Below are 57,671 nucleotides of genomic sequence, written 5' to 3'. Positions count from 1 at the left end.
ACGTGGACGCTGTGCCCGAGCTCCGGGCGGGCCTGGGCGACGCCGCGGCGGACCGGCTTTCTGAACCGTTCGTCCTCCGCGAGCTCCCACTCCACGGACACGACGCGGTCGGGCATGCCGCCGCCGTTCAGCGGATCCGGGGCGAGGCGCGTCCACAGCACGATGCCGTCGGGCAGCGGGTCACCGGAGGCGACGCCGAGGCTGAACACGCCGTCGGGCAGCGGGGTTTCGGCGGCCCGGGCGGCGGACGGCAGCCACAGCTGGGCCGAAGCCGCCGCGCCGAGCACCGCGGCTCCGGCGGTCAGAAAGCGGCGTCGGTCGGGCGATACGGATCCGGAAACACCGTTCATCGGCGAACTCCCCTGCCTCGCTGGCCTCTTGGACACTTCGGATGCTCACGCCCGTGGGCGGTCTGGCTGCTGAACTGCGAGCTTCACGTGCATGACAACTAGGGAGACAACAGAAGACCCGCCGCGGCACGGGAACGCGCCCTTGCCACAACGGGTCTGGCGATCGATCAGGAGTTGAACCCGGAGCCCAGCTTCGCGTTCGCCGCGACCGTGCCGAGGGTCCCGGCACCGAAGGTGAACGAGCCGGTCGGGGTGATCCCGGCCGGCGTGGACCTGAACACCCACACCGACCCGGCGTTCGCGTTCTCCCCCGGTGCGCCGACGACGAGTTCGGCGCGGCCGTCCTGGTCGGCGTCCATGAGACGGGTCGTACGGCCGAAGGCGTCGTCGGTCTCCGCCGCGCCCGGCACACCGGCGGTGTCCTGGTTGACCCCCGTGGCGCCGGTGCCGGTCAGGCCGTTCGCGCCGCCGCGCAGGACGATGACGCCGCCGGCGTTGCTCAGCCCGTCGAAGTCCTCGCCGGGCACGCCCGTGGAGACATCGGCGTAGCCGTCGCCGTCGACGTCGGCGACCGAGATGTCGGAGCCGAAGCCGTCCATCCGCTCGGCGGCGCCCGGGACTCCGGCGCTGTCCTGGTTGACGTACATCGCCTTGGTGCCTACGGGCCCGCTCGCGGAGCCCGGGATGAAGGCGACCCGGCCGCCCAGGGGAATCGGGGTGTCGACGTCGCTGTCGTAGCCGTCGACGGGCCGTCCGACCACGATGTCCGCGTAGCCGTCCCCGTTCACATCACCCAGGCCGAGCGACTCGCCGCCCTGCACCCGCCAGCCCCTGCTGTCGCGCGGCACGACCCCCTCGGCGAGCCCGTCCTTCGTGCCCTGCCAGTACGTGACGCGGCGGGCGTCGTACTCGTCGCCGTCGTTCATCGTGCCGACGACGTCGTCGATGCCGTCACCGTTCACGTCACCGGTGGCCAGGTCCAGGAAGCGGGGGTCGGAGTCGTCGTGGACGGTCTGTTCCCCGCCCCGCGCACCGCCGTCGCGCCCGAAGGGGCCCTTGACGACCCGCAGATCGGTGTAGCTCTCCACCACGACCAGGTCGCTCGCCCCGTCGCCGTTCACGTCCCCGACGGTGAGCCGGTCCTTGGCGCTGAGCCGGTCGTAGGTGTGGTGCCCGTACGCCAGCGCCGCCCCGCCCGACAGCCCGGTCGCCCCGCCCCAGACCACCTGCACGAGCCCGGTCTCGGCACCGCCCTCGACGGAGTCCTCACCGGTGACGCCGACGATCAGGTCCGTGTACCCGTCCTGGTCGAGGTCGGCGGTGCTGACCGCGCTGCCGAACAGGTCGCCCGTCTCGGCGGAGTCGGTGACGCCGGTGGTGTTCTGGCTGATGACCTGCCTGGAGGTGGTCCTCAGCCCGCTCGCCGAGCCGTACACCACGGCGACGTATCCGGCCCGCGTCTTCCCGTCGACGGTCGCCTCGGGCGCCGCGACCGCGAGGTCGGAGTAGCCGTCGCCGTTGAAGTCCTGCCGCGCACCGGCCGCCGCGGCCGACCGCGGCCGCTCCTGGTCCTGCACCTGCGCCTGCGCCAGGGGCAGCGCACCGCCGACTGATGAGAGCAGGGCGAGCGCGATGACGACGGCACGCCGTGTTCTGTGCGAGGCAGGTAAGGGCACGTCTACTCCGGTTGTCGCAAGGGCAGTTGACGACGGACGAGGATCAAGATCCTCGTCCGCACCGCCCAGTACGACTCACCGGAACGACCGTTGGTTGCCCTGCCGTACGCCCCGACTTTCCCGGCTGTTAACGCACCTCCGCGGAGGCCACTCCTAGAACGGCTCGAAGTCGTCGAACTCCTGCGCCGCCTCGTCCCGCTCGGCCTGCTTGTCACGCCTGCGCTGCGCGGAAGGCCGCGGCGCCTCGAACCGGTGGTCCTCACCCCGGCGGCCCAGCATCTCGGCCCCGGCCATCACGGTCGGCTCCCAGTCGAAGACGACGGCGTTCTCCTCGGGACCGATGGCGACGCCGTCGCCGGTGCGGGCCCCCGCCTTCATCAACTCCTCTTCCACACCGAGGCGGTTGAGCCGGTCCGCGAGATACCCCACGGCCTCGTCGTTGTTGAAGTCGGTCTGGCGCACCCAGCGTTCGGGCTTCTCGCCGCGCACGCGGAACAGCGGCTCGCCGCCGGCCTCCTCGCGCGTCACGGTGAAGCCCGTGTCGTCGACGGCCTTCGGCCGGATCACGATCCGTGTCGCCTCTTCCTTCGGCTTCGCGGCCCGCGCCTTGCCCACCAGCTCGGCCAGCGCGAACGACAGCTCCTTCAGCCCGGTGTGCGCCACCGCCGACACCTCGAAGACCCGGTAGCCACGAGCCTCCAGATCCGGCCGCACCATCTCGGCGAGGTCCTTGCCGTCCGGTACGTCGATCTTGTTCAGGACGACGATCCGCGGCCGGTTGTCGAGGCCGCCGTACTCCCGCAGCTCCGCCTCGATGATGTCCAGGTCGGTGACGGGGTCGCGGTCGGACTCCAGCGTCGCGGTGTCCAGGACGTGCACGAGGACGCTGCACCGCTCGACGTGCCGCAGGAACTCCAGGCCCAGGCCCTTGCCCTGGCTGGCACCCGGGATGAGCCCCGGGACGTCGGCGATGGTGTAGACGGTCGAACCGGCGGTCACCACGCCGAGGTTCGGCACGAGCGTCGTGAACGGGTAGTCCGCGATCTTCGGCTTGGCTGCGCTCAGCACGGAGATCAGCGAAGACTTGCCGGCGCTCGGGTACCCGACCAGCGCCACGTCGGCGACCGTCTTCAGCTCCAGGACGATGTCCTGAAGGTCCCCCGGCACACCCAGCAGCGCGAACCCGGGCGCCTTGCGCCGCGCCGACGCCAGCGCCGCGTTGCCGAGCCCGCCCCGGCCGCCCTGCGCGGCGACGTACGACGTGCCGTGCCCGACCAGGTCGGCGAGGACGTTGCCCGCCCTGTCGAGGACGACGGTGCCGTCCGGCACGGGAAGGACCAGGTCCTGCCCGTCCTTCCCCGACCGGTTGCCGCCCTCGCCGGGCTTGCCGTTGGTGGCCTTGCGGTGCGGGGAGTGGTGGTATTCGAGCAGCGTGGTGATCGACTGGTCGACGGTGAGGATCACGTCCCCGCCGCGCCCGCCGTTGCCGCCGTCGGGCCCGCCCAGCGGCTTGAACTTCTCACGGTGAACGGAGGCACAGCCGTGGCCTCCGTTACCCGCGGCGACATGCAGTTCGACGCGGTCCACGAAGGTGGTCATGGTTGGTGCCTCCAGCACTACGAAACGTACGGTGATGTCTCTGCTCTAACACGCGAAAGGCGGACCCGCCTTCCCACCTGGGAAGTGAGGTCCGCCTCGCGAAGGATTTGAACGATCGGCTCGGTCCAGCCTCGAGTCGGAAGACTCAGGCGACCGGAACGATGTTCACGACCTTGCGGCCACGGCTGGTGCCGAACTCCACCGCACCGGCCTGCAGCGCGAACAGCGTGTCGTCGCCGCCACGGCCGACGCCCGCACCGGGGTGGAAGTGGGTGCCACGCTGGCGGACCAGGATCTCACCCGCGTTGACGACCTGACCGCCGAAGCGCTTCACGCCGAGCCGCTGGGCATTCGAGTCGCGACCGTTCCGGGTGGACGATGCGCCCTTCTTGTGTGCCATTTCTCCTCAGTCCCTTACTTCGCGGCCGCGGGGATCTCAGTGACCTTGATCGCCGTGTACTGCTGGCGGTGGCCCTGACGACGGCGGTAGCCGGTCTTGTTCTTGTAGCGAAGGATGTCGATCTTGACGCCCTTGTGGTGGTCCACGACCTCGGCCTGGACCTTGATGCCGGCCAGCACCCACGGGTCGCTGGTCACAGCGTCGCCGTCGACAACGAGCAGGGTCGAGAGCTCGACCGTGTCGCCAACCTTGGCAGTGGAAATCTTGTCAACCTCAACGATGTCGCCGACAGCAACCTTGTGCTGGCGACCACCGCTGCGCACGATGGCGTACACGCGGATCTCACTCTCTCGCTCGGAAACGGCACCCCCGCAGTCCAGCCATCCGGCACGCGGACAGCCTCTCCAGGGCACCCAGTGCTCCGGAGGAAAAGGTTTACGGGGATGTGGCGCGCCTATATCCATGGACACGCCGACGGTCAAGGTTACGGGTCCGTGGCCGAGGGGGTCAAACCGGGCCGGTCCCCAACGGAGTGCGGCCGGTCACAGAGACCGGCCGCACCTCGTATCACTCGTCGATGAGCGTCACTCGCCGAAGGGCGTCACTCGTCGGTGGCGGCAGAGACCGTGGTCTTCTTCGCCGTCGACTTGGCCGCGGCCGTCTTGACGGTCTTCGCCGCCTTCTTGGCCGTCGCCTTCTTGGCGACCGTCTTCTTGGCCGCGGTCTTCTTCGCCGCGGTCTTCTTGGTGGCGGCCTTCTTCGCCGTGGCCTTCTTGGCCGTCTTACGGGCCGTCTTCTTGGCCGGAGCCGTCTCCTCGACGCCCTCCTCCGCGGCCGGGGCCTCCACGGCGGCGCCGGACTCGGCCTCCGCCGCCGGGACGACCACGACGGCCGTCTCCTCGGACGCGGTCGGCGCGGTGGCCTTGCGCACGGCACGGCGCCGCGGACGGGCCGGAGCGGCGCCCTCGGCGGCCGCCTCGGCCGGAGCCGCCTCGACCTGCTCCGCCGGAGCCGCGGCCGGGGCTTCCGCCACCGGCTCGGGCGCCGTCGGCGCGGCCTCGCTGACGGTCACCACGGTGGCCTCGGCCCCCGCGGGCGACCCGGCGGGCGCGGAGACCTTACGGGTCGCGCGACGCCGCGTACGTCCCTTGGGCGCGGCCTCCTCGACGGCCGGAGCCTCGACGGCCGGGGCCTGCGTGGCCGCGGCCTCGACGACCGCGTCCTCCACGGCCGTCGGCTCGGCCTTCGCCTCGGCGGCCGACTCCGGCTGCACCGGACGGGCGACCTCGTCGGCGACCGTCACGTCCTGAGCCGTGGGAACGGCCTCGGCCTTCCTGGGCGCACCCGCCGGGGCCGAGGCCCGCCGACCGCCACGGCGCCGCGAACGACCTCCGCGGCCGGCCGCGGCCTCCGCCTCGGCGACGCTGCTGTACAGCTCCTCGTCCGGCGCGAAGGCGGGCTCCGGGAGCGCCGCGGGCTCGGCGGCCTCGGCAGCGATCTCGGCCTCGGTCTCCGCCTCCTCCTCGGCCGTCTCGACCGGCTCGACGGCGACAGCGGCCTCGTGGACGTGCTCGGGACCGGCACCGGCACGCGCGCGCTTCTTGCGCTTGCCGCCGCCTCCGGCGGAGGTCGGCTGCTCCATGTGCACGATGACACCGCGGCCGTTGCAGTGGACGCAGGTCTCGGAGAAGGACTCCAGCAGACCCTGGCCCACCCGCTTACGGGTCATCTGGACCAGGCCCAGCGAGGTGACCTCGGCCACCTGGTGCTTCGTACGGTCCCGGCCCAGGCACTCCAGCAGACGCCGCAGCACCAGGTCCCGGTTGGACTCCAGCACCATGTCGATGAAGTCGATGACGATGATGCCGCCGAGGTCGCGCAGCCGCAGCTGACGGACGATCTCCTCGGCCGCCTCCAGGTTGTTCCTGGTGACGGTCTCCTCGAGGTTGCCGCCCTGACCGGTGAACTTGCCGGTGTTGACGTCGACGACGACCATCGCCTCGGTCCGGTCGATCACCAGCGAACCGCCGCTGGGCAGCCAGACCTTGCGGTCCAGCGCCTTGGCGAGCTGCTCGTCGATCCGGTACGTGGCGAAGACGTCGACCTCGGAGGTCCACTTCTGGAGCCGCTCGGCGAGGTCCGGCGCCACGTGCGAGACATAGCCGTGGACGGTCTCCCAGGCGTCGCCACCGCTGACGACGACCTTGGAGAAGTCCTCGTTGAAGATGTCCCGGACGACCCGGACGGTCATGTCCGGCTCGCCGTACAGCAGCGTCGGCGCGTTGCCGTTCTTGGCCTTCTTCTGGATGTCCTCCCACTGCGCCTGCAAGCGCTCGACGTCGCGGCGCAGCTCGTCCTCGCTCGCACCCTCGGCGGCGGTGCGCACGATGACGCCCGCGTCCTCGGGGACGATCTTCTTGAGGATGGTCTTCAGCCGGGCGCGCTCGGTGTCGGGCAGCTTGCGGCTGATGCCGGTCATCGAGCCCTCGGGGACGTACACGAGGTAGCGGCCCGGGAGGGAGACCTGGCTGGTCAGACGCGCGCCCTTGTGCCCGATCGGGTCCTTGGTGACCTGGACGAGCACGGACTGGCCGGACTTGAGGGCGGACTCGATGCGCCGCGGCCCGTTGGCCATGCCCAGCGCCTCGAAGTTGACCTCACCGGCGTACAGGACGGCGTTGCGGCCCTTGCCGATGTCGATGAAGGCGGCCTCCATCGACGGCAGCACGTTCTGGACCTTGCCCAGGTAGACGTTCCCGACGTACGAGGTCGCCTGCTCCTTGTTGACGTAGTGCTCGACGAGCACGTTGTCCTCAAGGACGCCGATCTGGGTGCGGTCGCCGTGCTGGCGGACGACCATCACGCGCTCGACGGCCTCACGGCGGGCCAGGAACTCGGCCTCGGTGATGATCGGAACGCGGCGGCGGCCCTGCTCACGGCCTTCCCGGCGGCGCTGCTTCTTGGCCTCCAGGCGCGTGGAGCCCTTGATGGACTGCACCTCGTCGGACGGCTCGGCCTTCGGGCGCGGCTCACGGACCTTGACGACGGTGCGCTCGGGGTCGCCGTCACCGGGCTCGGTGTCGACGGCGGAGTCACCGGCGCGACGGCGACGGCGACGGCGGCGACGGCTGCTGGAGCTGGACCCACCGCCGTCCTCGGCGCGCGCGTCCTCGTCGTCCTCTTCCTCCTGCTCGGCGGTGTCCTCGGCGTCCTGCGCGGCCTGCTCCGCGGCGACCTCGTCGCCCTCGGTGTCACCGCCCTCGGCGTCCGCGGCCTCACCGCGACGGCGGCGGCGGCCACCACGCCGACGGCGCCGACGCGACCCGGTCTCCTCGGTCTCCTCGGAGTCCTCGCCCTCGGCGATGTCCTCGGCGGCCTCTTCGGCTTCCTCGGTCTCGTCCTCGGCGGCGACGGTCCCGACGGCCTGGGCCTCGGCCTCCTCGGCGCCCCGGCGCCGGCGACGACGACGTGCCGTGCCGGGCTGCTCCTCCGCCTGGACCTCTTCCACGTCCTCGGTCTCCGCCTCGGCGGCCGCCTCGGCGGCGGCCCGCTGGGGCGTCTGGAACTGCGGCTCGGTGAACACGGGCGCCTGGAACACGGCCACGGCGGGGCGGGCCGGACGCGGAGCGTCGGGCGCCTCGGCGGCGGGGGCCTGAGCGGGCGCGGCGAACCCGGCGGCGGCTCGCCGGACGACACGACGGCGGCGGCGCGGACCGGCGGCTTCCTCATCGGCAGCGGCCGCGGGTGCCTCGGTCTCGACAGCGGGCGTCACGGGCGTCTCCGCCGTCGCCGGCGTCTCGGCGGGAGCCTCGGCGACAGCGGCCTCGGCCGCCTCGTCGGCGGGCGCGGAGACGCGGCGCGTGGCACGCCGACGCGTACGACGCGGTGCGGCCTCCTCGGCGGCCTCGACGGCTTCCTCCGCCTCGGCGGGGGCTTCGGCACTCACGGGCGCCTCCGCGCTCTCGTCCGCGCTCTCGTCGGCCGGAGCACCGGCGGGCGCGGACACCCGGCGGGTGGCACGCCGGCGGGTACGACGCGGAGCCTCCTCCTCGGCGGCCTCGGCGGAGGCGGGAGCCTCGGCAGGGGCGGGAGCCGCAGCGGCGGCAGGCACCTCGGCGGGGGCGGCGCTCTCGGCAGCCTCCGCAGGCACCGGGGCACCGGCGGGCGCGGACGCACGGCGCGTGGCACGCCGACGCGTACGAGGCGGTGCCGCCTCCTCGGTCACTTCGGTGGTCACCTCGGTGGTCTGCGCCGGGCTCTCCTCGGCGACCGGCGCGGCGGCCACGGGCACCACGGTCTCGGCGGCCCCGGCGGCCGCGGGCGCCCCGGCGGGCGCGGACGCACGGCGCACCGCACGACGACGCGTACGGCCGGCAGGTGCGGCCTCCGCCACCTCTTCCGCCGCTCCGGTCTCTTCGGCTTCCGCGGCCTCAGGAGTCACCTCGGCCGCGACGGCCGCGACGCTCTCCTCGGGCTTCTCAGCCGTCTCGGCCTCGTCGCTCAGCGCCGCCACATCGGCGGCCTCGGCGACCGGTATGGCCGGCGCGACCACCTCTGTGGCCTGCGCCTCGGCGGCACCCGTGGGCGGGCCCGCGGGGCGGGACGCGGCACGGCGCCGACGACGCGGCGGCAGGGTGTCGCTGGGGGTGTTCAGTTCGGAACCCTCAGTGGGTTCGGTCGGTTCGAGCATGCGGGCGTTTCTCCCGTCAGGCTCCCGGGCGCCGCGCCTGGTCCGGCGGTATGCCGGTGACGTCCGCGGCTCGCGCGTTGCGCGACTGCCGCCGTCCGGGGCGCGGGCGCCGCACGGGAGCTCTCTGTGTCCTGTCTCGCCGGTTCCGTACGCCGAATGCGTACGGCCTGGCGAAAGTCTTCTGGTCGGTGCGCTGCCCGACCCAGGTGGCTCCCGAGTACGAGGGCGGCGCTTCGACGTCCGTCCCTACGGAACCTTCCTTACGCCGGCGCCGTCGCGGCGGCAGCGGTCTCGGCCTTGGGTGGGGCCGTCGCTGCCTCGCGGTCGGGCGCGAGCGGGTCGGTCACCGTGCCGGTCTCTTCATCGAACAGCCCCTGCGCCAGCCTGGTCACCGCTGCGGGGACCGGCGGCGCCAGGTCGGCCACGGCGCGGAGACCGGACAGGACGTCGTCGGGTCGTACGGCAGGCGTCACGTGCCGAACAACCAGCCGCAGTATCGCACAGGGCTGGTCGGTCGGCCTATCAGCTGCCGAACTGTGCGTTTCCGTTCCGTCGGTGCTTTCCAGGTGGACGACCGCCGGACGGGCGTCGAAAGTGCGCACGCCGTTCTTCGTCATGCGCTGGACCTCGACGGCCTCGGCGGCGTTGAAGGCGGCGATCGCGCGTTCGGCCTCGGCCGGGTCCACGCCGTCGAGCCGCAGCTCCCAGACGGACGCCGTGAGCCGGTCCGCGAGCCCGGAGGTCCGGGCCTCGACCGACTCGACGACATCGAGCCCGGTGGGCATCGACTCGTCGAGGAGCACCCTCAACTGCTCCGGATCGCGCGCCTCGGTGAGCGCGATCTCCAGGTACTCCGCCTCACTGCCCGTGCCGGTGGGTGCGGCATTGGCGTACGACACCTTCGGATGTGGCGTGAACCCCGCCGAGTACGCCATCGGCACCTCGGCACGGCGCAGCGCACGCTCGAAGGCGCGCTGGAAGTCACGGTGGCTGGTGAACCGGAGGCGGCCGCGCTTGGTGTAGCGCAGTCGGATGCGCTGCACCGCGGGTGCGGGCGGCGGGCCTTCGGGCTGTCGCTTGCCCAGTGTCGTTCAGTCCTTCGTGAGAGCGGTCGTACTGCTACCAAGAGTACGTGTCTCGCGGCGCCGAGGTTCCCGCACGGCCTCCATTTCCCGTTCCTTCTGCTCCCCGAAGAGCATCCGCCGGAAGTCGGCCCGCGCCTGCCGTACGGACTCGCGGGCGGCGGTGAGGGCCTGCCGGGTGGCGCGTCCCACACTGCGGGCGGCCTCGGCGACGGGCCGCAGCACGGCGTCCCGGACGACATGCCCGACCGGCGTGAGCACCGTCCGGTACACCCACCGCACCGGCTCCACGAAGGTCCATCGGAAGAGCTTGACGAGGAACCGTCCGAAGGCGAGCGAGATCCGCCCGGCGACCCGCCACGCGTGCCCGAGCGCGTCCCGGAGCTCCCTGCCGACGACGGCGAGCACGCGGCCGACGGGGGCGAGGACCCACCGGTACAGACCCAGCGCGGGCAGCACGAACAGCACGCGGGCGGTCCAGTACAGCGCGATCCCGATCCCGGTGGCGATCATGCTCACGAGCCACACGAGGCCCCTTGCGCACCAGGCGATCGCCCGCCCGACCGGCGCGAGGATCCACTCGTACACCCACCGGGCGGGGACGACGAGGAGATACCGCACCAGCCACGCCACGACGCCGAAGATGCCGAGTCCGATGGCGGCGAGCACGGCGCCGAGCCCTCGCAGGACCCACATCACCGCATGCCCGATCGGGGTGAGCACGCGCGCGTAGAGCCAGCCCAGACCGGCCCCGATCCCGTGCGCCAGCCACGCGCACGCGTGCCCCAGCGGTGTCAGGAGGTAGCGGTACAGCCACACCGCGGGGACGACGAGGAGCATGTTCCCCAGCCAGGCGAGCGCCTTCGCCAGGGGCACCACGACGTACCGCCACAGCGCCACGAACGGCCACACGAACACCGCCCGGCCGAGCCACAGCAGTGCCCGCCCCACCGGGCGGAGCACCGTGTCGTTCAGGAAGCGCCCGGCGACGACGAGCGCGTCCCACACCATCCGCACCGGCACGACCAGCACGAGCACGACGATCCGTACCGGAACGCGGATCGCGACCACCAGGCACCCTTCGGGTTCCCGGCGCGGCGGTGGTGGCGGTTTTTCGAGATCCATACCGTCGTAGACGCGCGGAACGGGCCGCTCGGATGCAGGTCGGGGACACGATCCGGCAACTCCTGCGCGTACGCCGTGAGCAGCTACTCCGCGTGCACCATGAGCAGCCCCGCCAGCAGCGCCGTACGCGACGGAAGGTGGTCCAGCAGGACGTGCTCGTGGCGGGCGTGGGCGCCGCCGCCGACGGCGCCCAGGCCGTCCAGGACGGGCCGGCCGAGCGCGGCGACGAAATTGCCGTCGCTCGCTCCGCCCACGGAGGTCTCGGCGGCCCTCCACCCGAGCTCGCCGGCGATCGACTGCGCCTGTTTGAAGAGGAGCTGGGAGCCGGGGTGGGGCACCATGGGCGGGCGGTTCCAGCCGCCGGAGACGGTGACCCGGACGCGCGGGTCGGCGGGGCGCAGGGCGGCCAGCGCGGCGTCGATGCGGGCCGCCTCGGCGGGCACGGCGATGCGTACGTCGATGCCGCAGTGGGCGTGCCCGGCGATGACGTTGGTGCCCGTGCCGCCGCTGATCACGCCGACGTTGACGGTCGTGCCGCGCTCCGGGGCGCCCAGGGCGGCGATCCGGGTGACCAGTTCGGCGAGGGCGTGCACGGCGCTCGCGCCCGCGTAGGGGTCGAGACCCGCGTGTGCCTCCACGCCCTCCACCGTCACCTCGAACAGCCCGACGCCCTTACGGGACGTCTTCAGGGCCCCCTCCGGCCCGGCCGACGCCTCGCACACCAGCGTGGCGGCCGCGTCCTCGCTCAGCCGCTCGATGTGCGGGCGGGAGGCGGGGCTGCCGATCTCCTCGTCGCCGTTGAGGAACAGCCGTACCGCGGGGCGCGGGAGGTCCAGCTCGCGCAGCAGCCGCAGCGCCCACACGGCCTGCACCAGGCCGCACTTCATGTCGAACGCGCCCGGCCCGCTCGCCGAGCCGTCGCCGGTCACCCGGAACGGCCACTCGGCGAGGGTGCCGGCCGGCCACACGGTGTCGTAGTGGCACAGCACCAGCACGGTCGCCTCGGCCGTTCCCGTGTACAGCAGCTCCAGCATGTCGCCGTGCGGGCCGCCGTCATGGCGTCGTACCCGGTCGGGCGGGCCGAGCCGCCGGTGTGTCCACCGCTCGACGGCCGCCAGGCCCTGGTTCAGCAACTCCTTGTCGTGGCTGGGGGTTTCCAGCTCGACCAGCGTGCGCAGGTCGTCGGTGATCTCGGGCAGGGCGGTGCGGGCCAGGGACTCGATACGGCGCGGCGACACAGGCGGCTCTCCTCATACGGACGTGACGGCGACGGCGGTCAGCGGACGGGGACTCCCGGTCCCAGCGGTATGCCGAGTGCCCACCAGGCGTAGAACAACAGCGTCCAGGCCGCCAGCATGGTCAGGCACAGCGGCAGGGTCAGGGACAGCAGCGTGCCGATGCCGGCCGAGCGGCGGTACCGCTGGACGACGCCCAGGGTCATGACGAAGTAGGCGCTCATCGGGGTCGCCGCGTTGGTGCAGGAGTCGGCGATGCGGTAGACCGCCTGGGTCACCTCGGGCGGGATGTCGAGGAGCATGAACATCGGCACGAACACCGGGCCGACCAGGGCCCACTGGGCGGAGCCGCTGGTGACCAGCAGGTTGATCAGCGTGCAGACGAGCAGGATGCCCAGGAAGGCCCACGGTCCGGTGATACCGGCCGACTTGAGCAGGTCGGCGCCCCGGATCGCCATGACCTCGCCGACTCCGGTCCACTTGAAATAGGCCAGGAACTGGGAGATCGCGAAGAACAGCACCAGGATCGGGGCCATCTCGCGCAGCCCCTTCGCCATGTGGTCGGGGATGTCCCGGCCGCTGCGCACGGTGCCCACGGCCCGTCCGTGGACCGCGCCGGCGATCAGGAACGCCACCGCGAGCACGACCGCGATGCCGGTCAGCACCGGGGACTGCACGATGCTGCCGCCCTCGCCCCGCAGCGGCGAGGAGACCGGGACCATCGCCGCGACGACGACCACGACGTACGCGAGCAGCGCGAGTCCCGCGTTGCGCAGCCCGCGCCGTTCGTCGGCGCCGAGGGTCAGGGACGCCGGGGAGCCGGCCGCGTCGTGGGCATCGGGGGCGTCCTGGTCCCCCGGCTCGGGCTCGTCCGGCATGGCCGCCACCCGCCGGGCTATGACCTTCTCGGTGACGACCGTGATGACGGCGGCGAGCACCACCGAGGACCCGATGGAGAAGAAGTAGTTGGACAGCGGGTTGACCACATAGCCCGGGTCGACGGTCTGCGCCGCGGCGGTGGTGAGCCCGGCGAGCACGGCGTCCGTGGGGGTGACCAGCGGGCTCGCGTCGTACCCGGCGGACACCGACACGAACGCCACCACCGCGCCGAGCATGGGGCTGCGTCCCACGGCCTTGAAGGCCAGCGCGCCGAGCGGCACCAGCACCACATAGGCCGCGTCGGAGGCGGCGTGCGCGACCATCGCGGTGAACGCCAGCGTGAACGTCAGCCATCGGGCCGGGACCCGGGCGACCGCGCCCCGCAGCATCGCCGGAAGCATGCCCGAGCGGTCGGCGACGGCCACGCCGAGCATGACGACCAGGATCGTGCCGAGCGGCGGGAAGGTGGCGTAGTTCGTCACCGCGTCGTTGATCATCATCCGCAGCCCGTCGCCCGAGACGAGGCTGTGGACGGTGACGGTCTTGCCGCTGGCGGGGTTCAGCGCGGAGGCACCGGCGGCGGACAACGCCCAGCTGACGAGGGCGAGTACGACGCTGAGCACGCCGAACAGCCAGAAGGGGTGGGGGAGTTTGTTGCCCAGTCGCTCGATGCGCACCAGCAGGGCCATCAGCCCGGTGAGCGGGGCCTGTTCGGTGGTCTGGTTGGAAGCCACCCTCCATTGACTACCCACTTGAGGAATTCATGCAAGGAGCGCGCCAATTTCGAACGTATCGTTCACGGGAATCCGCGCCCTGACAGATTCGGTCTGAGACTGGATGTACGACCATGTACGGCATGTCATTCCTGGACGACGACGACCTCGATCTCGTCGCCGCGCTCCAGCACGCCCCGCGGGCCCCGCTGAGCCTGCTCGCGGAGGCGCTCGGTGTGTCGGCGAGCACGGTGGGGCGCCGGCTGGCCCGGCTGGAGTCGGAGCGCCTGCTACGGGTGATCGGCCAGCTCGACTGGTCGGTGTCCGGCGAGGGCCACCCCTGGCACGTCTGGGTGACGGCGGAACCCGGCGGTGCCCCCGAAGTCGCCCGTCGCCTCGCCGAGTTGCCCGGCACGACCCTGGTCGCCGTCACCGCCGGCACGACGGACGTCTACTGCTCGGTCCTCCCCGAGCACCGGGCCGACGTCAGGGACCTGCTGACCCGGAGCATCCCCGCCACCCCCGGCGTCCGCTCGGCCCGCTCCGAACTCGTCCTGTCCGCCACCACCAAGTCCGACGCCTGGCGCCTCCCCCGCCTGGCCGACGACCAGGTCGACCGCCTCACCGCCCGCGCGGCACAGGACGCCCCCACGAGCGCGTCAACCGCCCCGGATCCCCTCACCGACGACGAGCTGCGCGCCCTGCGCCTGCTCGCCGTGGACGGCCGTACGACTGCCGCCCAGGTCTCCCGCCGACTGGCCATCGGCCGGTCCACGGCCTACCGCCTCACCCAGTCCCTGCTCCAACGCGGCCTGGTCCGCCCCCGCGTGGAGATCGAACCGGCCCTGCTCGGCTACGCCCTGGAGGCGGTGGTGGCCCTCACGGTCGCCCCGGGCGCGATCAGGGACGTGGCCGCCGCCCTCTCCACCCACCCTTCGGCACGTTACGTCTCCACCACCGCGGGCCATTCCTGCGTGGTCCACCAGGGCGTCTTCCGCGACGAACGCGGCCTCGCCGACTTCCTCACCCACGACCTCGCCGAACTCCCCGGTGTGACCTCCTTCGACGTCTCGATCGTCCTGGAGGCCCTGCGCCGCCACTGGCTGGACCGCGAGGCCGGCCGGCTGGCCGCGGCCGCGCCCGGAACGCACGACGGCGACAGGGATCGGTGAAGGTCCTTCATCGCCGCGGCAGCAGCGCCACGGCCGTCTCGGCGATCACCTCGGGGGCCGGTCCCACGTCGAGCGCGGCTCCCGGCTCGTCCGGCTGCAGCGGTTCGAGTCTCCGCGCCATACGCTCGCGCGAGCTTCTGCCGGCGGGGACCCGACTCGACCTCGATGCCGAGGCCGGCCCTGCGGAGCCTGGGCCCTCCCGGATCAACGTCGTCGCCTTTCCCAGTGCGCGTGCCCGCTGGGCGCAGGCGCGGCGTTCTTGACCGTGAGCGGCAGCCATCACCCGCGCAGCCCTAGGTGTGCTGTCCCGGGACGTTGGTGACACGCGTGCTGGGTGCTTGAAGGGGTGAGGGCCTTCTGGGTTCGGTGTGGATTGCGACATCTACCGCCGACCGCAGGAGGCCCTCGTTGTCCCACCGTAATGCCCCGCTGACGCCGACCGGCAGGCTGCGTCTGGCCCGGTGCGTCGTGGACCTTGCTGGTCTGCCCGCCGCGCGAGCGGCCGAGCAGGGCGGCCTTCAGACGGAGTTTGCGGCATCGCCGGACGCGGTTGCGTTCGGCTCGTTCGGGATCAACTTCGACTTCTTGCCCGGCTTGTTCCTCCTCGGTGCCCCCTTTGAGCGGGGCTTCTCCTCCTCGGCGGCCTTCTCCAGGGCGTCGAGGACCCCCTCGCCCAGCTGCACTCCGGCTGCGTCGTGGTGGGCTCTTGCGGTGGTGGAGTCCACGCCGACCAGTGACAAGTCCACCTCGTCCCGCTTCGCCGCCTCGGCGATCATGCCCTCCAGCAGGGCCTCGAAGACCCCGGCGTCCCGCCACTGCCGGAACCGGTTGTGCACCGTGGACCAGGCGCCGAACTCCGCAGGTATCTCCCGCCACTGCGCACCGCTACGGAACCGCCAGATCACGCCCTCGAACTGCTGCCGCAGCCGGGAGGGATACGGGCCCGTACTCGCCGATCGTCAGGTACGGCTCGATGAACTCCCACTCGTCATCCGTCAGTTGCGCTCGCGTCATGCACTACGGACTACCTGATCCGCCCCCGATACGGGGCTGGAACTCACAGATTGATCGCAACCAGATACAGGCCTTAGTTGGCTGCGGTGTGGGATGGCGGCTTGGGACGACTGAGACGTGGCACCGGCCTCGAACAGCGCCACGAACGTGATCGCCCGTACGAGGATTCGCCGGATGTGACAGCGGCCTTCGTCCGGTCCAGGGCGGCATCGCACACGTGAAGCGGTTCTCGGTGGGCACTGCCAACTTCGACGCCACCGACATCAGCTGCGGCTACGGCAATCAGATCGTGACCGCGCTGGCGAACCTGGAGTGAGCGGCGCGAGGTACGTCGTCGACACCTCCCGCAACGGGTACGGCGCGATGGACCCCAATGGCCAACACGTCGACTGCGCAACCCCGCCGGCCGCAAGCTCGGCGTGCCGTCATCGCTCGGCATCGGCGGCGCCGAATACCTGCTGTGGATCAAATTCCCCGGGGACTCCGAGGGCAGTGCGGTACCGCCCCGCCCGGGACCCCCGCCGGCACGTTCTCCCCGTTCCTCGCCGGGAACCTGATCAACGGCATCTGAGAAGCCAAACCTGAAACGTTATAGGTTCAGCGGGAGTTGGATCATCGGTACGTTACTTACGGGAAGTCGCTCAGACCAGCTCGGACGTCTTCCCTACCCGCCTCTGGCACACGAGATGGCCAGAGTCATCGCCGGCCGACCTTACTCTTCACCGTAGGCACGGGGGAGTGTCATGGGTCCCTAGCCTGACCTGCTGAAATAGTCAGAAACCTGTTACAGGTTGAGGAGAGTTCCTGTCATGAAGCGAGTTTCCCTGAGGATGTCCGCTGCCCTGGCGGCGGCCGGCGCTGTCGCCAGCCTGGTGACCGTGGGTGTCGCCGCTCCGGCGGCCAACGCCGCGCCCTCCTGCGTCAATGTCCAGCATGGGAGGACCTTCTACGAGGAGACCGCCTTCGGAAAGTACTATCACCACTGGGTGAAGATCACGAACAACTGCGCCAGCAAGAAGAAGCTCAAGGTGGACTGGAGGGGGGCCTTTATGCCCGACTCGAAGTGCACCACGATCAACAAGGGCAAGAGCGCAGAATTCACCAAGGACGGCAAGTGGGACGCCTACGCCGGGTGGTACAGCTGCTGAGCTGATCCGTAGGGCATTCAGCTCCTCACCGGGTTCTGGCGGAGAACGCCAGCCCAGCCCGGTAGAAGACCACACCGAAGCTCCCGGCCGACGGCCTGCCAGCCAGCAGATCGCCGACCGGGAGCTTCGCTGTGTTCCGCGTCCTGGGCTGAAGGCGTGGCACGGCATCGCGAGCCGCTACGACAAGATGCCCGAGAGCGATCTTGCTGGCCTCCACCTGCGAGGAGCAGTGATCTGGATGCGCAGCCTCCAATGATCACGACTCAACACAGGCCCTAGCCGAAGCGAACCTTTCTTCCGTGCGCGGCGGAACGCGACGGTACGGCTGCGGGGCCGAACTTGTCGGGGGATTTGTTCTACTACTGAGTGCGCGTGACCAGAAGGATTTGATTGGAATCCTGCCGGTTCGGCGATGTGCGGTCTTGCGCAGTCAGGCTCTGCAATGCCCGACGCAGGGTTCGGGCTACGTCGTGTTGATCCGCTGCTTGCAGGACAGCGGCCATAGCCACGAGGCCCATGCGAGCGCAAGACAGAGTCAGATTGGTGGCAGGAAGCCTGCGGTCGCGCATTGCGGTCAGCAATTCCAATGTGTTCTCCGCAGCCCGTCGTACGTGAACGGGTAGCGACGTGCCGCTCGGGCCAGTCAGCAGCGAATCGCGTACACGGCGCACGGTGCCGACTGGATCTTCTGGACCTTTCTCAGCGGCGGACGTTTCCTCTCCAACGTCTGCCAGGAAATCGTCCAAACTCGTCAGAGCTGAGGCCAACTCTACGCCGGCAGGAGGTTCCCAGATCGCGACTAGCGACCGGAACGCGGCGATGGCCGCTCTAGGCATTCCGGGGTAGGCAAATTGATCAAGGGCGATGTCGACGGCCAGAGTCAGCCTCTCAGGGGAACTGAGATGGAGCATGAGCGGGGCGGGGTTCTCGACGTCGAGGTCGAGATCGAGGTCGAGGTCGAGGTCGACACCGATATCGGGATCAAGGTTACGTGCACGCGTAAAAGCGAAGGCAAGAGCCTCGGCGATTAATTCGGCAATTCCAGCGTTAAGGGGGCGAATACCAGCGTCAGGGCTACTTAGGGCGCGGAGGCGGTAGAGAGTCTCCATGAGGTCGCTATTCAGTGACTGACCGACCCTCTCGGCGTGACTGAGAGTTTGGTTCACGGAGAGACTGAGGGCTCGGCTGAGAGCACGAGCACGGTTCAGGCGATCACCCGGATCAGACCCGGTGGCGAAGGCGAACTGATCACGAATGGCGTCGAGAGCCGGGTCGAGAGCCAGTGCTTCGCCGATAGATTCGAGCGCGCCGGTAGCAACGCGGTCGTGAAAATGGTCGCGGTTAAGAACGTCAGCGAGGGCGCGAGCGCGGTTGATGGCTTGGGCGCGGCTGACTGCTTGGGCGCGACTCACGGGCCGATAGAAGGGGGAATGGTCACGTTCACCGTCAAGTGCGTCGGTTAGGACGAGGTCCAAGGCGAGGTCAAGTGTGAGGTCGAACGCGAGGTCGAGGACGAGATTCAGGGAATCGAGGTCGGGATCATTCCGGAATTCAGCAGTACGCGTGAGAGCAACGCTGAGCACTCTGGCCCAGTCCAACACCTGCCTGCGTTGTTCGGAGGGGATGGCAAGCATTCGCAGGTAGTTGGTGATTTGTTGACGGTCATTTGCAACGGAGGACCTGGTAGGAGTGGTACGAGACCTCATGGTGACGAGCACAGGAGTGTACGGCCACGGCACTTGCGGCGGCTGGTACAAGAGAGTGCTGGTGCCGTCCTGGACCCAGACGGTGTGACCCCTCAGAGCGGTCGCAATCGCCGCGGGTTGTTCCTTGAGTTCGTCAGGTGTGGGTAGACGATACGTAGCTTCGCTGGTGATGCTGTTGAGCCAGACGGCGAAGCGCTCGGCGTCACCGGCCTGCATCCCTACCGCAGCTGCGTTGCTGTTGTCGCTACCGCCTGTGTCGGCGACATCCGGGTGATGGCGCCCGTTGGCTTCTTCTTCCTGAATGAACATGTTGTACAGGGCTCGAGGTACAGGTCGCGCGCACAAGGCCGCGGAATCGTTGAGTTGTATGGTCTCGCGCAAGGTGCGAGTAGCCATGACTCCAGCCAGAACCCGCTGCAGGGCTGGATCCGCGACCTGATTGCGGACAGACTCAGTGAGCAGGGCCTCCAGTCGGCTGCGGACGGCCGGGTCGACGATCTGTGCCTGGTCGGCGCAGTCGAAGGCCAGAGCCAGGGCACGAACGGTGCCGGAATCCAGGCAGGCCCTGATGACCTCGGTTGCGTCGTTGCCTGCGGCCCACAGCAAGATCGTCTCGCGCCACCATGGGTCATCGACGCTTCCCGTCAAGATCGTCGTATCAGCACGGGGGGTGCTGAGCTGAGCAGCTGCCAGGTACTCCTGCAGCGTCAGGTGTGCAAAACCGTGGAAGCCGTGTTCGCGTTCGACCAGCAGGCCGCTCTTTCGAGACTCTTCGAGAAACACTTCGGAGGTGACGTTGCCGGGCACTTCCTGCAGAGGCTGGTGAATCGCTTCGGCCGCGTCGCGCACCGGCCAGTCACGTACCTTGGCCTGCATCATGACCAGGGCGAGATGCTGGATGACGTGCTGCTTGTGCTGACCGTTCAAGCCGGTGGCGTCCGAAAGACCGCGGGCTTCGTAGCGTCGGTGCAGCAGCACGTCACACATCTCGGCGTAGAGTTCCGCGCGGCTTCCGGGCAGCTGCCCGCGGTAGCGATGGACGTTCGCGATCATTGTCAGTAGCAGTGGATTTGCCGCCAGGTCGTACAGCGCTGGCTGGTCCCGAAGCCGGGCCATCAGATCCTCTGCGTTTCTTGCGCCGGCAGTGCGCAACTCGTGCCGACTGCTTGCCCGAGTCCGCAGCCGCACAGCGAAGTTGTCCGCGGCCGCGTGTACCTCGCGCCTCGTATGGGCCCGGGCTCGGCTTTCGACGGCGTAGGACCACTGATGCAGGAATTGAAAAATCTGCTCGCCCGTGAAGCGCCGCACTTGCAGCACCTCGGCTCCAGGCAGCGGGTTCGACTGATAGCCGTGCGGCCGCGAGGTCACCACATAGATGTTGCGAGGATGTCGCTCCGTTTGCCGCCCGACCCAGGCCACAACCCGACTTCGATCCGCAGGGTCGGCTACCTCATCCAGCCCGTCCAGTAGCACCACACACCCGCCACGATCGAGCCTTCGCTCCAACCAGTCCTCCGACACCTTCCCCTCAAGCCAGCCGGACGAGACAGCTACTGCCGCCAGCGTGGGTGCCTCACTGACGAGGAGCCTGGCGGAATGGTCACGCAAGTAGAGCAGGACGGGAAGGCACCGCCCCCAGGGCCACCAGCGGTGCTCGCACAGCGCGAGGGCCGTGTTGCGGGCCAGCGTTGTCTTCCCTGACCCTGGTCCGCCGATCACTGCGAGAACCCGGGCAGCCCCGCCTCGCTCGGCATCTCGCAGCACGGATTCCAGACTGCGGCGCCGCGTCAGTCCTCCAGCCTCGCCACCAGGCACAGCGCCCAGATGCGGCTCTCCGGCAACGGCATGCAGTACCTGCGGCGCCAGGCTGACATCTACGTATACCTGGTGCATGCGGAGCACGAACTCACCTTGCGTAGCGACGCCCACGGTCTCCATATCCCGCACGGTCTCCCGCAACTGCCGCAGGTACACGGCACGTCCGCCCCGCCCCGTGTTTGGCGCACCGTTGGGCCTGGCGCTTCCCGCTGCTTCGTCACCACCAGGAGCTGCCCATACCTCCGTGTAGAGGAGCATGAGCACCGCAATCCCCAGAGATGCATATAGCCATGTCCAGCTGAGGCCCTTGTCGGACAGGACTTGATTCGTAGCCACTCCGCCCGTGACCAGCAGCCCCGCACCGCCCATGAGTCGGAGTACGTTCCGCACCCTTGCAGCCCCCTGAGTACACCAACCGGCCTTCAGCTTGCCGGAGCAACGCCTCTGCCAGGCTCCGACCGCACCAGCCAACCGCGCAGGGGCCCTCGGAGGAGCTCAGTTGACCGTTCTGAGACCTCCCCCGTCCTAGCTGGCCCTACATCTGCATCCAGGCCAAGAGATCCTGACGGGCGGGGTTGGCAGACGCGAGAGGGAAGATCCGGGTACACCAATGATCCCCTTCTGAACAAGAAGGGGATCACAGGCGATGCTTGCGCGCTCCCGCCTGGAACGACCCTCAGACCCACTCCGCCTCAGAGACGAGGTGAGGGGCCCCAGCAGGGCCTGGGAGCGGCGTACGAGGCGACGCCAATCGCACCGACGAGCTCGGACGGGAAACCCCGACCGAGCGCCTCGCCCACCTCAGTGCGAGTGCCCGCTGGGCGCAGGCGCCGCGTTCTTGACCGTGAGCGGCAGCAGCTTCTTCCCGGTCGGGCCGATCTGGATGTGCGTGTCCATCTGCGGGCACACCCCGCAGTCGAAGCACGGCGTCCACCGGCAGTCCTCCACCTCGGTCTCATCGAGGGCGTCCTGCCAGTCCTCCCAGAGCCATTCCTTGTCGAGGCCGGAGTCCAGGTGATCCCAGGGGAGGACTTCCTCGTACGTCTTCTCACGCGTCGTGTACCAGTCGACGTCGACGCCGAAGGCGGGCAGCGTCTTCTCGGCGCACGCCATCCAGCGGTCGTAGGAGAAGTGCTCGCGCCAGCCGTCGAAGCGGCCGCCGTCCTCGTAGACCGCGCGGATGACCGCGCCGATGCGGCGGTCGCCACGGGAGAGGAGGCCCTCGACGATGCCGGGCTTGCCGTCGTGGTAGCGGAAGCCGATCGAGCGGCCGTACTTCTTGTCACCGCGGATCTTGTCGCGGAGCTTCTCGAGACGGGCGTCCGTCTCCTCGGCCGACAGCTGCGGGGCCCACTGGAAGGGGGTGTGGGGCTTCGGGACGAAGCCGCCGATCGAGACCGTGCAGCGGATGTCGTTCGAGCGGGAGACCTCGCGGCCCTTGGCGATGACCTTCGTCGCCATGTCGGCGATCTGCAGGACGTCGTCGTCGGTCTCCGTCGGCAGGCCGCACATGAAGTACAGCTTCACCTGGCGCCAGCCGTTGCCGTAGGCGGTGGCGACCGTCCGGATGAGGTCTTCCTCGGACACCATCTTGTTGATGACCTTGCGCATGCGCTCCGAGCCGCCCTCGGGAGCGAAGGTCAGCCCCGACCTACGGCCGTTCCGCGTCAGCTCGTTCGCCAGGTCCACGTTGAACGCGTCCACGCGGGTGGACGGGAGCGACAGGCCGATCTTGTCCTCCTCGTACCTGTCCGCAAGACCCTTCGCGATGTCGCCGATCTCGCTGTGGTCCGCCGACGACAGCGACAGCAGGCCGACCTCCTCGAAGCCGGTCGCCTTCAGGCCCTTCTCGACCATCTCGCCGATGCCGGTGATCGAGCGCTCGCGGACCGGGCGGGTGATCATGCCGGCCTGGCAGAAGCGGCAGCCGCGGGTGCAGCCGCGGAAGATCTCCACCGACATGCGCTCGTGGACCGTCTCGGCCAGCGGGACCAGCGGCTGCTTGGGGTACGGCCACTCGTCGAGGTCCATCACCGTGTGCTTCGACACACGCCACGGGACACCGCTCTTGTTCGGTACGACACGGGCGATACGGCCGTCCGGGAGGTACTCGACGTCGTAGAACGCCGGGATGTACACCGAGCCCGTCTTCGCGAGGCGGAACAGGACCTCCTCGCGGCCGCCCGGCTGCCCCTCCGCCTTCCACTCGCGGATGATCTTCGTCATGTCCAGCACGGCCTGCTCGCCGTCGCCGATGATCGCCGCGTCGATGAAGTCCGCGATCGGCTCGGGGTTGAACGCCGCGTGGCCGCCGGCCAGGACGATCGGGTCGTCGAGCGTCCGGTCCTTGGACTCCAGGGGGATGCCGGCCAGGTCCAGGGCCGTGAGCATGTTCGTGTAGCCCAGCTCGGTGGAGAAGGAGAGGCCGAACACGTCGAAGGCCTTCACCGGCCGGTGACTGTCCACCGTGAACTGCGGGACGCCCTGCTCGCGCATCAGCGCCTCCAGGTCCGGCCACACGCTGTACGTGCGCTCGGCGAGGACGGCCTCCTGCTCGTTCAGGACCTCGTAAAGGATCATGACGCCCTGGTTGGGCAGCCCGACCTCGTACGCGTCGGGATACATGAGCGCCCAGCGGACGTCACACGACTCCCACGGCTTGACCGTGGAGTTGAGCTCTCCGCCGACGTACTGGATCGGCTTCTGCACATGCGGGAGCAGAGCTTCGAGCTGCGGGAAAACCGACGCAGCGACTTCGGCAGGCATCTCGCGAACCTTCGTGAGCTGGACTGAACGGACAGGGGTGACCATCTAGCCTAACGCGGCCGCGGACACCCTCAGCACGTCCGAAGGCTCAGAGGACGTCCGCCCCGCCCTTGATCCCGTCCCAGACCCCGGGCAGCTCGGCCTCCACGGCCGCCGCCCGCTGCTCCTCACGCCCGTACAGCAACCCGTATGTGAAGGCGCTCTCCCCCGCCGCGTGTGCGACCGCGGACAGCTCGCGCAGGGTCTGGCGGGCCATGACGCTGTCCTGGTGCTCCCCGAGCAGGTTCTGCAAGGACTTCATGGCCTTGGTCAGGGCCTTGGCGGGCTTGCCCAGGGCGGGCGTGGCGGCCTCCGCCGCGTAGCGGGTGCGCTTGGTCTTCTTGCGGGCCTCGTGGATGGCGACGTCCCGGTCGGTGCCGGGTTCCAGCTCCAGCGCCTGCCCGACGAGCGCGGACACCTTGCCGAAGTCCTTCCGCACGGCCTTGGGGAGCACCTTGCCGGGCTTCTTCCCGGCCGCCTTCCGCAGCGGCGGGTCGGTGAGCACCCCGTCCACGGCATCGAGCAGGTCCAGGTAGCGGCGGGAGTCGAGCACCCCGATCAGCCGGCTGCTCGCCCCGCCGGGCCTGTCACCCGCCCATTGGCTCAGCCGCTCGACGACCGGACCGGACACCAGCGCGTGGGGCACCTCGTCGAGAGCGGCCGACAGACGTTCGTTCAGCACCTCCCGGTCCCGGTCCACGCCCAGCTCGCCGGCCAGCCACTTCAGCTCGTCACCGATGGGATCGGTGACCGCCCGGTCCAGGACCTTGCCGAAGGACTTGAAGGTGCTGCGCATCCGGCGGGTGGCGACGCGCATGCTGTGGACGGAGTCCTCGACGTCCTGGCGTACGGCGGGGTCGAGCTCGACGATCGCGTCCCGCTGGGCACGGACGTACGCGAGCACGTGGTCGCCCGCGGTCACCGGGTCCTCGGCGGACGCGGGGGCGGGCTTCTTCGGTGCGGTCTCGGCCAGGGCTCGCGCGAGCTTCGACGTCGACTTCGACGGCCGTACGCCTGCCTTGCGCAACCGCTTCTCCACCTTGTCGAGGAAGGCCGGGTCGACGCCGTCCGCCAGCTCCACCTCGATCTCGGTCCACTGGGCACTGCCGTCCCCTCCGGCGAGCCGTTGCGCGTGTACGGCGTCCACGCTGACCTCGGCCAGCACCCGGCCGTCGGCGTCCACGAGGTCGCGCACGTCGCGCTCGGAACGCAGCCGGACCACGGGCGCCAGCTCGGCGTCCCGTACCCGGGAACGGACGAGGCCGGCGAGCGCGTCGGGCAGGGCGTCGGACAGCGGGGCCTGGACCTCGTCCCGTACCCCCGGAGCGACGGGGAACTTCAGATGCCAGCCCGCGTCGGAGCCACCGGTTCTGCGGCGCAGGGTGATCGACGACGCATCGAGGCGCTCGTCCGCGGTGTCGTAGTAGGTGGCGTCCAGATGCGCGACACCCTTGTCGATCACGGCCTCGACACCGGCAACGCCGGTCAGATCGGGCAGGCCGCTGTCGTCGGACTCATACTTCCGCTCGATTTCGCGCTTCGTGTCCGCCATGACCCGAATCTAGTGGGAGTCGGACCCGGATGACAGGGCTTACCAGCCATGAACCGCAGGCGAACAGGGGGGCGACGACAGAGAAACAGGCCCTTGCGGCCGGGTCCGGCGGGGCGCACGGTACCGGTTGGGCGGGGCGCACGGTACAGGTTCGGCGGGGCGCACGGTACAGGTTCGGCGGGGCAAGGGACCGTTGAGCGGGGCGGAGGGACCGGTTCGGTTCCGCGGGGCAGCCGGACGGATCCGGCGGGCGGACGGCCCGGGTCGGGGGCGACCGGGCCGGGGGCGGACGGACCAGGGGCGGACGGACCGGTTCGGCGGGGCAGCGGAACTGATCCGCCGGGGACGCACGGACCCGATCGGCGAGGCGGACGCACCAATCCGGCGGACACACAGACCAACTCGGCGAGACAGACGCCCCGTCCCGACAGACACACAGACCAACTCGGCAGGCCACCGCAGGTCCGGTCCGGCGCCACAGCTCCAAGTCCACGGCGGGCACCCCCGCACCGGTCAGCCGCCGCGGCCCCAGCCGAGGCCCAGCCGTCCCTCGGCCCCTGCTGGCACCACAGTCCCGGCCCGGCGGCACGGCGCGAGGTCAGCACTCCAGCCCTCGGCGCCAGGCCGTCACTCCAGCCCTCAGCGCCAGGTCCTCACTCCACCCCCGTCGCCGCACCGGCACTCCAGGACCCACCTGACGCCCCCGGCCCCGGCCGGCGCCGCAGCTACCAGTCAGCCCCCACGGCCCCAGCCCAGCGCAGCGGTCACGCCGACATCGGGCGCTGTACCCGAATCGACTGCAACAACCCCACCGCCACCCACACCGCGAACATCGACGACCCGCCGTAGGACACGAACGGCAGCGGCAGGCCGGTCACCGGCATGATTCCGAGGGTCATGCCGATGTTCTCGAAGGCCTGGAAGGCGAACCACGCCACGATTCCCGCGGCGACGATCGTCCCGTACAGCTCGGTCGTCTCGCGTGCGATGCGGCAGGCGCGCCACAGGATCACGCCGAGGAGCAGGATGATCAGCCCGCCGCCGATGAAGCCCAGCTCCTCCCCCGCGACGGTGAAGACGAAGTCGGTCTGCTGCTCCGGCACGAACTGGCCGGTCGTCTGCGAGCCGTGGAACAGTCCCGAGCCCGCGAGCCCGCCCGAGCCGATCGCGATGCGTGCCTGGTTGGTGTTGTAGCCGACGCCCGCCGGGTCGAGTTCGGGGTTGGCGAAGGCCGCGAAGCGGGCGATCTGGTAGTCGTCCAGGACGCCCAGCTGCCAGACCGCGATCGCCCCCATGGTGCCCGCGCCGATCAGCCCGAAGACCCAGCGGTTGGAGGAACCGGACGCGAGCAGCACGCCCAGAACGATCACCACCATCACCATGACCGAGCCGAGGTCGGGCATGAGCAGCACGATCAGCATCGGTACGGCGGCCAGGCCCAACGCCTGCACCACCGTGCGGTGGTCGGGGTACTGCTTGTCACCCGCGTCCACTCTCGTCGCCAGCAGCATCGCCATGCCCAGGATGATCGTGACCTTCACGAACTCCGAGGGCTGGAGCGAGAAGCCGCCGGGGAGCTTGATCCAGGAGTGGGCGCCGTTGATGGTGGAGCCGAGCGGGGTGAGCACCAGCAGGATCAGGAAGACCGAGACGCCGTACAGGATCGGCACGGCCGTGCGCAGGGCGCGGTGTCCCAGCCACACGGTCCCGATCATCAGGGCGATCCCGATACCGGTGTTCAGGATGTGCCGGATGAGGAAGTAGTACTGGTCACCCTGGTTGAGCTCGGTGCGGTTGCGGGTCGCCGAGAAGACGAGGATCGAGCCGATCAGCGACAGCGCGATCGCCGACAGCAGTATCGGCCAGTCCAGTCGGCGGGCGAGCGAGTCGCGGGCGAACAAGCGGGTCCAGCCCGCCCGTTCGGGCCCGTACCCGGAGACCTGGAAACTGTTGGCGCCGGTCATGTGAGCATCCTCCGGCTTCCCCTCCGCCGCGCCCTGCGTCGCCTGCGCCGGGTGTCCCGGTTCTCGGGCGTCGGCGTCGCCACGGTCCCGGCGAGCTGCTGCTCGTCCGGCTCGGCCTCGCCCTTCTGGCTGGCCCGCTGGTCCTTCGCCGGGTCCTTGGAGACCTTCGGCGAGGTGATGGTGCCGTCCGTGCGGACCTTCGGCAGGCTCTTCTGGGGCGTGGGCAGCAGCGCGTTCTTCTTGTTGATCTCGCCATCGTCGGAGACGCCGTACAGCGCGTCGTAGATGTTGCGCACGGCCGGACCGGAGGCGCCCGAACCCGTACCACCCTGGGAGATCGTCATGACGACCGAGTAGTCCTTGGTGTACGTCGCGAACCACGAGGTCGTCTGCTTGCCGTAGACCTCAGCGGTACCGGTCTTGGCATGCATCGGGATCTTGTCCTGCGGCCAGCCGACGTCCGCGAACCGCCAGGCGGCGGTACCGCGGGTGGCGACGCCTGCGAGGGCGTCGTCCATCGAGGCCAGCGTCTGCTTGCTTATCGGCAGCTTGCCGTGCGACGTGGGCTTGATCTCCTCGACGGTCTTGCCGTCGGCGCTCACGACGGCCTTGCCGACCGTGGGGTCGTAGAGGGTGCCGCCGTTGGAGATGGCCGAGTAGATGGTGGCCATCTGGATGGGGGTGACGAGGGTGTCGCCCTGTCCGATGGAGTAGTTCACGGAGTCACCGGCGCGCAGCCGGTTGCCTTCGAGGCAGTTCTCGTAGGCGATCTTCTCGGCGTAGCTGCCGTCCCTCTTGCCGTACTTGCACCAGGCGTCCTTGTTGGCCTTCCAGTAGTCCAGCTTCCACTGGCGGTCGGGGACGCGGCCGGTGACCTCGTTGGGCAGGTCGATGCCGGTCTCCGCACCGAGGCCGAACTGGTGGGCCGTCTTGTAGAACCAGTCGTTGGCGTTCTTCTTCGGCTTGGTGCCGCCGTCCCGCTTCCACTCCTCGTGGGAGAGCCGGTAGAAGACGGTGTCGCAGGAGACCTCCAGGGCGCGGCCGAGGCTGATCGGGCCGTACCCCTTGGACTCGAAGTTCTTGAAGACCTGGCCGCCGATGGAGTACGAGCTGGAGCACTGGTACGGGCCGTCGAAGGAGTAGCCCGCGTTCACCGCGGCGGCCGTCGGGACGACCTTGAAGATGGAGCCGGGGGCCGACTGGCCCTGGATCGCCCGGTTGAGCAGCGGGTAGTTGGAGGCCTTGCCGGTGAGCCTCTTGTAGTCCTTGGCGGAGATGCCGCCGACCCAGGCATTGGGGTCGTAGGTCGGGTTGGACGCCATGGCGACGATGCGGCCGGTCTTGGCCTCCATCACGATGACCGCGCCGGAGTCCGCCTTGTACGGCTCGTTGGTGTTGCGGTCCCACTCCTTGCGGGCGTCCTTCATCGCCTGGTTGAGCTCGTACTCGGCGACTCGCTGCACGCGGGCGTCGATGCTGGTGACGAGGTTGGAGCCAGGCTGCGCGGCGTCCGCCTTGGCCTGGCCGATGACCCGGCCGAGGTTGTCGACCTCGTAGCGGGTGACGCCGGCCTTGCCGCGCAGTTGCTTGTCGTACTGCCGCTCCAGGCCGGAGCGGCCGACCTGGTCGGAGCGCAGGTACGGCGAGTCGGTGTCCTGCGCCTGCTGGAGCTCCTCGTCGGTGACCGGGGAGAGATAGCCGAGTACCTGGGCGGTGTTGGACTCGCCGGGGCTCGGGTAGCGGCGGAGGGCCTGCGGCTCGGCGGTGATGCCGGGGAAGTCCTCGGCGCGCTCACGGATCTGCAGGGCCTGCTTGGGGGTGGCCTCGTCGGTGATGGGGATCGGCTGGTACGGCGAGCCGTTCCAGCACGGCTGCGGGGTCTCGGCGTCGCACAGCCGGACCTTCTCCCTGACCTCCTTGGGCGTCATGCCCAGCACGGCGGCCAGCTTGGTGAGGACTGCCTCGCCGTCGTCCTTCATCTTCAGCAGGTCGGTGCGGGAGGCGGAGACCACCAGCCGTGTCTCGTTGTCGGCGAGCGGCACGCCGCGGGCGTCCAGGATCGAGCCGCGCACGGCGGGCTGCACGACCTGCTGGACGTGGTTGCCGGACGCCTCCTTGGCGTACGCGTCGCCCTCGCGGATCTGGAGGTACCACAGGCGCCCGCCGAGGGTGCCGAGGAGGGAGAGGACGAGGACCTGGATGACGATGAGCCGGATCTGGACGCGTGGCGTCCGGCCGGTCTCGGGGATGTTGGTCACTGCGGCTGCCTCCCCCTCTCAGGTGCGCGTACCGGCGCGAGTACCGGTGCGGATGCGACTGCGTGCGTACAACCGTGCGTGTACGACCGTGTGTGTACGAGTGATGAACGGCCGGCCCGTGCGGCCCGGTTCCTCCTGGCCTCACCCGTCCGGGTGAACTCCCCTGGCCTCACAGCCGCTTGACCCCCTTGATGCGTCCGGCGCGGGCCGTTCGCGCCCGCACCGCCTTCACCTTCAGACCGCCCTTCAGGCCGCCCTTCAGCCCGCCGCGCTGGCCGCCGATGCGCAGGCCGGTGCCGCCGGAGAGCCAGCCGGTGGAGATGTCGGGCTTCTTCGTCTGGGAGTTGCTGTCGGCCAGCGGGTCGTTCTCCGCGCGCCGGGCCAGCGCCATGATCCCGGGGACCACGAACGGGGCGAGCAGCAGGTCGTACAGCGCGGCCGTGAACACCAAGCTGCCGAGGCCGACATGACGGGCCGCGGTGTCCCCGACGAGGGCACCGACCCCGGCGTACATCAGGGTCGTGCCGATCGCTGCGACGACCACGACCACCATCGGCCCGGTGGCCGACTTGAGCCGGCCGTTGTCGGGTTTGATGAGCCCGACGAGATAGCCGATGACGCACAGCACCAGCGCATAGCGGCCGGCGGCATGGTCGGCGGGCGGGGCGAGGTCGGCGAGCAGGCCGGCGCCGAAGCCGACGAGGGCGCCGCCGACATGGCCGTAGACCATGGCGAGGCCCAGGACCGTGAGCAGCAGCAGGTCGGGGACGGCGCCCGGGAGGTGGAGGCGGGCCAGGACGCTCACCTGGACCACCAGGGCGACGACGATCAGGGCGGAGGAGAGCAGGATTCGGTTGACGCGCATGGGGCTTCAGCTCCTACTGCTCTTGCTCGTACTGGTTCTGGTCGTCGCCCGGAGGCTGATACCGGCCGTCGGCCTGCGGCTCGTACTGACCGTCCGCCTGAGGCTGGTTCTGGCCGTCCGCCTGAGGCTGGTTCCGGCCGTCCGCCTGAGGCTGGTTCTGGCCGTCCGGGTCCTCGGCGCCCGGCGTGACGGTGACCGTCACGGTCGGCGTGGGGGTCGGCTCGGGCTTGTCCGGGAGCACCGTGTCGCGCGGGTCCTTGGTGGGGGCCTGGACGACGACGCCGACGATGTCGAGCTTGGAGAAGGCGGCGTACGGCGTGACGTAGAGGGTGCGGGTCAGACCGCCGCCGGACGGGTCGACGCGGGAGACGACACCGACGGGGACGCCGGGCACGAAGGGCTTGTCGGCCTGGGAGCCGAAGGTGACGAGCCGGTCGCCCTTCTTCACCTCGGCCTTGCCGTTGAGGAGTTCGACGCGCAGCGGGCGGTCGCCCTGGCCGGAGGCGAAGCCGAGCTCGTCGCTGGACTCCATGCGGGTGCCCACGGTGAAGTCGGGGTCGTTGGCGAGGAGCACGGTCGCCGTGTTGGGACCGACGGTGGTGACCCGCCCGACCAGCCCGTCCCCGTTCAGGACGGTCATGTCGCGCCGGATGCCGTCGTTCTCGCCGATGTCGATGGTGATCGTCCAGGAGAAGCCCTGGGCCGCACCGATGGCGATGACCTCGGCGCCCTTGATGCCGTACTGGCCCTCGCCCGCGACCTTCAGCATCTTGTCCAGCTGCTTCAGCCGGCTGCGGTTGCGGTCGTCGCTGCCGAGCCTCGCCTTGAGGGCGGCGTTCTCCTGCTCCAGCGCGGCGAGCCGGTCGTGGCGCTCGCCGGAGTCACGGATCGCCGCGACCGCGTTGCCGACCGGGTCGACCGCCGACGACACACCGTTCTCGATCGGGCCGAAGACCGTGGCCGCGGCGGACCGAGCGCCGTCGACCGGGGAATCCTCACCGCCGCGGATGTCCACCGTGATCAGCGCGAACGCGATCGCGATCAGCAGCACCAGGAGCAGCCGGCTCTCTCGTGTGTCCCTCACGTGCGGCGGCCGTGCCCTTCCTCATAGGAGTTCGGGAAACCCCTGGGAAACCCGAGGGGTTCTTATACGGAATTTGTGTGCGGAGCTGGTATGCGAGCTTGAATGACAAGCTTCGAGGCTCTTGGAAGCTTATGCCTCTATATCAACGATCCGCCGTACGAGAAGAGATCATCCCGTACGGCGGAATCGAAGAGTTACCTCATCTGCGGGGCTGGGCGTCCAGTACCTGCTGCAACGCCTCGAACTCCTCGACACACTTGCCGGAGCCGAGCGCCACGCTGTCCAGCGGGTCCTCGGCGATGTGGATCGGCATGCCGGTCTCGCGGCGCAGGCGCTCGTCGAGGCCGCGCAGCAGGGCGCCGCCGCCGGTCAGAACGATTCCTCGGTCCATGATGTCGCCGGACAGCTCCGGCGGGCACTTGTCGAGGGTCGTCTTCACCGCGTCCACGATCGCGTTGACCGGCTCCTCGATGGCCTTGCGCACTTCGGCCGCGGAGATGACGACGGTCTTCGGCAGCCCGGAGACGAGGTCCCGGCCGCGGATTTCGGTGTGTTCGTCAGCGTCGAGGTCGTACGCCGAACCGATCGTGATCTTGATCTGCTCGGCCGTCCGCTCACCCAGCAGAAGGGAGTACTCCTTCTTGATGTGCTGGATGATCGCGTTGTCCAGTTCGTCGCCCGCGACGCGGATGGACTGGGCGGTGACGATGCCGCCGAGGGAGATGACCGCGACCTCCGTGGTGCCGCCGCCGATGTCGACCACCATGTTGCCCGTGGCCTCGTGGACCGGCAGGCCGGAGCCGATGGCCGCGGCCATGGGCTCCTCGATGATGTGCACCTGGCGGGCGCCGGCCTGGGACGACGCCTCGATGACGGCGCGGCGCTCGACGCCCGTGATGCCGGAGGGCACACAGACGACGACCCGCGGACGAGCCAGATACCGCCGCTTGTGGATCTTCAGAATGAAGTAGCGGAGCATCCGCTCGGTGATCTCGAAGTCGGCGATGACGCCGTCCTTCAGCGGACGTACGGCAACGATGTTGCCGGGCGTACGCCCGATCATCTTCTTCGCTTCGGCGCCGACCGCGAGGATGCCACCGGTGTTGGTGTTGATCGCGACGACGGACGGCTCATTGAGTACGATCCCGCGACCCCTGACGTACACCAGCGTGTTGGCGGTCCCGAGGTCGACAGCCATGTCACGGCCGATGAACGACATTGAGTTCCCCATCAGGATTCGTCTGGCCTTCCCTGGGAGCTTTTGATGGCTTTTCAGGTCGGCGAAGTGGGTGCTGTGACGTGAAGGCTTCTATCGTAGACGCGCTTTCGCGAACACTGCGGGAGGGTCTTCGCCATTGTCAGCAGATGGCGAGCCGCCCCGCTTGTGGAGACGGGCCATCGGGGGCACTCGTTCCCTCGATCGCCGCGCATATGCCGCCGGGCGGCCGGGTTTCTTCGGCCGCCCCAGGTCGGGCCGGGTCAGTGGGCTCAGGCGCGGCCCGGGAAGAAGATCTTCACCTCGCGCTCGGCCGACTCCTCGGAGTCGGAGGCGTGGATGAGGTTCTCGCGAACGATCACACCGAAGTCCCCCCGGATGGAGCCCGGCGCGGCAGCGATCGGGTCGGTCGGACCGGCGAGGGCACGCAGCCCCTCGATGACCCGCTCGCCCTCGACGATCAGCGCGACGACCGGGCCGGAGGCCATGAACTCCACCAGCGGCTCGTAGAAGGGCTTGCCCTTGTGCTCGCCGTAGTGCTGCTCCAGCGTCTCCTGGTCCAGGGTGCGCAGCTCCAGCGCGGTGATCTGCCAGCCGGCCTTGCGCTCGATACGGCTGATGATCTCGCCGGTCAGGCCACGACGGACGGCGTCGGGCTTGAGGAGGACGAGGGTGCGCTGGGTCACGGAGGGCTCCTTCTTGCTGCCGGTGGTGCGGTGGGATGAGGTTACAGGGCGTGTCCGGGCCCTTGTTACGCAGCGTCAGGTGTAGAGGAGTCGCCCTGGGCGGCGAATCTCGCCTTCGCCTCGTCGACCTTCCTCCCGTAGTGCACCGAGGCCCACCACAGCGCCGCGAAGATCACGCCCAGGATGAACATCGTCGAGACGATGAAGCCGGAGGCGATGAGCGCGATCTGCAGCGCCCAGCCGAGGGCGACGCCGCCGGGTCGCGTCACCAGGCCGCACAACAGCAGGCACAGGAACATCGCGATGCCGCTGACCGTCCACACCGTCGACATGGACAGGTCGGGATCCTTCATGGCGACCAGACCGGCGAAGCCGATGACGAAGAACTCACCGATCAGGGTCGAGGAACAGAGCGTACGCATCGTTCGGACTCAGCCCTTCCCCAGCAGCAGCCGGGCTTCGCCGACCGTGATGACGGACCCGGTGACGAGCACACCGCCGCCCGCGAACTCGCCCTCCTCCTCGGCCAGCGTGATCGCGGCCTCCAGGGCGTCCGGCAGCCGCGGCTCGACCTGCACACGCTCGTCACCGAAGACCTCGACGGCGATGGCGGCGAGCTCGTCGGCGTCCATGGCGCGATGCGAGGAGTTCTGCGTGACGACGACCTCGGCGAAGATCGGCTCGAAGGCTTCGAGGAGACCCCGCACGTTCTTGTCGCCGCTCGCGCCCACGACCCCGATCAGCCGGCTGAAGTCGAAGGCCTCCCCCACCGCATCGGCGGTGACCCGCGCGCCGGCCGGGTTGTGGGCCGCGTCCAGCACGACGGTCGGCGACCGCCGTACGACCTCCATCCGCCCCGGCGAGGCTACGGCGGCGAACGCCTTGCGGACCGTGTCGATGTCCAGAGGTTCGGCCCGCGCGGCGCCGACGCCGAAGAAAGCCTCCACGGCGGCGAGGGCCACGGCCGCGTTGTGCGCCTGGTGCGCGCCGTGCAGCGGCAGATACACCTCGGGGTACTCGCCGCCCAGTCCGCGCAGGGTCGCCAGCTGCCCGCCGACGGCGACCTGCCGCGACACGACCCCGAACTCCAGGCCCTCACGGGCCACGGTGGCGTCGACCTCCACGGCCTTCTTCAGCAGCACCTGCGCGGCGTCCACCGGCTGCTGGGCCATGATCACGGTGGCGTCCTGCTTGATGATCCCGGCCTTCTCGCCGGCGATCTCTCCCGGAGTGCTGCCGAGCCGGTCCGTGTGGTCGAGGTCTATGGGCGTCACGACGGCGACATCACCGTCGATGACGTTGGTGGCGTCCCAGGAGCCGCCCATCCCCACTTCCACGACGGCGACATCGACGGGCGCGTCGGCGAAGGCCGCGTACGCCATGCCTGTGAGCACCTCGAAGAAGGACAGCCGGTACTCCTGCTGTCCGTCGACCATCTCGATGTACGGCTTGATGTCGTGGTACGTCTCGATGAAGCGCTCGGCGGAGATCGCGGCGCCGTCGAGGCTGATCCGCTCGGTGATCGACTGGACGTGCGGCGAGGTGTAGCGGCCGGTGCGCAGCTCGAAGGCGCCGAGGAGGGCCTCGATCATGCGGGCGGTCGTCGTCTTGCCGTTGGTGCCGGTGATGTGGATCGAGGGGTACGACCGCTGCGGCTCACCCAGGACGTCCATCAGCGCGGCGATACGGCTGACGGACGGCTCCAGCTTGGTCTCGCCCCAGCGGGTCGCGAGCTCCGCCTCGACCTCGCGCAGGGCCTTGTCGACCTCGGGGTCCTCGGGGCGCGCGGGCACGTCGGCCTGCGGCGGGCCGCCCTGGGTGCGCAGGGTCCGGCTGCCGGCCTCGATGACGGCGAGATCGGGGTCGCGGTCGGTCTCTTCGGCGATGATCTCGTCGAAGGGGTCGAGGGGGTCGGGCTCGTTCTGGTCGCTCACGGGGCCAGTCTACGGAGGGCGACTGACAGTGCGCCCAGGGAGTGGGGTGGTGTGGGTCGTCGGGCGGGTGACGGGTCGGTGAGGGCTGGTCGCGCCCACGCGGCGGAGCCGTATATCGATACAGCCCCGCGCCCCCAAGACGGTGCGCGAAGGCCCCCGGAATCAAGAAGCTCCAGGGGCCTTCGTCGCCGTACGAACACCTACGCCTGCGGCAGCCGCTCCAGCTGCGCGGCGATCCGCGCGATGTCCTCCTCCGCCTTCGCGAGGCGGCCGCGGATCTTCTCCACGACGTTGTCCGGCGCCTTCGCCAGGAACGCTTCGTTGCCGAGCTTGGCCGTGGCCTGGGACTTCTCCTTCTCGGCGGCCGCGAGGTCCTTGGCCAGGCGCTTGCGCTCGGCCGCGACGTCGATCACGCCCGAGAGGTCCAGGGCGACCTCGGCGCCCGCGACGGGCAGTGTCGCGGTGGCCGCGAAGCTCTCGCCCTCCGGCTGGAGGCGCAGCAGCTGGCGGATGGCCGGCTCGTGCGGGGCGAGGGCCGTGCCGTCCAGGGTCAGGCGGGCCGGGACACGCTGGCCGGGCTGAAGGCCCTGGTCGGCGCGGAAGCGGCGGACCTCCGTGATGACGGACTGGAGCGACTCGATCTCCCGCTCGGCGCCCTGGTCACGGAAGCCGCTGTCCTTCGGCCAGTCGGCGATCACGATCGACTCGCCGCCGGTGAGGGTGGTCCACAGGGTCTCCGTGACGAAGGGGACGACCGGGTGCAGCAGCTTCAGCGTGACGTCGAGGACCTCGCCGAGGACGCGCTTGCTGACCTCGGCCGCCTCACCGCCCGCCTGGAACGTCGTCTTCGACAGCTCGACGTACCAGTCGAAGACCTCGTCCCACGCGAAGTGGAAGAGGGCGTCGGAGAGCTTCGCGAACTGGAAGTCCTCGTAGAACGCGTCGACTTCGGCGACGACGGAGTTCAGGCGGGAGAGGATCCAGCGGTCCGTCGACGACATCGCCGCCGGGTCCGGCAGGGGCCCGTCCACCGTCGCGCCGTTCATCAGCGCGAAGCGGGTCGCGTTCCAGATCTTGTTGGCGAAGTTGCGGGAGCCCTGGACCCAGTCCTCGCCGATCGGGACGTCGACCCCTGGGTTCGCACCACGGGCGAGGGTGAACCTCAGCGCATCGCTGCCGTACTTGTCCATCCAGTCCAGCGGGTTGACCGCGTTGCCGAAGGACTTCGACATCTTCTTGCCGAACTGGTCACGGACCATGCCGTGCAGGGCGATGGTGTGGAACGGCGGGGTGCCGTCCATCGCGTACAGGCCGAACATCATCATCCGGGCGACCCAGAAGAAGAGGATGTCGTAGCCGGTGACCAGGACCGAGTTCGGGTAGAACTTCGCGAGCGACTCGGTCTGTTCGGGCCAGCCAAGCGTGGAGAAGGGCCACAGGCCGGAGGAGAACCAGGTGTCGAGGACGTCCGTGTCCTGCTTCCAGCCCTCCGCCTCGGTGCCGGGCGGCTGCTCGTCGGGGCCGACACAGACGATCTCGCCGTTCGGGCCGTACCAGACCGGGATGCGGTGACCCCACCACAACTGCCGTGAGATGCACCAGTCGTGGAGGTTGTCGACCCAGTCGAAGTACCGCTTCTCCATCTCCTGCGGGTGGATCTTGACCCGGCCGTCGCGGACGGCGTCTCCGGCGGCCTTGGCGAGCGGGCCGACCTTGACCCACCACTGCATGGACAGGCGCGGCTCGACGGTGGTCTTGCAGCGCGAGCAGTGGCCGACCGAGTGGACGTACGGCCGCTTCTCCGCGACGATCCGGCCCTCGGCGCGCAGCGCGGCGACGATCGCGGAGCGGGCCTCCAGCCGGTCCAGGCCCTGGAAGGGCCCGTGGGCGGTGATGACAGCGTGCTCGTCCATCACCGTGAGGGACGGCAGGTTGTGGCGCTGGCCGATCTCGAAGTCGTTCGGGTCGTGGGCCGGGGTGACCTTGACGGCGCCGGTGCCGAACTCCGGGTCGACATGGGTGTCGGCGACGACCGGGATCGAGCGCTCGGTCAGCGGCAACCTGATGAGCTTGCCGACCAGGTGCCTGTAACGCTCGTCGTCCGGGTGGACGGCGACGGCGGTGTCACCGAGCATCGTCTCGGCACGGGTGGTGGCGACGACGATGGTCTCGTCGCCCTCGCCGTACTTCATGGAGACGAGTTCGCCGTCGTCGTCCTGGTACTCGACCTCGATGTCCGAGATGGCGGTCAGACAGCGCGGGCACCAGTTGATGATGCGTTCGGCGCGGTAGATGAGCTCGTCGTCGTAGAGCCGCTTGAAGATGGTCTGGACGGCCTGGGACAGGCCCTCGTCCATGGTGAAGCGCTCGCGCGACCAGGCGACACCGTCGCCGAGGCGCCGCATCTGCCCGCTGATCTGCCCGCCGGACTCGCCCTTCCACTGCCAGACACGCTCGACGAAGGCTTCCCGCCCCAGGTCGTGCCGGGACTTGCCTTCCTTGCCCAGCTCACGCTCGACGACGTTCTGCGTGGCGATACCGGCGTGGTCCATGCCGGGCTGCCACAGCGTCTCGTAACCCTGCATGCGCTTACGGCGGGTGAGGGCGTCGATGAGGGTGTGCTCGAAGGCGTGCCCGAGGTGCAGGCTCCCCGTGACGTTCGGCGGCGGGATGACGATGGTGTAGGGCGGCTTGTCGCTCTTCTCGTCCGCCTCGAAGTAACCGCGCTCTACCCAGCGCTCGTACAGCGGCCCCTCTACGTCGGCCGGCGCGTACTGGGTCGGCAGTTCGGTGTCGGGCGCTGGTGGCTGCTGCTGAGCGTTCTCGGTCACGCGCTCAGTTTAGAGGTGTCCCGGGCATGTCCCGAAACGCGTTTGTTCTGTAACGGTGGGCACCCCGATGCCGTACGGCCACTGTGTTTGCGCCAGGATGTCGTGAACGCATAAGCATCTGGAGGGGAACCCAGAAATGAGCTACAACCAGCCGGGCCCGTACGGCGGGCAGCCTCAGCAGCCCGGTCCGTACGGCCAGCCGCAGCAGCCCGGCCCGTACGGCCAGCAGCCGCAGGCGCCCCAGCCCGGCTACGGCTACCCCCAGCAGGCTCCTCCGCCCCAGCCCCAGCCCGGTTACGGCTACCCGCAGCAGGCGCCGGGCGTCCCGCCGCAGCAGCCGAACCCGTACGGCCAGCAGCAGCCGCCGTACGGCCAGGCCCCGTACGGGATGCCCCAGCCGCCGGCGCCGGGAGGCGGCGGCAAGAAGACCGGCCTGATCATCGGCGCGGTGGCGGTCGTGGCCGCGATCGCCGTCGGGGCGTACTTCGCGCTCGGCGGCAGCCGTGGCGGCGCGGCCAGCCTCGCGGACGACGGGGCGCACAAGCTGACGACGCCCCAGAAGCTGCTCAACGACTACTCGCGGATGGGCGACAAGGGCGGCACGTCCAGCAGCGACTCGGCGTCGGAGCTGGAGAAGAGCGGCGTCAAGAACGGCACCGACGTGACCGGTATCTATTCGACCGCGGACCTCTCGGGTTACGACCCCAACGACCCGAACAGCTCCATGCCCGATCTGGGCGCGTTGGCGAAGGCCAAGAACATCTACTTCGCGGGCGTCTACGGCGAGGTCGCCGACCCGGAGAAGGCTCTGGACGCGTTCTTCGCAGCCTTCAAGAAGTCCGCCGAGGAGGACTCCTCCAGCAGCAGCGCCCCCAAGACCGAACTGGTCGGCGAGCCCGAGTCCGCCGACCTCGACGGCGCGGTCATGAAGTGCCAGTCGACCAAGGGCCAGGACCTGATGACCAAGCAGGAGAGGATCAACTGGTTCTGCGCCTGGGCCGACTACAGCACCATCGCCCTGGTGTCGCCGACTGACGCCACGACAAGCGTCTCCAAGGACGTGGCGATCGACATCACCACGAAGGTGCGCGCGGAGGTCCGCGTCAAGGCCTGACACCCGTAGCCCAACACACGGAAGGGGCCCCGGTCGATCGGGGCCCCTTCCGTACGTCTGTGCTGCGGCTACGCCGTCTTCTACTCGCCCGACCCACACCCCGCGCGTCCCTCGGGACATTGTCGGGTTCAGCGAGGATAACCGCCACAACCCCCAACCCCATCCACTATGCCGATCATGCCCATGACCAGGGCGCGAAATGATCGAGGGGAATTGACGTGCTCAAGCGAGCATTTGCCGTAGCGGGTCTTGTAGTTGCAGGGACGATCGTCCCCCTGGCGACAGCAACACCCGCATCTGCCACCGCTGCGCAGTGCACAGGCGTCTTGAAAAGCTACGGACTATACACGATAGGGCCTAAGACGAAGATAGCCTGCGGCTGGTTCGCCCTCCCGGGCAAGACACCCCACCCGGAGTGCTGGTCCGGGCTCATGCGGCTCGGCGTGAGGCAGGAGCACGCCTTGAAAGCCTGCTCGTGGGCGTAGACGCTGACACCCGGTAGACATGAGGCCGCCCCTGGCACAGCCAAGGGCGGCCTTCGCTCATTGAGCCCTAAGACGGACTTCTGCAACCGCTCAGAGTCTCACCGAGCCCCTGTTGCTCTGATTGCTTACGCCGTCTTCTGCTCGCCCGGCCCCCGCCCCCGCGCCTCCCGCGGGATCAGCGTCGGGTTCACGTTCGAGTGAACGACGTCCGCCGTGATGACGACGCGGGCCACGTCCTTGCGGGACGGGATCTCGTACATCACGCCCTGGAGGACTTCCTCCATGATGGCGCGCAGGCCACGGGCGCCGGTCTGGCGGAGGATGGCCTGGTCTGCGATGGCCTCCAGGGCCTCGCGCTCGAAGTCGAGTTCCACGCCGTCGAGTTCGAAGAGGCGCTGGTACTGCTTCACCAGTGCGTTGCGGGGCTCGACGAGGATCTGGAGGAGGGCCTCGCGGTCGAGGTTGTGGACCGAGGTGATGACGGGGAGCCGGCCGATGAACTCGGGGATCATGCCGAACTTCACCAGGTCCTCGGGCATGACGTCCTCGAACTGGTCCTTGGCCTCCAGCTCGCGCTTGGAGCGGATCGTCGCGCCGAAGCCGATGCCCTTGGCGCCGGCCCGGGACTCGATGATCTTCTCCAGGCCCGCGAACGCGCCGCCCACGATGAACAGGACGTTCGTCGTGTCGATCTGGATGAATTCCTGGTGCGGGTGCTTGCGGCCGCCCTGCGGGGGGACCGAGGCCGTCGTGCCTTCCAGGATCTTCAGCAGGGCCTGCTGGACGCCCTCACCGCTCACGTCCCGGGTGATCGACGGATTTTCACTCTTCCGCGCGACCTTGTCGATCTCGTCGATGTAGATGATCCCGGTCTCGGCCTTCTTGACGTCGTAGTCGGCCGCCTGGATCAGTTTCAGCAGGATGTTCTCGACGTCCTCGCCGACGTACCCGGCCTCCGTCAGCGCCGTCGCGTCGGCGATGGCGAACGGGACGTTCAGCATGCGGGCCAGGGTCTGGGCGAGCAGCGTCTTGCCGGAGCCCGTGGGGCCCAGCAGCAGGATGTTGGACTTCGCCAACTCGATGGCGTCGTCGCGGCCTTGGGCGCCGCCGTTCTCGCCGGCCTGGACGCGCTTGTAGTGGTTGTAGACGGCGACGGAGAGCGCCTTCTTGGCCGCTTCCTGGCCGACCACGTAGCCCTCGAGGAACTCGTAGATCTCGCGTGGCTTGGGCAGTTCCTCCCAGCGGACCTCACTGGTCTCCGCGAGCTCTTCCTCGATGATCTCGTTGCAGAGATCGATGCACTCGTCGCAGATGTACACACCAGGGCCTGCGATGAGCTTCTTGACCTGCTTCTGGCTCTTGCCGCAGAACGAGCACTTGAGCAGATCGCCGCCGTCACCGATGCGTGCCACGGTGTGCTTCCCCTTCGCCTGGGAGACGACTGGACGTTTTCGAATCCAGCGGCTCCTGGTGCTGCCTTATGTCGACGGTACCTTGCCTGGCCCCCCGTTCGGGCCCCCCTTGGCGCGGTTCACTTTGACGTGCACCGTCCCAAACCGTGCCAAGGGGCAGCAGACAATACCGGGTCCGCGTCAGCGAACGTCGGCGTTGTTCATCTTCCGCGTGGAGATGATCTGGTCGATCAGCCCGTACGACAGCGCGTCCTCGGCCGTGAGGATCTTGTCGCGCTCGATGTCCTCGCGGATCTTCTCGATCGGCGTGGTGGAGTGCTTGGCCAGCATCTCCTCCAGCTGCGAGCGCATCCGGAGGATCTCGTTGGCGGCGATCTCCAGGTCGGAGACCTGACCGCGGCCGGTCTCGCTGAACGGCTGGTGGATCAGCACACGGGCGTTCGGCAGAGCCATGCGCTTGCCGGGCGTGCCGGCGGCCAGCAGGACGGCGGCGGCGGAGGCCGCCTGGCCCATGCAGACCGTCTGGATGTCCGGCTTCACGAACTGCATCGTGTCGTAGATGGCCGTGAGCGCGGTGAAGGAGCCGCCGGGGCTGTTGATGTAGACCGAGATGTCCCGGTCGGGGTCCATGGACTCCAGGCACAGCAGCTGCGCCATGACGTCGTTCGCGGAGGCGTCGTCGATCTGCACGCCGAGGAAGATCACGCGCTCCTCGAAGAGCTTCGCGTACGGGTCGTACTCGCGGATGCCCTGCGAGGTGCGCTCGACGAAGCGCGGGATGACGTACCGGGACTCGGCCACGGGGCCCGCGTACTCGGCGCGCGATCGGTCGTACAGGCTGCTGCCGGGGATGTCGTTCACTGTCTGTCTCCTAGGGGCTGAGGCGGTCGGCTGGGGGCGCTGTGGGGGTCTCAGGCCCCGGTGCCGCCGCCGCCCGGCATGCCGGCGGCCGTGGCGATCACGTCGTCGATGAGGCCGTATGCCTTGGCCTCGGTGGCGTCGAACCAACGGTCCCGGTCCGAGTCACGGGTGACCTGCTCGACGGTCTGGCCAGTGTGCAGGGCCGTGAGCTCGGCCATGCGCTTCTTGGTGTACAGCAGCCGCTCGGCGTGGATCTTGATGTCGGAGGCCGAACCGGCCAGACCGGCGGAGGGCTGGTGGATCAGGATCTCGGCGTTCGGCAGCGCGAAGCGCTTGCCCGGCGTGCCCGCGCTGAGGAGGAACTGGCCCATCGAGGCGGCGAGGCCCATGGCGATGGTCACCACGTCGTTCTTGATGTACTGCATGGTGTCGTAGATCGCCATGCCGGCCGTGATCGAGCCGCCGGGGCTGTTGATGTAGAGGTAGATGTCCTTGTCCGGATCGGCGGCAAGGAGCAGCAACTGCGCGGTGATCTTGTTGGCGATGTCGTCGTCGACCGGCTGGCCGAGGAAGATGATCCGCTCGCCGAGCAGCCGGTTGTAGACATGGTCGCCGAGGCCACCGCCGATGGAAGGCTCGCCGGCGGCGGAGGGCATCAGATTCGTCACGTATCCACCTGCTCGTCTTACGACGGCGCCGGGCCGTCTGCACGTCTTCTGCGTGGGCAACGGGGACTCCCCTGCCCTCATACTCATGGACCCTAACGCGCAGGCCGGGCAGTGCCATCCCGGTTCCGTGAGTGTTCGCCCGGGGCGTAGCGCCGTACGGCTTCGGTAAGCGGGCGGCTGCGGGTCCGTCGTGGCCGTTCGCGCCCCCGCGGCGGAGCCGCATATCGATACAGCCCCGCGCCCCTGAAGGGACACTGCACAGCCGTATGGGAAAGGGCCCCCGGGATTGTGCATCCCCAGGGGCCCCTCCTACGGGCTACAAGGCTCCGTGGGCTCAGCCCTCGGTCTTCTCCTCGTCGGCGGCGTCGGCGGTGCCCTCGGCGGCCTCGACCGTCTCCGTGGCCTGCTCGACCTCGTCCTCGTCGTTCAGGTCGATGAGCTCGCCGTTGGTGTCCTTGACCGTGGCCTTCTCGACCACGACGGCCAGGGCCTTGCCGCGGGCGACCTCGCCGACCAGGAGCGGAACCTGGCCGCCCTCGACGACCGCCTGGGCGAACTGGTCGGGGGACATGCCGGAGGAGGCGGCGCGGCGCATGAGGTGCTCGGTGAGCTCCTCCTGGTTGACGTTCAGCTTCTCCTGCTTGACGAGCTCGTCGAGGACGAACTGCGTCTTGATGCCCTTGACCGCGGCTTCCTTGGTCTCGGCGTCGAACTCCTCGACCGTCTTGCCCTGGATCTCGAGGTACTTCTCGAGGTCGAGGCCCATCTGGCCGAGCTGGTGGTGCTCCAGGTTGTGCTTGCGGGTGTTGATCTCGTCCTCGAGCAGCTTCTCGGGGACGGGCACCTCGACGAGCTCCAGCAGCTTCTCCAGGACGCGCTCCTGGGCCTGCGTGGCCTGGTCGTACTGCTTCATGTTCTCGAGGCGCTTGCGGCTGTCGGCCCTCAGCTCGTCGAGAGTGTCGAACTCGGAGGCGAGCTGCGCGAACTCGTCGTCCAGCTCGGGCAGTTCGCGCGCGGCGACCTGGGTGACCTTGACGGTGACCTCGGCCTCCTTGCCGGCCGCCGAGCCGCCCTTGAGCTCGGAGGCGAAGGTGGCCTCGCCACCGGCCTCCAGGCCCTTCACGGCGTCGTCGATGCCGTCGAGCAGCTCGCCGGAGCCGATGGTGTACGAGACACCCTCGGCGACGCCGTCCTCCAGGACCTCGCCCTCGACCTTGGCCTGCAGGTCGATCGTGACGACGTCGCCGTCCTCGGCGGCGCGCTCGACCGGGGAGGTGGAGGCGAAGCGCTCACGGAGCTGCTCGACCGACTTGTCGATGTCCTCGTCGGTGACCTCGACCGGGTCGACCTCGACCTCGATGCCGGAGTAGTCCGGGATCTCGATGGTCGGGCGGACGTCGACCTCGGCGGTGAAGTTCAGCGTCTCGCCGTCCTTCAGCTCGGTGATGTCGACCTCGGGCTGGCCCAGGACGTCGATCTCCGCCTCGTTGACCGCCTCGGTGTAGAACTTCGGCAGCGCGTCGTTGACGGCCTCCTCCAGAACCGCACCGCGGCCGAACCGCTGGTCGATGACGCGGGCCGGGATCTTGCCCTTGCGGAAGCCCTTCACCGTGACCTGCTGGTTGATCTTCTTGTACGCCGCGTCGAGGCTGTCCTTGAGCTCCTCGAAGGGCACCTCGATGCTGAGCCGAACCCGAGTCGGGTTCAGGGTCTCCACGGCGCTCTTCACGGTTCGGTCTCCTTGGGGGCTGACTTCTTGGGTTCTGCCGGGGCCAGACTGGTCCGGCGGATTTCGTCGCCCGGAGGACGTCCACGAGGATCTCCTGTGGATGTCCGGGGATGTCCAGAGGTTCCTGTGGATGAGACACACGGGCGCGCAGCTTGCATAGTAACCGCAGCCGCTCAACGCCCCAAAGGCGATCAAGCGAGGTGACCGCGCGGATGACCGGTGAGGACCGGTCGGTGGTCGGGGTGGCGGGATTTGAACCCACGGCCTTCCGCTCCCAAAGCGGACGCGCTACCAAGCTGCGCCACACCCCGTGCTGGTGCGACACGTAGGGTACATGGCCGCAGGCAGTGCGACCGCCGCATTTACGGGGTGTGCGGTGAGGGGCACCGACCCGCTACGATGCCTTCTGTGCCGCGGTCACCTGACCTGCGGCGCGTCCTGTGCGGGCGTAGCTCAATGGTAGAGCCCTAGTCTTCCAAACTAGCTACGCGGGTTCGATTCCCGTCGCCCGCTCCATACGGCTCAGGGCCAGGTCAGAGGATGATTCCTCGACCTGGCCCTGATTCGTTTCCCGGTGGGATCTCGTTTCCCGGCGGGATGCCCCCCGGTCGACTCAGTCGCCGCGCAGTGTGCGTACGTCCACGGTGTAGACGGAGCGGATGCCGTACGGAACGTAGAGGGCGTCGCCGACGAGGGTCAGGGGGGCTCCGATGCCGGTGGAGTCGGCGGTGCCGCCGTCGTCCCGTCCCTGGAGGGTGGCCTCCACGGCGCCGGTACGCAGGTTCAGGGCGGCCAGGCGGCCGCTGGGGGACGCCACGTAGAGGTGGGACGCGGAGGCGGTCGGGGGGCCCGGCGACTCCACGGTGGAGTTGCTCTCCCAGAGCTGGCGCCCGGTGTCCGGGGCGACCGCGCGGACGCTGCCGCTGGACGACGTGACGTAGAGCCTGTCGCCCAGCAGGGTGGGCGTCGCGCCCTCGGGCAGGGTCCGGGACAGCCGTATGGTCGTCAGGACGTGCGAGGTGGAGTTGATCAGGGTCAGCGTGCGACGGGTGCCTGTCGTGTTGAGCATCACCAGCCGCCCGTCGGACTGGCCGACGATGTCCTGCTCTCCCTTGACCTGCACGGTCCACCGGGGACGGCCGGTGGCCGGGTCGAGTTGCGCGACGCTTGTCCCGGTGACGTCCTCCTCGCCCCACTGCTGGCACACCAGATACGCGTTTTGGGCGGCGCTGCGGAGCAGGCAGATCTGCGTGGCCGGGCTGGGCATCGGCCGCTTCCAGCGGACCTTGCCGTCGGCGGCGTCGAGGAGGGCGTACTGCTGCCCTTTCGCACCGTAGGTGGCGATGACGCCCTCGGGTACGGCGGTGGAGAAGCCCTGGTCGTTGTTGGGCTCCGTGGCCTCGTCGCTGTCGCCGGTGATCGTCTTCCAGATCACCTTGCCGGTCTCGGCGTCGAGCGCCTGGACGGTGTAGCGAGTCGGGTTGGACGCATCCTCGCCGACGATCCGGTCGTCGGCGCCGTAGACGTACACGCGACCGCCGCGCGCGGCGATGATCGAGCCGGCGTCGCCGCCGCCGATGTCGTCGGCGGTCTCGTCGACCGACCGGGCCCAGGTGTTGCGGCCGTCGGCGAGGGCGAAGCGGCTCGCCATGACGTCGTCGCCGGCGCAGACGAGGGACCGGCCGGTGGCCGCGCAGCGGGCGAAGGGAGCGTCGGCGCCTATCGGCTCCTTGTCGGGGCTCGGGTCCTTCGACTTCTGGTGCCAGGCCCGCCAGCCGAGGGGCAGGTCGCCGGGGTCGGAGTCGTCGCCGGTGAGGGCGACCGTGGTGGTGGCGAGGGCCGCGACGACGACGGCGGCGGCCACGGAGGCCAGCCAGAGGCGTCTGCGGCGCCGGCGGGGCCGGCCGGGGTCCACGACGGTCGGCGTCTCCTCCGCGGGGCGTGGGTCGGGGAGGGCGCCGTCGCGCAGCAGTCGCAGCAACTCGTCCGGCGAAGGGCGGGACTTGGGGTGCTTTTCCAGGCAGAACTGAATAAAGGGGAGCAAATCGGACGGAATGCCGTCGAGTTCGGGGGTGCCGTCGACGACCCGGAGGGCCGTCTCGTAGGGGCTCGGACTGTCGAACGGGCCGTGGCCGGTGGCGGCGTACGCGAGGATCGAGCCGAGGGAGAAGACGTCCGCGGCCGGGCCCACGTCCTGGGGGGAGAAGAACTGCTCCGGGGACATATAGGGCGGGGTGCCCATCACACGGCCGGTCTGGGTGAGGACGTCGGAGGGCGCGAACTCGGCGGCGCGGGAGATGCCGAAGTCGATGACGCGGGGGCCGTCCTCGGCGAGCATCACATTGGCCGGTTTCAGGTCGCGATGGACCATTCCGGCGCGATGGATGTCCCGCAGGGCCTCGGCGAGGCCGGCGGCGAGTTCGCGCAACTGCGGCAGGGGCAGGGGGCCGTGGCGGCGGACATGGGTGCCGAGGTCCTCGCCCGGGATGTAGAGCGTGGCCATCCAGGGGAGCGGCGCGTCGGCGTCCGCGTCGACGACGGGGGCGGTGAAGGCGCCACTGACCTGGCGGGCGGCGGCCACCTCGCGGCGGAACCGGGTGCGGAACTCGCCGTCGTCGGCGTACTGCGCGTGCACGACCTTGACGGCCAGGCGGCGTCCGGATGCCGAGCGGGCGAGGTAGACCACGCCCATGCCACCGGAGCCGAGGCGGTCCTCGATCCGGTAGCCACCCACCTCCGCCGGGTCCGTCTCGCGCAGCGCCATCCGTACGTTCCCCCGTTCCGGACCGTTCGACGATCACGAACGAGGGTATCCGTACCCTTCCAGGCCGCCCCACGGACCCCGGAACGGCTCCCGGACCGACTCCCGGAACGGAGGCTAGAACTGGATCGAGTTGATCGTCTCGGCTATCGAGTTGAGGAATCTCTGGATGTCGTCGGCCATGCCGGTCGAGGCGAGGAAGAAGCCGAACAGCACAGCGACGACGGCGGGGCCGGCCTTCAGGGATCCGCCACGAATCAACACCACCAAGATGATCGCCAACAGCAACACCACTGACAGCGAAATGGCCACAACAGATCACACCCTCGGTCGGTCCGCTCTCCCGGCCCGGGGACGCGACCCCGCGCACCCCCGCCAGAACCATCGTGCCACCAACCGGGCCCCGCTATGCGGCACGTGACGTTTCGTTCGCCACACCTGTGCCGGATCTGTGCGGGTCCTCCGAGCGCAACCACCTCTCACGTTGTGCCCGTACAGGATTTCGGGTGCGTACTCGCGCAGGTAATTCGACGGGATCGTTTCCATCGACACACAACGTGTTCGCCGATATTTCGAATTAAGTGTGAGCTGATCATTCCACCGAGGCCAGCTCCTGACTATATGCACCGATTAGTCCGGATGAATCCGGACAAGACGGATGGCCAACAGGTGTCCGTGCGGTGCACGTTCGTTGTACACGCGAGGCCCAACGCGATATCCGGGAATGACCTCGCGGGTTTTACGAAATCCCACAGGCAACGCTAGGGTGCCTCAGATGTTCCATGCTGCCTCGTCCCCCGCATGCGCAGCGAGGGCCTCGGTCTACTCCCCCGGCTTCCGGCGGGAGGGTCTGTGAACAACTCGCTGCGACCGCACGGCCACAACAGAGCGCCACTCCCCCCGGCAGAGTCGTCGGCGGACGGAGTGCCGAGTCCGCGCTCGCCGCAGAACCAGCAGGCTCAGGCGGACAGGAGATCCGCGTCCGCCGGTGCCAAGCAGCGCGACGCGTTCTTCGACAACGCCAAGTACCTGGCGATCGTGCTTGTCGCCATAGGACACTCCTGGGAGCCGATCAAGGGCGACAGCCGGATCCTGGAGGCCGTGTACACCGTCGTGTACACCTTCCACATGCCGGCGTTCATCATCATCTCCGGCTTCTTCTCGCGGAGTTTCGACGCGAGCCCCAACCGGCTGAAGCGCCTGATCACCGGCGTCGCGGTGCCCTACATCGTCTTCGAGACGGCCTATCCCCTCTTCAAGCGCTGGATCGACGAGGACCCGAGCCAGGAGATCAGCCTCCTGGACCCGTGGTACCTGACCTGGTTCCTGTGCGCGCTGTTCATCTGGCGGATGACCACCCCCATCTGGAAGATGGTGCGCTGGCCGCTGCCGCTCGCGCTCGGTCTCGCCATGGCGGCGACGGTCACCCCGGAGATCGGTGACGACCTGGACCTTCAGCGGGTCCTTCAGTTCCTGCCGTACTTCGTGCTGGGTCTGTGCATGAAGCCCGAGCACTTCCACATGGTGCGTACGCGCACGGTGCGGATCCTGGCCGTGCCGGTGTTCGCGGCGGCGCTGGGCTTCGGATGGTGGGCCGTGCCGCGGATGAACACCGCGTGGTTCTACCACCGGGACGCCGCGCAGGAGCTGGGCGCGCCGTGGTGGGCCGGGCCGGTCATGGTGCTGGCGATGTTCGGCTGCTCGCTGCTGCTGACGGCCTGCTTCTTCGCCTGGGTGCCGCGTCGGCACATGTGGTTCACGGCGCTCGGTGCGGGCACGCTGTACGGCTACCTGCTGCACGGCTTCGTCGTGAAGGCCGGCGACTATCAGGGCTGGTTCGAGCACGCCTGGTTGCAGCGGCCGCTCGGTGAGATCTTCGTGTCCGTCGTCGCGGCGATCGGTGTCACGCTGCTGTGCACCTCACCGGTACAGCGGGTGTTCCGGTTCGCGATGGAGCCGAAGATGGAGTGGGCGTTCAAGCGGGACGCGGCTCAGTTGGCCCGGGAGCGGGAGAAGCGCGAGGGTGCGGCCAGGCGCGAGAAGGTCAACGCCTGAGCCGATTCGGAGCGTTCCCCTCGCGGGACCTCACGGGACCTCACGGGACCTCACGGGAGGTCACTCACCCACCAGACCGAGAAGTGCGCGCATCCGTGCGTACTTCTCGGTCAGTCGTTTGCGGGTGCTCTCGTCGAGGGCCGCGAGGCGTGCCGGGTTCGCGTTGTGCGCCAGGTCCGCCTCCTTCACCAGCAGGGCGCCGTCGGTGGCGAGGATGCGCGCGGCGTAGGCCTCGGGTGGCTCTCCGGCCCGCTTGGTGACGGCCAGCACGATGTTCTTCGTACGGCGGCTCAGTGCGGCCTCTTCCAGCCACTGTTCGGTCAGTGCGGCGTCCTCGACGGCGTCGTGCAGCCAGGCTGCCGCGATCTGGTCGGTGTCGCCGCCGCGGGCGCGTACGCCTTCGGCGACGGCTCTCAGGTGCTCGGTGTAGGGGCGTCCGGCCTTGTCGGTCTGGGCGGCGTGGGCGGCTCGGGCGAGGGTCTCCACGTCGGCCAGGGAGAGCGGGGTTCGGTCGGTCTCGGTCACCCGTCCAGTGTCTCGCCCCCGCCGGCCCCTACCCGTCCCATCCCTTGAAGGGGCTCCGCCCCTTCCACCCCGCCAGGGGCTCCGCCCCCTGGACCCCATCGGCCTGCGGCCTCGTCCTCAAACGCCGGACGGGCTGGAGATGCACGGACCGACGCCGGGGGGTGGGCCCGTGGGGGCCGAGCCTCCTGCGCCGGAAAGGCTGAAACCGCCTGCTCACATGGGTGTCAGCGTGGTGTCGCCTGGGCCGTTGGGCCCTCTCGGCAGATCAGGAGGAGGGCTCTGTCGTCGTTGACGTCCTTTGCCACTGCCTCGATCAGGTGCCAGGCCGCTCCGTGGAAGCCGCCGGTCACGTAGCGGTCGGCCTCGCCGGTGAGGCGGTCTATGCCCTCGACGATGTCGCGGTCGGAGGTTTCGACCAGGCCGTCGGTGAAGAGCATCAGGACGTCGCCGGGGCGGAGTGAGCCCTTCACGGGGTCGAACTGGGCGCCGTCGTATACGCCGAGGAGGGGGCCTTCCGCTGCCTTCTCCTCCCAGCGGCCGCTGCCCGCGCTCAGTTGCAGGCCCGGTGGGTGGCCCGCCGAGTAGAGCTCGTAGTCGCCCGAGTCCAGGTCCAGGACGAGGTGGATCGACGTGGCGAAGCCCTCGTCCCAGTCCTGGCGGAGCAAGTAGCCGTTCGCCGCCGGGAGGAACGCGTGCGGGGGCAGGCTGCCGAGGAGGCCGCCGAAGGCTCCCGAGAGGAGCAGGGCGCGGGATGCCGCGTCCATGCCCTTGCCGGACACGTCCGTCAGGACGACCTCCAGCGTGCGGCCGCCGTTCGTGCGGGCCGCGACCACGAAGTCGCCCGAGAATGACTGGCCGCCCGCCGGGCGCAGGGCCATCTCGCGATGCCAACCGTGGGGCAGTTGTGGGAGCTTGCTCTGGACTCGGATGCGTTCGCGCAGGTCGAAGAGCATCGTGCCGCCGCGCCGCCAGGGCACGCCCACGCGGCTGCGGAACTGCGCGATCAGCAGGCCGAAGAAGCCGCACGCCGCCACTACCAGGACCACGCCCGGGGTGACTCGCGAGGGGCCCTCCGTGTACGGGCCGAGCTGCACCGACTCCACGATCAGGGCGGTGGCCGCCGCCGCGTACAGGCCCAGCAGGCTCGCCGGGCGCAGCAGGAGACCGCCCGCGACGATGGGGAGGACCAGCGCGGCCGGGGAGAACCACACCGGGTTGGCCATGGTCACGGCACAGATCAGGGGGACCGTGAGGAGCAGGCCGGCGAGCGCGATCCAGTCCGAGCCGTCGCCGCGGAAGTAGTCCACCGCGCTTCTGCGCACGCCGACGCGGGCCCGGTGCCACTGCATCTTCAACCGGGCCGTGAACGTCTCGGCCGCCGTGCGCCGCTCTCGTCCTGCTGCCATTAGTTCGGGACCCTATCCATCGGACCAGCTGCTTGGCACGGGAGGTCCCACTTGTCCCCCGTCCGAGGTTCAACTTCACAGTGAACTTCACGGAAAGCCACCTCGCGGCCGCCAACGAGAAATTCCCTCGCTCGTCCCGCAATGCCCTGGTAGGCATGGTTCATGGCGAAAGACAGTGCGAGCCACCCCGGACACTCCGGCCGTCCCGAGCTACGCGCGCTACGGCGGGATGAATGGGGCATCTGGTACGACACGCTGGTCCGTGCCTTCGGTGCGATCCCGGAGGCTCCGGAGGAGCGGGAGTTATGGGAGTCGCTCACCGAGCTCGACCGTTCCCTCGGGGCCTGGGAGGGGGACGCGTGTGTGGGCACGGCGGGCGCCTTCAGCTTCCGGCTGACCGTGCCGGGTGGCGCGTCGGTGCCCGCGGCCGGCGTCACGATGGTCAGCGTCGCCGCCACGCACCGCCGGCGCGGCCTGCTGACGTCGATGATGCGGCGGCAGCTGGACGATGTGCGCGAGTGGGGCTGGCCGCTTGCCGTACTGACCGCCTCCGAGCCGGAGATCTACGGCCGGTTCGGGTACGGCACCGGCACCTTCCATGTGAACGCCGAGATCGACACGACCCGCGTCCGGCTGTCCGTGCCGCCCGGCACCGATGACGTACGCCTGCGGTACGCCGTACCGACCGAGGCCCTCGGTCTGTGCGAGGCGGTGTACGCGCGCAAGGTGTCCGGCCGGCCGGGGATGCTGGTGCGGGAGCCCGGCTGGGAGCGGCTCCGGGTGCTCGACCCGGAGAGCGACCGGGACGGCGGCTCACCGCTTCAGTGTGTGCTGGCGGAGCGGGACGGCCAAGTCGTGGGGTACGCGCGCTTTCGTGTCAAACCGGAGTGGGAGCCGTCCGGGCCCGCGGGGTCGGTGTTGCTGCGGGACGCGGAGGCGCTCGACCCGGCGGCGCAGGCCGCGCTGTGGCGGTTCCTGTTCGACATCGACCTGACGTCCACGGTCAAGGCGTACGGACGGCCGTTGGACGAGGCGTGGCAGCACCAGGTGTCCGACATCCGGCGGTGTGCGCTGCGGGTGCGGGACTCGCTGCATGTACGGCTGGTGGATGTCGGGGCGGCGCTGGAGGCGCGGACCTATCAGGCGCCGGTGGATGTGGTGTTCGAGGTGGAGGACGCCTTCTGTCCCTGGAACGCGGGGCGTTGGCGGCTGTCCGGGGACGCCAAGGGCGCGTCGTGCGGGCGTACGACGGACCCCGCCGATCTCGCCTTGTCCGTACGGGAGTTGGGGGCGGCCTATCTCGGCGGCGTGAGCCTGGAGGCGCTCGGGGCCGCCGGGCGGGTGCGGGAGCTGCGGCAGGGGGCGCTGGCGGACGCGGCGGTGGGGTTCGCGTCCGCCGTGGTGCCTTGGTTGCCGCACGGGTTCTGAGCCGGGGGCGGCTTCGGAGACTGCGGCAGCTTCTGGGACTTCGGCAGCTGCGGGGACTTCGAGGGCTGCGGGGACTTCGGGGGCTTTCCTACGGGGTCTGGCAGTTCGGGCACCAGAAGAGGTTGCGGGCGGCCAGGTCGGCGGTGCGGATCTCGCCGCCGCAGATGTGGCAGGGCAGGGTGGCCCGGCGGTAGACGTAGACCTCCCCGCCATGGTCGTCGACGCGGGGCGGGCGGCCCATCGCCTCCGGGGTGTGTTCGGGGCGGACGGTGTCGATGCGGTTGTTGCGGACGCCCTCGTGCATGAGGTCGACCAGGTCCGCCCAGATGGCGTCCCACTGGGTGGGGGTGATGTCCTTGCCCGCGCGGTAGGGGTCGATGCGGTGCCGGAACAGGACCTCGGCCCGGTAGACGTTGCCTACGCCCGCGATGACCTTCTGGTCCATGAGCAGGGCGGCGATGGTCGTACGGCTGCGGGAGATCCTTCGGTACGCCTGGTGCGGGTCGGCGTCGGCGCGGAGGGGGTCGGGGCCGAGGCGGTCGTGTATCGCCTGCTTCTCGGGGTGCGTGATCAGGGCGCAGGTGGTGGGGCCGCGGAGGTCGACGTATGCGGTGCTGTTCGCGAGGCGGAGGCGGACGGTGTCCGTGGGTGGGGGTGCGGGGGCGTCGCCGGCGTTGACCTTGCCGAAGTTGACCTTGCCGAAGAGGCCGAGGTGGATGTGGATCCAGTCGGCGTCCCGGAAGCCGAGGAAGAGGTGTTTGCCGTGGGCCTCGGTGTGGGTGAGTTCTGAGCCGGTGAGGAGTGCCGCGGCGTCGGAGAACTTGCCCTGGGGGCTGGTGACGTGGGGGGACGTGCCGAGGAACGCGGTGGCGTAGTCCTGGGCCAGCCGGTGGATGGTGTGGCCCTCGGGCACGGTGGCTCCTTTGTCTTCTGCGGGTGGGTGGGGGCAGGGGGTTTCGCCCCCGCCGCCCCTACCCGTCCCATCCCTTGAAGGGGCTCCGCCCCTTCGACCCCGCTGGGGCTGCCGCCCCAGACCCCGCTATCGGCCCTTAAGGGGCCTCGTCCTCAAACGCCGGACGGGCTGAAATGCCCGGGCCGGCGCCGGAGGGGCTGAAAGACGCGGGCTACTGCTGGGGGTGGTGCGGGGGGATCGGGGGGAGGTCGCCCGTCGTCTCGTAGGTGGCCAGCATCGTGATGCGGCGGGTGTGGCGCTCGTCTCCCGAGTACGGGGTGCTCAGGAACGTCTCGACGAACTTCGTCGCCTCGTCCTGCGTGTGCATGCGGGCGCCCACGGCCACGACGTTCGCGTTGTTGTGCTGGCGGCCGAGGGACGCCGTCTCCTCGCTCCAGGCCAGGGCCGCGCGGACGCCCTTCACCTTGTTCGCGGCGATCTGCTCGCCGTTGCCCGAGCCGCCGATCACGATGCCGAGGGAGTCGGGGTCCGCGGCCGTCTTCTCCGCGGCGCGGAGGCAGAAGGGCGGGTAGTCGTCCTGGGCGTCGTAGATGTGGGGGCCGCAGTCGACCGGGTCGTGACCCGCCGCCCTGAGCCAGTCGACGAGGTGGTTCTTGAGTTCGAAGCCCGCATGGTCGGAGCCGAGATACACGCGCATGGAACGAGTGTGACACGGCTGTTTCGGGGCAGCAGCGCCGGGTGTCGATCGTGTTTAGTGTGACGCACGCCATGGAAGCTCAAGAAAACCTCAAGTAACAATCACGAATCAAAGGTTCCAGAATCCGTTCTCCTCCGATTCACTGGTCCGACTCGTACGCCGCTCCATAACCACTCGTGCGAGGACCGCTCCCCACGGCTCAAAGGAAATCCGTTCCATGACTTCGCAGCCGAACCAGAAGACGGCCGGACCGGCCGCCGGCGGCCACGGCCTACAGGCCGGACTCAAGAACCGCCACCTGTCCATGATCGCCATCGGCGGCGTCATCGGCGCCGGACTCTTCGTCGGGTCCAGCTCCGGTATCGCCACCGCGGGACCCGGCATCCTCCTGTCGTACGCCCTCGTCGGCACGCTCGTGGTGCTGGTGATGCGGATGCTCGGTGAGATGTCCGCGGCCAACCCGACCTCCGGGTCGTTCTCCGCCCACGCCGACCGCGCGCTCGGCAGCTGGGCCGGGTTCTCCATCGGCTGGCTGTACTGGTTCTTCTGGGTGGTCGTGCTGGCGGTCGAGGCGACCGCCGGTGCGAAGATCCTGGAGGGGTGGATACCGGCCGTCCCGCAGTGGGGCTGGGCCCTGATCGTGATGGTGGTGCTCACCGCCACCAACCTCGTCTCCGTCGGCTCGTACGGCGAGTTCGAGTTCTGGTTCGCCGGGATCAAGGTCGTCGCGATCGCCGCGTTCATCGTCATCGGCGGGCTGGCCGTCTTCGGGCTGCTGCCGGGTGTCGACAGCGACCAGGCCGGGCTGAGCAACCTCACCGACCACGGCGGCTTCCTGCCACACGGCGCCGGCGCCATCCTCACCGGCGTGCTGCTCGTCGTGTTCTCCTTCATGGGCAGCGAGATCGCCACCCTGGCCGCCGGTGAGTCCGAGAACCCGCAGCGGGCGGTCACGAAGGCCACGAACAGCATCATCTGGCGGGTCGCCGTCTTCTACCTCGGCTCGATCTTCGTCGTGGTCGCCCTGCTGCCGTGGGACAGCAAGTCCATCGCCGACAACGGCTCGTACGTCGCCGCGCTCGACTCCCTCGGTATCGCGCACGCCGGTCAGATCATGAACTTCATCGTGCTGACCTCGGTGCTGTCCTGTCTCAACTCCGGCCTCTACACCGCCTCCCGCATGGCCTTCTCGCTCGGCCAGCGCGGGGACGCGCCGAAGTCCTTCGCCCGCACCACCGGCAACGGCGTGCCGCGCACGGCGATCCTCGCGTCCGTCGTCTTCGGCTTCGTCGCGGTCTTCTTCAACTACAAGTTCCCGGACTCCGTCTTCCTCTTCCTGGTCAACTCCTCCGGTGCGGTCGCCCTGTTCGTGTGGCTGGTGATCTGCTTCTCGCAGCTGCGCATGCGGAAGATCATCCAGGCCGAGGCGCCGGAGAAGCTGGTCGTGAAGATGTGGCTGTACCCGTATCTGACCTGGGCTACCGCCGCGCTGATCGTGTTCGTGCTCGGCTACATGCTGACCGACACCGAGCACGACGGCCGCAAGACCGTGCTGCTGTCGCTGCTGGTGGCCGCGGTCGTGCTGGTCGTGGCCTTCGTGAAGGAGAAGGTCGGGCGTGGGCACCCCGCGGCTGTCGAGGCGGCTCCCGCTTCGGACGCGCCGCGTGACGAGGTCAAGACCGGCTGACCCTGCCGGTCTTGACCTGCCGGTCCGTTGACCTGCCGGTCCGCTGACCTGTCGGCCTTCGCGGCCGGCTCTGGGTGATCGTGAAGTTCGAGGGGCTTTCGAAACGCGTGTGCGTTTCGGAGGCCCCTCGTCTCGTTTCGTCGCGTGTCGTGTCGCCTCGTGTGGTCACAGCACCGTGAACGTCTCTTTCACTCTCTCGTAGGTCTTCAACGCCTCCGTCTCGATTCCCGGCCGGTACCACGTGTTGATCTGGTACGACTTGCCGTCCACGGTGAAGCCCAGCAGTTGGGCGTGCCAGGGGTCGCCCTGGAGCGTGAAGGTGTACTCCCAGACGACCGCCGGGTGCCCGCGGAACGTCGTCCGTTCCAGGCGGATCTTGCGGTACTGCCGGCCCTGTTGGGCGTTCTCCTCAGACTTCTGCCAGGAGTCCATCAGGTCGTCGCGGGCCAAGGACGACTTCGCGGCGAGTTCCTGTTCGGCGTCCGGTGACGTGTAGTGCACCTCCGACCCGGTCTGCACGTCCCGCCGCCAGTCCTCGGGCGGCACCCACGCGAACCCGCCCGCCTCCCTGCGCGACCCGGGCGGCAGGCTCTGCGGCCTCGATGTGCCCTCGACCGTGGACGACGGGCCGGTGCCCGGGGAGGACGCGGCCGAGGAGGGCCGTGAGGGTGAGGAGCCTGCCTGATCGTCCTCGGGCGAGCCTGGGTTGGTCGCCAGGATGACCGCCACGGCAGCGCCTGCGGCGGCGATTCCGACGGCGGCGACTTTCCCGGTACGGCGCCGTCCACGCCGGGGGTGTTCCGCCGGGACAGCGGGGCCGGGGAGCTCGCCGGGCGGCATCGGGCTGTGCGGTCGCCCTCCGGGCGCGTGCCCCGGACCGGGCGCCGGGCGCCGCTCGGTCACAGCTTCGGCGCGCGCCAGGGAGACGCCGGGGTGCTGCTGAGGCCGGGCGCCGCTGGAGTTGCCGGCCGGGGCCGGTGAGCGGGGCTCCGGGCCCGCCTGGGAGGCGAGTTCGGTGGAGGCGTTGGAGGCGCGAGGGGGGTCTGTGGCCGGGGCGGGGATGGAGGCGGAGGCAGAGGTGGGAGTGGCCTTGGCACGCTCGTCTTCGGTCGGGGTCGAGGGCGTTGGCGGTGGCGGTGGCGGTGGCGGTATGGCGTCGCGTACGTCTCCCCGCTGACGGGGATCGAGTGGGGGAGCGACTCGGGAGGCGTCCAGGTAGGCAGGGGTGGGCGATTCCCTCAAGGGCTTGGGGCTCCAGGGGAGGTGGGGGGTCCCCGAACCCGGGCCATGTGCGGGGGTGGTTTCGGAATCGGAGGCGGACCCTCGCGTCTGCTCGGGCTCATGGAGCGACACGCCTGTCCGTTCAGGCTCGGACGGTGGGCCCGGGTCAGGGTCAGGTTCAAGGTTGGAACCCGGCTCGCGTTCGGGTTTCGGCCCGGAGCCACGCTGGGGTTCCGGGCCAGCGTGTCGTACGGGGTCGGGCCCAGACTCGCGTACGGGTTCCGGCCCAGACTCACGTAGGGGTCCCGGCCCAGACCCGCGTACGGCCTCATGCCCAGAGCCGAGTACAGCGCCACGCCCAGAGCCGGGTACGGCTTCAGGATCGGATCCGTGTATGGCGTCCCGCCCGGACCCGTGCGCGGGCTCCGGCCCAGACCTGCGTACAGGTTCTGGCCCGGCCTCCGGTACGGACCCGCCCCACGGCTCGGACTTGGACGCCGAACCGTTCGCCGGGCCCGACGCCGATGCCGGCCCATGCGACCGCCCGGGCGCCGGTATGGATCTGGCCGAGGGCTCGGCGTCGGCGACGCCCTCCCCCACAGCGGCCCCACCCCAGGACTCGGTCCCGGAGAGAGCCCCGTGCCCGGGCCCCCGCTCCGGCGCTCCCGCCGCCCCCGCCACTCCAGGAACCTGCGCCTCCCGGGGCCCCGGCTCCAACTTCTGGCCGGAGTCCGGGTCCGACTGCCTGCCCGGCCCCAGCTCCAAATGCCGACCAGATCCTGGGTCCAACTCCCCACCCGGACTCAGCTCCAACTGCCGACCCGATCCCGAGTCCAACCCCCCACCCGGACCCAGCTCCAAATGCCGACCAGATCCCGAGTCCAACCCCCCACCCGGACCCAGCTCC

General features: G+C 69.5%; 40 protein-coding genes, 2 tRNA genes and 1 pseudogene (1 of these 43 running past the window's edge). 8 read left to right on the top strand and 35 right to left on the bottom strand.

Features of this window, described 5'->3' with window-relative positions:
- From ADK36_RS21330 to ADK36_RS21285, 10 genes are all read right to left on the bottom strand, one after another.
- On the bottom strand, positions 1-350 hold the beginning of the coding sequence (locus tag ADK36_RS21330; RefSeq protein ID WP_053198643.1) for an alkaline phosphatase D family protein. 1,210 nt of this gene lie to the left of the window's left edge; only the first 350 of its 1,560 coding nucleotides appear in the window; its start codon is at positions 348-350; its stop codon lies beyond the left edge, outside the window.
- A 167-nt stretch (positions 351-517) separates the two neighbouring features.
- Positions 518-2,026 (bottom strand): FG-GAP-like repeat-containing protein, encoded by a 1,509-nt coding sequence (locus tag ADK36_RS21325; protein ID WP_234329823.1) that lies wholly within the window; start codon positions 2,024-2,026, stop codon positions 518-520.
- A gap of 153 nt (positions 2,027-2,179) precedes the next feature.
- Complete coding sequence (gene obgE / locus ADK36_RS21320; RefSeq protein ID WP_048583886.1) at positions 2,180-3,625, bottom strand: GTPase ObgE; 1,446 nt, start codon at positions 3,623-3,625, stop codon at positions 2,180-2,182.
- 145 nt (positions 3,626-3,770) lie between these two features.
- Positions 3,771-4,025, bottom strand: a complete 255-nt coding sequence (rpmA, locus tag ADK36_RS21315; RefSeq protein ID WP_030051735.1) for a 50S ribosomal protein L27 — start codon at positions 4,023-4,025, stop codon at positions 3,771-3,773.
- 14 nt (positions 4,026-4,039) lie between these two features.
- A complete protein-coding gene (rplU, locus tag ADK36_RS21310) occupies positions 4,040-4,360 on the bottom strand; it encodes a 50S ribosomal protein L21 (protein WP_007381993.1) in 321 nt (106 codons plus the stop codon).
- A gap of 266 nt (positions 4,361-4,626) precedes the next feature.
- The gene (locus ADK36_RS21305; RefSeq protein ID WP_053198641.1) at positions 4,627-8,715 is read right to left on the bottom strand and encodes an Rne/Rng family ribonuclease; all 4,089 of its coding nucleotides are present in this window, start codon (positions 8,713-8,715) and stop codon (positions 4,627-4,629) included.
- Positions 8,716-8,975: 260 nt separating this feature from the next.
- Positions 8,976-9,758: a TIGR03936 family radical SAM-associated protein gene (locus ADK36_RS21300; protein WP_048583884.1), complete on the bottom strand. Its 783-nt coding sequence runs from the start codon at positions 9,756-9,758 to the stop codon at positions 8,976-8,978.
- 48 nt (positions 9,759-9,806) lie between these two features.
- Entirely contained in the window at positions 9,807-10,922 is a 1,116-nt protein-coding gene (locus tag ADK36_RS21295; protein WP_048583883.1) for a hypothetical protein, read from the bottom strand.
- Positions 10,923-11,005: 83 nt separating this feature from the next.
- Positions 11,006-12,160: a M20 family metallopeptidase gene (locus ADK36_RS21290; RefSeq protein WP_053198639.1), complete on the bottom strand. Its 1,155-nt coding sequence runs from the start codon at positions 12,158-12,160 to the stop codon at positions 11,006-11,008.
- A gap of 38 nt (positions 12,161-12,198) precedes the next feature.
- Positions 12,199-13,770, bottom strand: coding sequence for an AbgT family transporter (locus ADK36_RS21285; RefSeq protein ID WP_234329822.1), 1,572 nt, complete (start codon positions 13,768-13,770; stop codon positions 12,199-12,201).
- Positions 13,771-13,892: 122 nt separating this feature from the next.
- Here ADK36_RS21285 and ADK36_RS21280 point away from each other — a divergent pair, with 122 nt between their 5' ends.
- Together ADK36_RS21280 and ADK36_RS48030 are read left to right on the top strand one after the other, a co-directional pair.
- Entirely contained in the window at positions 13,893-14,921 is a 1,029-nt protein-coding gene (locus tag ADK36_RS21280; protein ID WP_053198654.1) for an Lrp/AsnC family transcriptional regulator, read from the top strand.
- A 408-nt stretch (positions 14,922-15,329) separates the two neighbouring features.
- Positions 15,330-15,431: pseudogene (locus ADK36_RS48030) on the top strand (IS481 family transposase); the annotation flags it as partial.
- An 8-nt stretch (positions 15,432-15,439) separates the two neighbouring features.
- Here ADK36_RS48030 and ADK36_RS21275 read toward each other — a convergent pair.
- Entirely contained in the window at positions 15,440-15,826 is a 387-nt protein-coding gene (locus tag ADK36_RS21275; protein WP_159391180.1) for a transposase, read from the bottom strand.
- A 918-nt stretch (positions 15,827-16,744) separates the two neighbouring features.
- Between ADK36_RS21275 and ADK36_RS21270 the strand changes: the two genes are divergently transcribed.
- Positions 16,745-17,083: a hypothetical protein gene (locus tag ADK36_RS21270; RefSeq protein WP_159029224.1), complete on the top strand. Its 339-nt coding sequence runs from the start codon at positions 16,745-16,747 to the stop codon at positions 17,081-17,083.
- A gap of 359 nt (positions 17,084-17,442) precedes the next feature.
- Here ADK36_RS21270 and ADK36_RS46420 read toward each other — a convergent pair whose 3' ends face one another.
- The 12 genes from ADK36_RS46420 to ADK36_RS21205 all read right to left on the bottom strand — a co-directional run bounded on the left by ADK36_RS46420 (position 17,443) and on the right by ADK36_RS21205 (position 37,802).
- A complete protein-coding gene (locus ADK36_RS46420; protein WP_159391179.1) occupies positions 17,443-20,727 on the bottom strand; it encodes an NACHT domain-containing protein in 3,285 nt (1,094 codons plus the stop codon).
- A gap of 681 nt (positions 20,728-21,408) precedes the next feature.
- The gene (locus tag ADK36_RS21255) at positions 21,409-23,373 is read right to left on the bottom strand and encodes a TIGR03960 family B12-binding radical SAM protein (RefSeq protein ID WP_053198631.1); all 1,965 of its coding nucleotides are present in this window, start codon (positions 23,371-23,373) and stop codon (positions 21,409-21,411) included.
- 88 nt (positions 23,374-23,461) lie between these two features.
- Positions 23,462-24,964 carry a CYTH and CHAD domain-containing protein gene (locus tag ADK36_RS21250; RefSeq protein WP_053198629.1) on the bottom strand — a complete coding sequence of 501 codons (1,503 nt, stop codon included), beginning with the start codon at positions 24,962-24,964 and terminating at the stop codon, positions 23,462-23,464.
- Positions 24,965-25,728: 764 nt separating this feature from the next.
- Complete coding sequence (gene rodA, locus ADK36_RS21245; protein WP_048583873.1) at positions 25,729-26,928, bottom strand: rod shape-determining protein RodA; 1,200 nt, start codon at positions 26,926-26,928, stop codon at positions 25,729-25,731.
- Positions 26,925-29,186 (bottom strand): penicillin-binding protein 2, encoded by a 2,262-nt coding sequence (gene mrdA, locus ADK36_RS21240; RefSeq protein ID WP_048583872.1) that lies wholly within the window; start codon positions 29,184-29,186, stop codon positions 26,925-26,927. The genes rodA and mrdA overlap by 4 nt, the downstream gene beginning before the upstream one ends.
- Before the next feature lie 169 nt (positions 29,187-29,355).
- On the bottom strand, positions 29,356-30,051 hold the full coding sequence (gene mreD, locus ADK36_RS21235; protein ID WP_053198627.1) for a rod shape-determining protein MreD: 696 nt from the start codon (positions 30,049-30,051) through the stop codon (positions 29,356-29,358).
- 13 nt (positions 30,052-30,064) lie between these two features.
- Positions 30,065-31,135 (bottom strand): rod shape-determining protein MreC, encoded by a 1,071-nt coding sequence (mreC, locus tag ADK36_RS21230; protein WP_053198624.1) that lies wholly within the window; start codon positions 31,133-31,135, stop codon positions 30,065-30,067.
- Between the two features lie 199 nt (positions 31,136-31,334).
- Complete coding sequence (locus tag ADK36_RS21225; RefSeq protein WP_004931372.1) at positions 31,335-32,354, bottom strand: rod shape-determining protein; 1,020 nt, start codon at positions 32,352-32,354, stop codon at positions 31,335-31,337.
- 269 nt (positions 32,355-32,623) lie between these two features.
- Entirely contained in the window at positions 32,624-33,037 is a 414-nt protein-coding gene (gene ndk, locus ADK36_RS21220) for a nucleoside-diphosphate kinase (RefSeq protein ID WP_030052239.1), read from the bottom strand.
- Between the two features lie 65 nt (positions 33,038-33,102).
- On the bottom strand, positions 33,103-33,459 hold the full coding sequence (locus tag ADK36_RS21215) for a DUF4233 domain-containing protein (RefSeq protein WP_048583869.1): 357 nt from the start codon (positions 33,457-33,459) through the stop codon (positions 33,103-33,105).
- Positions 33,460-33,468: 9 nt separating this feature from the next.
- Positions 33,469-34,971 (bottom strand): bifunctional tetrahydrofolate synthase/dihydrofolate synthase, encoded by a 1,503-nt coding sequence (gene folC, locus ADK36_RS21210; RefSeq protein ID WP_048583868.1) that lies wholly within the window; start codon positions 34,969-34,971, stop codon positions 33,469-33,471.
- Between the two features lie 200 nt (positions 34,972-35,171).
- Positions 35,172-37,802 (bottom strand): valine--tRNA ligase, encoded by a 2,631-nt coding sequence (locus ADK36_RS21205; protein WP_048583867.1) that lies wholly within the window; start codon positions 37,800-37,802, stop codon positions 35,172-35,174.
- Positions 37,803-37,938: 136 nt separating this feature from the next.
- On the opposite strand from ADK36_RS21205, the gene ADK36_RS21200 reads away from it, so the two are divergent.
- Positions 37,939-38,916: a hypothetical protein gene (locus tag ADK36_RS21200; RefSeq protein ID WP_048583866.1), complete on the top strand. Its 978-nt coding sequence runs from the start codon at positions 37,939-37,941 to the stop codon at positions 38,914-38,916.
- Positions 38,917-39,526: 610 nt separating this feature from the next.
- On the opposite strand, the gene clpX is transcribed toward ADK36_RS21200, so the two are convergent.
- From clpX to ADK36_RS21175, 5 genes are all read right to left on the bottom strand, one after another.
- Positions 39,527-40,813 carry an ATP-dependent Clp protease ATP-binding subunit ClpX gene (gene clpX, locus ADK36_RS21195; protein ID WP_048583865.1) on the bottom strand — a complete coding sequence of 429 codons (1,287 nt, stop codon included), beginning with the start codon at positions 40,811-40,813 and terminating at the stop codon, positions 39,527-39,529.
- 180 nt (positions 40,814-40,993) lie between these two features.
- Positions 40,994-41,674, bottom strand: a complete 681-nt coding sequence (locus ADK36_RS21190; RefSeq protein WP_048583864.1) for an ATP-dependent Clp protease proteolytic subunit — start codon at positions 41,672-41,674, stop codon at positions 40,994-40,996.
- 50 nt (positions 41,675-41,724) lie between these two features.
- Positions 41,725-42,330, bottom strand: coding sequence for an ATP-dependent Clp protease proteolytic subunit (locus tag ADK36_RS21185; protein ID WP_048583911.1), 606 nt, complete (start codon positions 42,328-42,330; stop codon positions 41,725-41,727).
- A 346-nt stretch (positions 42,331-42,676) separates the two neighbouring features.
- Complete coding sequence (gene tig, locus ADK36_RS21180) at positions 42,677-44,071, bottom strand: trigger factor (RefSeq protein WP_048583863.1); 1,395 nt, start codon at positions 44,069-44,071, stop codon at positions 42,677-42,679.
- A gap of 234 nt (positions 44,072-44,305) precedes the next feature.
- A tRNA-Pro gene (locus ADK36_RS21175) sits at positions 44,306-44,382 on the bottom strand.
- Between the two features lie 131 nt (positions 44,383-44,513).
- On the opposite strand from ADK36_RS21175, the gene ADK36_RS21170 reads away from it, so the two are divergent.
- A tRNA-Gly gene (locus ADK36_RS21170) sits at positions 44,514-44,587 on the top strand.
- Positions 44,588-44,684: 97 nt separating this feature from the next.
- Here ADK36_RS21170 and ADK36_RS21165 read toward each other — a convergent pair.
- Positions 44,685-46,835: a protein kinase domain-containing protein gene (locus ADK36_RS21165; protein WP_053198622.1), complete on the bottom strand. Its 2,151-nt coding sequence runs from the start codon at positions 46,833-46,835 to the stop codon at positions 44,685-44,687.
- 114 nt (positions 46,836-46,949) lie between these two features.
- Positions 46,950-47,144: a hypothetical protein gene (locus tag ADK36_RS21160; RefSeq protein WP_030044846.1), complete on the bottom strand. Its 195-nt coding sequence runs from the start codon at positions 47,142-47,144 to the stop codon at positions 46,950-46,952.
- Between the two features lie 540 nt (positions 47,145-47,684).
- Here ADK36_RS21160 and ADK36_RS21155 point away from each other — a divergent pair.
- Entirely contained in the window at positions 47,685-48,887 is a 1,203-nt protein-coding gene (locus ADK36_RS21155) for an acyltransferase family protein (protein ID WP_048583861.1), read from the top strand.
- 60 nt (positions 48,888-48,947) lie between these two features.
- Here the strand turns inward: ADK36_RS21155 and ADK36_RS21150 are convergent, their stop codons facing one another.
- Positions 48,948-49,412, bottom strand: coding sequence for an HD domain-containing protein (locus ADK36_RS21150; RefSeq protein WP_053198620.1), 465 nt, complete (start codon positions 49,410-49,412; stop codon positions 48,948-48,950).
- 224 nt (positions 49,413-49,636) lie between these two features.
- Complete coding sequence (locus tag ADK36_RS21145) at positions 49,637-50,818, bottom strand: PP2C family protein-serine/threonine phosphatase (RefSeq protein WP_048583859.1); 1,182 nt, start codon at positions 50,816-50,818, stop codon at positions 49,637-49,639.
- A 162-nt stretch (positions 50,819-50,980) separates the two neighbouring features.
- On the opposite strand from ADK36_RS21145, the gene ADK36_RS21140 reads away from it, so the two are divergent.
- Positions 50,981-52,246, top strand: coding sequence for a GNAT family N-acetyltransferase (locus tag ADK36_RS21140; protein ID WP_053198618.1), 1,266 nt, complete (start codon positions 50,981-50,983; stop codon positions 52,244-52,246).
- 88 nt (positions 52,247-52,334) lie between these two features.
- Here ADK36_RS21140 and ADK36_RS21135 read toward each other — a convergent pair whose 3' ends face one another.
- Entirely contained in the window at positions 52,335-53,159 is an 825-nt protein-coding gene (locus ADK36_RS21135; protein WP_048583857.1) for an Fpg/Nei family DNA glycosylase, read from the bottom strand.
- Positions 53,160-53,370: 211 nt separating this feature from the next.
- Positions 53,371-53,856 (bottom strand): ribose-5-phosphate isomerase, encoded by a 486-nt coding sequence (locus tag ADK36_RS21130; protein WP_048587538.1) that lies wholly within the window; start codon positions 53,854-53,856, stop codon positions 53,371-53,373.
- Between the two features lie 217 nt (positions 53,857-54,073).
- On the opposite strand from ADK36_RS21130, the gene ADK36_RS21125 reads away from it, so the two are divergent.
- Complete coding sequence (locus ADK36_RS21125; RefSeq protein ID WP_053198616.1) at positions 54,074-55,543, top strand: amino acid permease; 1,470 nt, start codon at positions 54,074-54,076, stop codon at positions 55,541-55,543.
- Between the two features lie 165 nt (positions 55,544-55,708).
- On the opposite strand, the gene ADK36_RS21120 is transcribed toward ADK36_RS21125, so the two are convergent.
- Positions 55,709-56,272 carry a hypothetical protein gene (locus ADK36_RS21120; RefSeq protein WP_159391178.1) on the bottom strand — a complete coding sequence of 188 codons (564 nt, stop codon included), beginning with the start codon at positions 56,270-56,272 and terminating at the stop codon, positions 55,709-55,711.
- Between the last annotated feature and the right edge of the window lie 1,399 nt (positions 56,273-57,671).

The sequence above is a fragment of the Streptomyces viridochromogenes genome (genome assembly GCF_001270495.1).
GTDB lineage: Bacteria > Actinomycetota > Actinomycetes > Streptomycetales > Streptomycetaceae > Streptomyces > Streptomyces viridochromogenes_A.
This window is presented reverse-complemented; position numbering and strand designations above follow the sequence as displayed.

Bases quoted from the DNA above. Each gene is read 5' to 3' on its own strand.
- obgE (WP_048583886.1), bottom strand. From the start codon at position 3,625: ATGACCACCTTCGTGGACCGCGTCGAACTGCATGTCGCCGCGGGTAAC.
- rpmA (WP_030051735.1), bottom strand. From the start codon at position 4,025: ATGGCACACAAGAAGGGCGCATCGTCCACCCGGAACGGTCGCGACTCG.
- ADK36_RS21305 (WP_053198641.1), bottom strand. From the start codon at position 8,715: ATGCTCGAACCGACCGAACCCACTGAGGGTTCCGAACTGAACACCCCC.
- ADK36_RS21295 (WP_048583883.1), bottom strand. From the start codon at position 10,922: ATGGATCTCGAAAAACCGCCACCACCGCCGCGCCGGGAACCCGAAGGG.
- ADK36_RS21280 (WP_053198654.1), top strand. From the start codon at position 13,893: ATGTCATTCCTGGACGACGACGACCTCGATCTCGTCGCCGCGCTCCAG.
- ADK36_RS21270 (WP_159029224.1), top strand. From the start codon at position 16,745: ATGAAGCGAGTTTCCCTGAGGATGTCCGCTGCCCTGGCGGCGGCCGGC.
- ADK36_RS46420 (WP_159391179.1), bottom strand. From the start codon at position 20,727: ATGGAGACCGTGGGCGTCGCTACGCAAGGTGAGTTCGTGCTCCGCATG.
- ADK36_RS21255 (WP_053198631.1), bottom strand. From the start codon at position 23,373: ATGCCTGCCGAAGTCGCTGCGTCGGTTTTCCCGCAGCTCGAAGCTCTG.
- ADK36_RS21250 (WP_053198629.1), bottom strand. From the start codon at position 24,964: ATGGCGGACACGAAGCGCGAAATCGAGCGGAAGTATGAGTCCGACGAC.
- rodA (WP_048583873.1), bottom strand. From the start codon at position 26,928: ATGACCGGCGCCAACAGTTTCCAGGTCTCCGGGTACGGGCCCGAACGG.
- mreD (WP_053198627.1), bottom strand. From the start codon at position 30,051: ATGCGCGTCAACCGAATCCTGCTCTCCTCCGCCCTGATCGTCGTCGCC.
- ADK36_RS21225 (WP_004931372.1), bottom strand. From the start codon at position 32,354: ATGTCGTTCATCGGCCGTGACATGGCTGTCGACCTCGGGACCGCCAAC.
- ADK36_RS21215 (WP_048583869.1), bottom strand. From the start codon at position 33,459: ATGCGTACGCTCTGTTCCTCGACCCTGATCGGTGAGTTCTTCGTCATC.
- ADK36_RS21200 (WP_048583866.1), top strand. From the start codon at position 37,939: ATGAGCTACAACCAGCCGGGCCCGTACGGCGGGCAGCCTCAGCAGCCC.
- ADK36_RS21185 (WP_048583911.1), bottom strand. From the start codon at position 42,330: ATGCCCTCCGCCGCCGGCGAGCCTTCCATCGGCGGTGGCCTCGGCGAC.
- ADK36_RS21165 (WP_053198622.1), bottom strand. From the start codon at position 46,835: ATGGCGCTGCGCGAGACGGACCCGGCGGAGGTGGGTGGCTACCGGATC.
- ADK36_RS21145 (WP_048583859.1), bottom strand. From the start codon at position 50,818: ATGGCAGCAGGACGAGAGCGGCGCACGGCGGCCGAGACGTTCACGGCC.
- ADK36_RS21140 (WP_053198618.1), top strand. From the start codon at position 50,981: ATGGCGAAAGACAGTGCGAGCCACCCCGGACACTCCGGCCGTCCCGAG.
- ADK36_RS21130 (WP_048587538.1), bottom strand. From the start codon at position 53,856: ATGCGCGTGTATCTCGGCTCCGACCATGCGGGCTTCGAACTCAAGAAC.
- ADK36_RS21125 (WP_053198616.1), top strand. From the start codon at position 54,074: ATGACTTCGCAGCCGAACCAGAAGACGGCCGGACCGGCCGCCGGCGGC.